The sequence below is a fragment of the Acidobacteriota bacterium genome (genome assembly GCA_033549365.1).
Taxonomy (GTDB): Bacteria; Acidobacteriota; Aminicenantia; order Aminicenantales; family Saccharicenantaceae; genus JAWSUF01.
In genome coordinates this window covers 60,001-115,594 of record JAWSUF010000008.1, presented here as the reverse complement: position 1 = coordinate 115,594, position 55,594 = coordinate 60,001, and the positions used below count along the sequence as shown (strand labels likewise).

General features: G+C 58.3%; 39 protein-coding genes and 2 rRNA genes (1 of these 41 cut by a window edge). 24 read left to right on the top strand and 17 right to left on the bottom strand.

The annotated features are described in order from the left end of the window. Positions 1 to 76: 76 nt before the first annotated feature. Positions 77 to 793, bottom strand: a complete 717-nt coding sequence (locus tag SCM96_11850) for an aminotransferase class V-fold PLP-dependent enzyme (protein ID MDW7761311.1) — start codon at positions 791 to 793, stop codon at positions 77 to 79. Between the two features lie 99 nt (positions 794 to 892). Here SCM96_11850 and SCM96_11845 point away from each other — a divergent pair, with 99 nt between their 5' ends. Then, positions 893 to 1,504, top strand: coding sequence for a LemA family protein (locus tag SCM96_11845; GenBank protein MDW7761310.1), 612 nt, complete (start codon positions 893 to 895; stop codon positions 1,502 to 1,504). A 5-nt stretch (positions 1,505 to 1,509) separates the two neighbouring features. Here the strand turns inward: SCM96_11845 and SCM96_11840 are convergent, their stop codons facing one another. The 5 genes from SCM96_11840 to speE all read right to left on the bottom strand — a co-directional run bounded on the left by SCM96_11840 (position 1,510) and on the right by speE (position 7,225). Continuing rightward, positions 1,510 to 2,886, bottom strand: coding sequence for a TPM domain-containing protein (locus SCM96_11840; protein ID MDW7761309.1), 1,377 nt, complete (start codon positions 2,884 to 2,886; stop codon positions 1,510 to 1,512). 17 nt (positions 2,887 to 2,903) lie between these two features. Continuing rightward, positions 2,904 to 3,425 carry a DUF6125 family protein gene (locus tag SCM96_11835; protein MDW7761308.1) on the bottom strand — a complete coding sequence of 174 codons (522 nt, stop codon included), beginning with the start codon at positions 3,423 to 3,425 and terminating at the stop codon, positions 2,904 to 2,906. 97 nt (positions 3,426 to 3,522) lie between these two features. Next, positions 3,523 to 5,106, bottom strand: coding sequence for a DUF3943 domain-containing protein (locus SCM96_11830; protein ID MDW7761307.1), 1,584 nt, complete (start codon positions 5,104 to 5,106; stop codon positions 3,523 to 3,525). Between the two features lie 55 nt (positions 5,107 to 5,161). Next, positions 5,162 to 6,187 (bottom strand): hypothetical protein, encoded by a 1,026-nt coding sequence (locus SCM96_11825; GenBank protein MDW7761306.1) that lies wholly within the window; start codon positions 6,185 to 6,187, stop codon positions 5,162 to 5,164. Positions 6,188 to 6,316: 129 nt separating this feature from the next. Then, a complete protein-coding gene (gene speE, locus SCM96_11820) occupies positions 6,317 to 7,225 on the bottom strand; it encodes a polyamine aminopropyltransferase (GenBank protein MDW7761305.1) in 909 nt (302 codons plus the stop codon). Between the two features lie 107 nt (positions 7,226 to 7,332). On the opposite strand from speE, the gene mgtE reads away from it, so the two are divergent. The 4 genes from mgtE (at position 7,333) to SCM96_11800 (ending at position 13,367) form a co-directional block, all read left to right on the top strand. Continuing rightward, a complete protein-coding gene (gene mgtE / locus SCM96_11815) occupies positions 7,333 to 8,697 on the top strand; it encodes a magnesium transporter (GenBank protein ID MDW7761304.1) in 1,365 nt (454 codons plus the stop codon). 237 nt (positions 8,698 to 8,934) lie between these two features. Next, complete coding sequence (locus tag SCM96_11810) at positions 8,935 to 9,576, top strand: OmpW family outer membrane protein (GenBank protein ID MDW7761303.1); 642 nt, start codon at positions 8,935 to 8,937, stop codon at positions 9,574 to 9,576. Positions 9,577 to 9,596: 20 nt separating this feature from the next. Further along, positions 9,597 to 11,267, top strand: coding sequence for a S8 family serine peptidase (locus SCM96_11805; protein MDW7761302.1), 1,671 nt, complete (start codon positions 9,597 to 9,599; stop codon positions 11,265 to 11,267). A gap of 48 nt (positions 11,268 to 11,315) precedes the next feature. Then, positions 11,316 to 13,367, top strand: a complete 2,052-nt coding sequence (locus SCM96_11800; GenBank protein MDW7761301.1) for a tetratricopeptide repeat protein — start codon at positions 11,316 to 11,318, stop codon at positions 13,365 to 13,367. Here SCM96_11800 and SCM96_11795 read toward each other — a convergent pair. From SCM96_11795 to gatE, 4 genes are all read right to left on the bottom strand, one after another. Further along, positions 13,339 to 14,241: a mechanosensitive ion channel family protein gene (locus tag SCM96_11795; protein MDW7761300.1), complete on the bottom strand. Its 903-nt coding sequence runs from the start codon at positions 14,239 to 14,241 to the stop codon at positions 13,339 to 13,341. The genes SCM96_11800 and SCM96_11795 overlap by 29 nt on opposite strands. Before the next feature lie 53 nt (positions 14,242 to 14,294). Further along, entirely contained in the window at positions 14,295 to 16,043 is a 1,749-nt protein-coding gene (locus SCM96_11790; protein MDW7761299.1) for a Na/Pi cotransporter family protein, read from the bottom strand. A gap of 123 nt (positions 16,044 to 16,166) precedes the next feature. Further along, entirely contained in the window at positions 16,167 to 17,555 is a 1,389-nt protein-coding gene (gene gatD, locus SCM96_11785) for a Glu-tRNA(Gln) amidotransferase subunit GatD (protein ID MDW7761298.1), read from the bottom strand. Next, positions 17,552 to 19,477: a Glu-tRNA(Gln) amidotransferase subunit GatE gene (gatE, locus tag SCM96_11780; GenBank protein MDW7761297.1), complete on the bottom strand. Its 1,926-nt coding sequence runs from the start codon at positions 19,475 to 19,477 to the stop codon at positions 17,552 to 17,554. Before gatE ends, gatD begins: the two co-directional genes overlap by 4 nt. Positions 19,478 to 19,614: 137 nt before the next feature. Between gatE and SCM96_11775 the strand changes: the two genes are divergently transcribed. The 8 genes from SCM96_11775 (at position 19,615) to SCM96_11740 (ending at position 31,287) form a co-directional block, all read left to right on the top strand. Next, entirely contained in the window at positions 19,615 to 20,382 is a 768-nt protein-coding gene (locus SCM96_11775) for a methyltransferase domain-containing protein (GenBank protein ID MDW7761296.1), read from the top strand. A 32-nt stretch (positions 20,383 to 20,414) separates the two neighbouring features. Further along, positions 20,415 to 22,793 (top strand): hypothetical protein, encoded by a 2,379-nt coding sequence (locus SCM96_11770; GenBank protein MDW7761295.1) that lies wholly within the window; start codon positions 20,415 to 20,417, stop codon positions 22,791 to 22,793. A 73-nt stretch (positions 22,794 to 22,866) separates the two neighbouring features. Continuing rightward, complete coding sequence (locus SCM96_11765; protein MDW7761294.1) at positions 22,867 to 23,829, top strand: hypothetical protein; 963 nt, start codon at positions 22,867 to 22,869, stop codon at positions 23,827 to 23,829. Further along, a complete protein-coding gene (locus tag SCM96_11760; GenBank protein MDW7761293.1) occupies positions 23,826 to 25,127 on the top strand; it encodes a hypothetical protein in 1,302 nt (433 codons plus the stop codon). Before SCM96_11765 ends, SCM96_11760 begins: the two co-directional genes overlap by 4 nt. Continuing rightward, positions 25,124 to 27,424, top strand: a complete 2,301-nt coding sequence (locus tag SCM96_11755; GenBank protein ID MDW7761292.1) for a GDSL-type esterase/lipase family protein — start codon at positions 25,124 to 25,126, stop codon at positions 27,422 to 27,424. The genes SCM96_11760 and SCM96_11755 overlap by 4 nt, the downstream gene beginning before the upstream one ends. Positions 27,425 to 27,523: 99 nt before the next feature. Then, positions 27,524 to 28,915 (top strand): radical SAM protein, encoded by a 1,392-nt coding sequence (locus tag SCM96_11750; protein ID MDW7761291.1) that lies wholly within the window; start codon positions 27,524 to 27,526, stop codon positions 28,913 to 28,915. A gap of 15 nt (positions 28,916 to 28,930) precedes the next feature. After that, positions 28,931 to 29,926, top strand: a complete 996-nt coding sequence (locus SCM96_11745; protein ID MDW7761290.1) for an NAD-dependent epimerase/dehydratase family protein — start codon at positions 28,931 to 28,933, stop codon at positions 29,924 to 29,926. A gap of 206 nt (positions 29,927 to 30,132) precedes the next feature. Beyond that, positions 30,133 to 31,287, top strand: a complete 1,155-nt coding sequence (locus SCM96_11740) for a DegT/DnrJ/EryC1/StrS family aminotransferase (protein MDW7761289.1) — start codon at positions 30,133 to 30,135, stop codon at positions 31,285 to 31,287. 22 nt (positions 31,288 to 31,309) lie between these two features. Here SCM96_11740 and SCM96_11735 read toward each other — a convergent pair whose 3' ends face one another. Then, the gene (locus SCM96_11735) at positions 31,310 to 32,167 is read right to left on the bottom strand and encodes a GNAT family N-acetyltransferase (GenBank protein ID MDW7761288.1); all 858 of its coding nucleotides are present in this window, start codon (positions 32,165 to 32,167) and stop codon (positions 31,310 to 31,312) included. 126 nt (positions 32,168 to 32,293) lie between these two features. On the opposite strand from SCM96_11735, the gene SCM96_11730 reads away from it, so the two are divergent. The 5 genes from SCM96_11730 to SCM96_11710 all read left to right on the top strand — a co-directional run bounded on the left by SCM96_11730 (position 32,294) and on the right by SCM96_11710 (position 38,951). Beyond that, positions 32,294 to 33,172 (top strand): polysaccharide deacetylase family protein, encoded by an 879-nt coding sequence (locus SCM96_11730; GenBank protein MDW7761287.1) that lies wholly within the window; start codon positions 32,294 to 32,296, stop codon positions 33,170 to 33,172. Positions 33,173 to 33,259: 87 nt separating this feature from the next. After that, positions 33,260 to 34,678: a radical SAM protein gene (locus SCM96_11725; GenBank protein ID MDW7761286.1), complete on the top strand. Its 1,419-nt coding sequence runs from the start codon at positions 33,260 to 33,262 to the stop codon at positions 34,676 to 34,678. A 3-nt stretch (positions 34,679 to 34,681) separates the two neighbouring features. Next, the gene (locus tag SCM96_11720) at positions 34,682 to 35,377 is read left to right on the top strand and encodes a glycosyltransferase family 2 protein (protein ID MDW7761285.1); all 696 of its coding nucleotides are present in this window, start codon (positions 34,682 to 34,684) and stop codon (positions 35,375 to 35,377) included. Positions 35,378 to 35,388: 11 nt separating this feature from the next. After that, positions 35,389 to 36,804: a radical SAM protein gene (locus SCM96_11715; protein ID MDW7761284.1), complete on the top strand. Its 1,416-nt coding sequence runs from the start codon at positions 35,389 to 35,391 to the stop codon at positions 36,802 to 36,804. A 32-nt stretch (positions 36,805 to 36,836) separates the two neighbouring features. After that, the gene (locus tag SCM96_11710; GenBank protein MDW7761283.1) at positions 36,837 to 38,951 is read left to right on the top strand and encodes a hypothetical protein; all 2,115 of its coding nucleotides are present in this window, start codon (positions 36,837 to 36,839) and stop codon (positions 38,949 to 38,951) included. A gap of 85 nt (positions 38,952 to 39,036) precedes the next feature. Here SCM96_11710 and SCM96_11705 read toward each other — a convergent pair whose 3' ends face one another. Then, positions 39,037 to 41,346 (bottom strand): PKD domain-containing protein, encoded by a 2,310-nt coding sequence (locus SCM96_11705; protein ID MDW7761282.1) that lies wholly within the window; start codon positions 41,344 to 41,346, stop codon positions 39,037 to 39,039. 171 nt (positions 41,347 to 41,517) lie between these two features. Here SCM96_11705 and SCM96_11700 point away from each other — a divergent pair, with 171 nt between their 5' ends. The 6 genes from SCM96_11700 (at position 41,518) to SCM96_11675 (ending at position 50,331) form a co-directional block, all read left to right on the top strand. After that, on the top strand, positions 41,518 to 44,133 hold the full coding sequence (locus SCM96_11700) for a PKD domain-containing protein (GenBank protein MDW7761281.1): 2,616 nt from the start codon (positions 41,518 to 41,520) through the stop codon (positions 44,131 to 44,133). A 127-nt stretch (positions 44,134 to 44,260) separates the two neighbouring features. Next, entirely contained in the window at positions 44,261 to 45,325 is a 1,065-nt protein-coding gene (locus tag SCM96_11695; protein ID MDW7761280.1) for an AMIN domain-containing protein, read from the top strand. A 45-nt stretch (positions 45,326 to 45,370) separates the two neighbouring features. Continuing rightward, positions 45,371 to 46,846, top strand: a complete 1,476-nt coding sequence (locus SCM96_11690; GenBank protein ID MDW7761279.1) for a radical SAM protein — start codon at positions 45,371 to 45,373, stop codon at positions 46,844 to 46,846. Between the two features lie 705 nt (positions 46,847 to 47,551). Beyond that, on the top strand, positions 47,552 to 48,673 hold the full coding sequence (locus SCM96_11685; protein ID MDW7761278.1) for a DegT/DnrJ/EryC1/StrS family aminotransferase: 1,122 nt from the start codon (positions 47,552 to 47,554) through the stop codon (positions 48,671 to 48,673). Beyond that, positions 48,670 to 49,590, top strand: coding sequence for an NAD(P)-dependent oxidoreductase (locus SCM96_11680; protein MDW7761277.1), 921 nt, complete (start codon positions 48,670 to 48,672; stop codon positions 49,588 to 49,590). The genes SCM96_11685 and SCM96_11680 overlap by 4 nt, the downstream gene beginning before the upstream one ends. 9 nt (positions 49,591 to 49,599) lie before the next feature. Continuing rightward, the gene (locus SCM96_11675; protein ID MDW7761276.1) at positions 49,600 to 50,331 is read left to right on the top strand and encodes a glycosyltransferase; all 732 of its coding nucleotides are present in this window, start codon (positions 49,600 to 49,602) and stop codon (positions 50,329 to 50,331) included. A 9-nt stretch (positions 50,332 to 50,340) separates the two neighbouring features. Here SCM96_11675 and SCM96_11670 read toward each other — a convergent pair whose 3' ends face one another. The 5 genes from SCM96_11670 to SCM96_11650 all read right to left on the bottom strand — a co-directional run. Next, positions 50,341 to 52,734: a hypothetical protein gene (locus SCM96_11670; GenBank protein ID MDW7761275.1), complete on the bottom strand. Its 2,394-nt coding sequence runs from the start codon at positions 52,732 to 52,734 to the stop codon at positions 50,341 to 50,343. Between the two features lie 108 nt (positions 52,735 to 52,842). Next, positions 52,843 to 53,001, bottom strand: a complete 159-nt coding sequence (locus SCM96_11665; protein ID MDW7761274.1) for a hypothetical protein — start codon at positions 52,999 to 53,001, stop codon at positions 52,843 to 52,845. 158 nt (positions 53,002 to 53,159) lie between these two features. After that, complete coding sequence (locus tag SCM96_11660; GenBank protein MDW7761273.1) at positions 53,160 to 53,483, bottom strand: RNA-binding protein; 324 nt, start codon at positions 53,481 to 53,483, stop codon at positions 53,160 to 53,162. Between the two features lie 195 nt (positions 53,484 to 53,678). Next, a 5S ribosomal RNA gene (rrf, locus tag SCM96_11655) occupies positions 53,679 to 53,795 on the bottom strand. A 51-nt stretch (positions 53,796 to 53,846) separates the two neighbouring features. Beyond that, positions 53,847 to 55,594 (bottom strand): 23S ribosomal RNA (locus tag SCM96_11650); it runs 1,256 nt beyond the window's last position.

The window sequence follows — 55,594 nt, the reverse complement described above, 5'->3', positions numbered from 1 at the left end:
TTGTGGATATCATGGAGGGTTGTAGCCCTTTTTTTTCGTCCTTGTCAAATGCCATCACGTAACTTTGAAACAAGCTCTACTTGTAACTGCACCAGACGGCGAAATCGACGCCCCACTTCGACAGCTCATGCGGAACGGCGCCTACGGAATGGGCGCAGTCGAAGCCGATGGGAATGCCCTTCTCCCTCGCCCGGAGCGTCAACAGCTCCATGTTGAGAAGTTGGCCGCTTCGATAAAGGACGGACGGAAGAAAAACCAGGGCCGTTCTCTCGTCCATGAGGCGGACGATGTCGTCTTCGTCGAACGTATGGCCGTTGCGGCTTTTCGCCAATATAAGGTGTTCACCGGGGTCGAATCCCCGGAGTCGAAGAATACTTTTCAGAGCGTAAATGTCAGACGGAAAATCGAGTCCTCCGGCCAGAATCCGGGTCCGGCGGTCCTCCGGACGGTAGAACGTCTGGACCAGGGCATGGATGTTGACCGTCGTCGTTCCGGACATCACGACTTCGTCGGGCCGGGCGCCGACGAGCCCGGCGCAACGGGCGCCCATCCACTCGGCGAGAGTAAACCAGGGACGGTCGGCTTCGAGCCAGCCGCCGATCGCCAGATCCCGCCAAGAATGGAGGGTTTGTTTCAGGGTCGCCTCCCCGTCGCGGGACAGGAGGCCGAGCGAATTGCCGTCGAGATAGATTTTTCCGGGGGACACCCGAAACCTTTTCCGGAATTGTTTCAGCGGATCGTTCCGGTCGAGTTTTCGGGCCGTCCGGCCGAGGGCTTGGAGTCGGGAATCCATGGGCTCATCCTTTCGGCTCATCCGCCTGCAGGATACACCGCTCCTCGGCATTTGAAAAGGCCGGATTCTGTGGTATTTTATCCGCGGAGGGAGAGAGGCATGAATAAAAAACGTTTTGGACTTTTTCTCGGCATCGCTGTTTTTTTCTTTATTCTTGTCGTCGTCGGGCTCTGGGTTATGGGCGTCTATAACACGCTGAACCGCCTTGACCAGGGCGTCCGCTCCCAATGGGCGCAGGTCGAAAACGTCTATCAACGCCGGGCCGATCTCGTCCCCAACCTGGTCGAGACCGTCAAGGGCGCCGCCGCCTTTGAGCGGGAGACATTCGCCGCCGTCACCGAAGCACGGGCTAAAGTCGGCCAAATCCAGGTCGGGGCCGACGTCGTTAACGATCCCGAGGCCTTCGCCCGATTCGAACAGGTCCAGAGCGAGCTGGGTTCGACCCTGGCCCGGCTCCTTGTCGCCGTCGAACGCTATCCCGAGCTCAAGGCGACCGAGAACTTCCGCGACCTCCAGGTTCAACTCGAGGGAACGGAAAACCGGATCGCCCAGGAGCGGCGTGTCTTCAACGAATCGGCCCAGGCCTTCAACACCCGCCGGATGAGCTTTCCCACGGTCACGATCGCCGGAATGTTCGGACCGCGATTCTCGGAGAAGCCCTATTTCAAGGCACAGGCGGGGGCCGACCTCGTTCCCCCCGTCAAATTCTAAAGATCTCACCAGCCTTTGGAGGCGCCCCCTCCGCCCGATCGGCCGCCGCCGAAAGATGACCGGGAGGAACCGCCGGAAAACCCCCGGCTCCCTCCGGATGTCCGCGAACCCGAACTCGAAGAGCTCAGCCGGGCGGTATTCCTCTCGACGCTTTTCCTGTATTCGCATTTCGGATTTTTGCAGTCCGACTCGATCCGGATCCGTCCTCCCGCATTATGCGTGGCCGCTTTCAGTGTCGTCGTCTTCGAGACCAGGGTCCGCCGTTTGCATCGCGGGCAGTTTCGGGCCCGCCACATTTTAACGACAAATTGCCGGGTCGTCCGGCAGGGTTCACAGAGCCAGACTTCGTAATTCATGCCCCCGGCTTCTTCCTCGGCGACCTCTTCGGCCGATAAGTAGGCGTCATCGGATTTTTCGTCCAAAAGTTTCATGGGGCCCCTGCAGGTCGGGCAGGCCGCCCGATAGGCCGCAACCTTCCGGCGGAGCGCTTTCATCAGCCGGGCATAACCGAATGTCGCGGCCGCCGGGGCCGCGGCGAAGGCCAGAAAGGCCGGCCAGACGCTTTTGAGCAGGTCGGCCATGACAATGAAACCGAAAATGCTGGCCGTCCACAAAAAACCGAGAAGGCCGCCGCTTTTCCGGAGCGTTTTTTCCTTGGCGCTTTTCGCTTTTTTCGAAAAAACGCGCACACTCACCCAAAGAGCGCCGACGAGCATCATCAACCCGACGACACCCGCGGATATCAAACCCGCCATCCAGGACGACGTCTTTTTCGACGATCGGCCCTTGAGTCCCGCACCGGTCTCCTTGGAATCCGGCACATCGACCTGGGCCGGCCAGATGGCAGGATCGGAAACCCCCAAATCGATTCCGGACTCGCGCGCGACGGCTTCGGCAGCCGCCTTGACCGACTCATAGATCCCGCGGCCGAAACGTCCCTCGCGGAAATGCGGCAGAGCCCGATCCTCGAGGATGCGACCGGCCGCGGCGTCGGGGACGGCGCCCTCGAGACCATAGCCGATCTCGAAACGCACTTTGCGGTCGTCCCGGGAAAAAAGAAGCAGAATCCCGTTGTCCTTGCCTGCCTCGCCGATGCCGAAGCGGGCGAACAGGCGGGCCGCGTAATCCTCGATGGAGCGTCCGTCAAGGTCGGCGACCGTCACCACGGCGAACTCAGCCGAGGTGCGATTCTTGAGCGCATGGCAAACCATATCGATCAGAGCGGCATATTCCGGTCCGAGAACCGCGGCTCCGTCCTCGACCCAACCGCCGTAGGTATCTCGGGGATTTCGGACTTTGTCGATCTCGATGGCGGACACGGCCGCCGATACGGCCAGGAACACAAGCGCGGCAATCGCCCAGGCTTCTCTTCCTTTTCTCATGACGACTCTCTTCGGATTCAGCTCCGCCTTTTCAGCGTGAATTCCCAGGCGCACCAGACGCCCTCATCCAAGGGATCGGGAGGACAGGACAGGCAGGTCGTCTCGATGTCGGGGTCGATGGTTCGGGCGAATTCTCCATATTCGACGAGACCAATTCTCTTGCAGGGGAAATTCTCCAGTCCCTGCCGGCGGCGCGCCTCCTGAACCCGGCAGGCCGTCATCCGGAAAACACAGCGCGTGTCGCTCACTTCGGATACGTCCTGTTCATTGATCCTGGCATAGAGACGATAGCCGAGGGCCCGGATCAGGGCGGGGATACCGCCGCCCGGTTGAAGACCGAGCCGCTTCATGATCCGCTTGGCCTCGATCACGGTGAAGCTCCTCCAGGCCGCTTCATCCAGGTCCATGGCCGTTTCCATTCCGAATCGGTCCTCGACGGCCCTGAACCACAGACCGTCATGAGCCAGCCAGTTGAGCGCGCCGTCGCGGAGAAGTTCGAGAAGTTCCTCTTTGGAGAGATTCCTGAGATCGTCGAACATGGAAGCCTCCTCGCCCCGGATTATCGCAGGATTTTCCCTCCGCGGCAACGTCTCTTTTCAGCCTTCAGCCTCGGTTCCGAGGCTGTGCGCGTGTCGGCTAAAAGGAGTAGGAGAGGCCGAGGAAATGCCGCGTTTCGTTTTCCTTGGCCAGGATGTCTCCGATCCCGCCGCGGCGGCCGATCCGCTCCAGGTAGGCTTCGAGACGGAGGGGTTGTCCGGGCACCTTCAGGGCCGCCCCCAGCCGGCCTCTCCAGCGCGTATCCCAGGCGGAAACATCATTGACGATATGGTCCTGGAAGCGGTCCAGACCCTGAATCGAGGCATGGGCATGGAGAATGATGGATCCCTGCGCTTCCAGGATGCCCGCGGTGTATTCGGCCGAAGCCGCCAGGGTGCCCCCAAACCCGTAGTAATAGCCGTGATAGAGCATCGTCGTCTTGACGCCGGTGATATCGCGGTCCACGGAATAGGCGTTGAAGGCCAGGGCGTTCGTCATGGAAAAATCCGGATAGGCTTCGGCCATGACGCGGAGTTTCGACCGGGATCCGTGCCATGTGGCATCCAGAACGGGGCCCGGAAGATGGATGACGGCGTATTTGTCGCGGAAATTTCTGGGTTCATCCAGGTTCAATTCCGCATTTTCGCCGACCTTGATGCCCGTGTCGTGCGAGGCCACGGCCCGCTTCCGGTAAACCGTGAGCGCCGAACCCAGCCCCAGGGAAAACCCGAAGCCCGAGCCGGTCGGATCGATGGACTGCCGGCAATATCCCAGAAGCACGGCCCGCGAGAAAAAATCCATCTCGGCAACCCCCGGACGGCCGAACGACCATCCCAGACGGATCGCCGAAGAGATCGGTTCCCGGATCGTCCGGCGGAAGGTCCCGGGTTTTCCATAATCAGGAAAACTGAGGATCTCGCTTCGAATTCCCAGGAATAGTCCGGCCGGACCGGTGAGGCCGTCCCCCCATCCCCGTCCTCCATGCCGGCCCGCAACAAGCCGGAAAGCATCCCCATCGGACGCCGATTCCGGAACACGGCCCGGGCCGGCGAAGTCGCCCCGCCAGGCCTGGATTTGAGTCAAAGGATTGAACAATCCCAGAATCCGGTAGACAAAACCCGGGCGGCCGGCGAAATACCGGCCCAGTCGAAACCACGCTTCTCCGCAGGACAAGGCCCCCACGATGGTGAAGATATTGTCGTTGACGGAGACGACTTCCCGCCATTCCACGACATATTCCCAGTAAAGCGAGGCCGCCGTCGAATGGAGAAAGGCCGATGTCCAGTCGATGTTATGGGATCGGGCCAGGTTGTACCAGAGAGCCCCGGCCAAGGCATGACCCCAATTGACGCCGAAGGAATTGGAATCGAACCGCTGGGCGTCAAGCGTGAACAGCCGGGTTTTCTGGTCCCTCCAGTTCAGCTTGTAATCCCAATCCTCGAGAAATCGGGGATAGGTCAGCCAGTAATAACCGTGACTGACACCCATAACCGTGATGATGTAGTATTTAGCCCGCCAGCGGTCGTCCTCGCGATCCCGGGAGCCGGAGGAGACCGCAGGCCGGACATCTCCGGACTGATAAAGGGCAAGAGAAAACGAAGAGAGGCCGTCCCGGTCATAAGCGGCGACGGCGGAGACGAGGAGAAGAACCAGCCCGGCTCCGAAAAGGATCTTTCTCATCATGTTGTCCGGTTGGGGTAACTCGTGAACCTGCACGACTCCCCGCCCCCGATCCGCCTCAGCCTTTCTTCTTATATCCCGCCGGAGCCTGGAAATCCTGGGGGCCGAGATCGGCCGGTTTGAGTTCCAGAAGCTCGATCCGATAGCTGAGAGAAGGTTCCTCCTCCTCATCGGCAGGGGCTTTCTTCTTCAAAGCCTTTTTGGCCAGGCCGCCCAGCATGCCCCCGACGCCCCGTTCTTCCTCCTGAGGCTGGACTTCAGGCTTCGGGCTCGTGTCGAAATACCGTCCGTCGATGAGCACGGGATATCCCTGGATCTTGGCCATTTCCTTTTCGAACCGGGTGACGTCGCGCTGCGCGCCCGGCTGGGGCTTCATGCTCAGCGACTGGAATATGTCGAGCCAGCTCGACCCCAGGATATCCTGCTGGAGCTTGTCGGCATCCAGGCCCATGGCTTTCAAATGGGCCTCGAAAAAGGCCGCTTCCACGGCCTGGGCCTCGGCCAAAGCGCCGCTCATCGGCGTGTTCCAGGATTCCGTTTCCAGACGCGTACCGCCCTTTTCGCCTGTCTTCACATTTTCCCAATCCATGACCCAGAGGATCACATATTGACGGGTCTCGAATCCGTTGATGATCGACGTCCGTCCGGTGTCGTTCACCGTGAACTCGTTGCGGGTGATTTTGATGTCGCTGTCCTCCGCCCCTCCCGGAGCTCCCGGACGGGCGGCGGCCGACGCCTCATCCATGTCCAGAGGCTCGATGGGCGACACGGTGTATTCCTTCCTCTTGTGGTCGATCGCCGTCATCGTCATCGCCGGAAGGTCGACGATTTCGCCCATATCGCCGGAACGGAGCAAGGCCTTTCCGGCCAGCCCTCCCAACAGTCCTTTGCCCTTGAAATCGTTGGTCATGTCGGACCGTCTATGGGTTTGAGTCACCCATTCCGTCTGGACGGATGTCAACCGGCCGAAGCCCTTGAAGGCGATTTCGGATTTGGTTTTCTTGACGACGGCGCCCGCGGCGGGAAGCGCCATGGCCGCCGTCAGAACGGCCGCGAGCAATCCGAGGGTTGTTCTGTTTTTCATATTGTCCTCCTTAACAAGGCCGAAACGTCCTGAGACTCCACCGGCTCGGCCATTCCGGACTATGAATATCCGTGTCTCATCATTACTTTACGAGCGTAAACAAAGCTTGTCAAATGAGGGCCGGAATTCTCAAGCCTTCCAGACAAACGGGTCGCTGTCCCGGAGAACCCGGCCGTTCCGGATTCCTTTTTCCAGGTAGAAAGGCAGGGCGAAGAGCCCCCGGTGAAGGCCCGGCTGATAGTGCTTCATGCCCCGGACGGTCCGCTCCTCGAGTTTCTTACGGACGGCCTCTTCATCGAGTTCCATGGGATCGAGGCTTTGGGAGGCCATGGCGAATCCCCAGGGCAGGCCGAACGAAAAGATAAACGTCCAGTACGCCCGCACGATGGGGAACACGGCGCCGAGCGTCACCGTCACGGACGAAAAAAAACGGTGATAGGAATTGTCGGCCGATCCCGCCTGGACGACAAACAGCCCCTGAGGAGCGAGTCTCCGTGAGACCTGTTCGAAAAACTCCGCCGTGAACAGCTTCATGGACGGCCCGTCCTCGACCGGTTCGGTCAAGTCGGCGATGATGACATCGAAGACTTGGTCCGTCGTCTCCACAAAGGCCCGGGCATCTCCGTAAACGACTTCCGTCCGGGAATCCTCGAACGCCCCCATCGACCATTCCGGCAGGTGCTCCCGGCACATGCCGACGAGTTCCTCGTCGATATCGACCATGACCGCCTGCTCGACGGAATCGTGTTTCAGAATTTCGCGCAGCGTGGCGCCCTCGCCGCCGCCCAGAATCAGCACGCGGCGGGGATCGGGCGATGCCACCAGGGCCGGGTGGACCAGCGATTCGTGATAAACCGGCTCATCGAGCTGGGCCGATTGGATCTTGCCGTCCAGAAAAAGCATTTTTCCGAAAAGCGGATTGACAAAGCACTGAACGTCCTGGAAGTGCGTCCGGCCTTCGAAGAGGACTCGATCCACGAGAAAACCCCGCCGGTAATGAGGGGTGAACGGCTCATAGAAAAAATCCCCGGCCTTCATGATGAGGCGAATTATAACATGATCGCCACGGGGGATAAAGCCGCGGCCGGGGCCTTTCATTCGGAAGCCGGATGGGATAAGCTGAAGATCATTGAGGAGACCGAGCCATGCAGGAAAAAAACATTCTTCCTCAGCTTCTTAAACCCGACATCAAGGAACTGATCGAGAACAGGCAATGGCACGCCCTGAAGGACGCGCTGGCCGACTGGTATCCGTCCGACGTGGCCGAACTTCTGCTCGACTTGGAGAAAAGCGACCGCGTTCTTCTCTATCGGGCCATCCCCCGGCATCTGGCGGCCGACGTCTTCGCCAACCTGGAACCCCAACACCAGAACGCGCTGCTGATCGATTTGACCGATCAGGAGACCCGCCAACTTCTGGCCGACATGAGTCCCGACGACAGGACCGACCTTCTCGAGGAGCTTCCGGCCGAAGTGACGCGCGAATTGCTCGACTTCCTCAGCATCGAAGACCTGAAGGAAGCCCGCTGGCTGATGGGTTATCCCGAGGAAAGCATCGGGCGCCTGATGACGCCGGATTACGTCGCCGTTCGTCCTGAATGGACCATCCGGCAGGCTCTGGACCACATCCGGAGAAACGGCCGGGACAGCGAAACCATCAACATGATTTATGTCGTCGACGAACAGGGCCGGCTTCTGGACGATCTCAAGCTGCGCTGGATCATCCTGGGCAATCCCGACGACAAGGTCGAATCCGTCATGAACCGCTTCATCGTCAGCCTCTCGGCCTTCGACGACCGGGAAGAAGCCGCCCGCAAGATGAAGCTCTACGATCTCGTGGCCCTTCCCGTCGTCGACTCGGACGGATTTCTCCTGGGCATCGTGACCATCGACGACGTCCTGGATGTCGCCGAAGAGGAAGCCACCGAAGACATCCAGAAAGCCGCGTCGGTCTCTCCGCTGCGCATGAGCTACCAGAGCGCCTCCGTGTTCACGCTCTATAAGAAACGGATCGTCTGGCTGACAATGCTGATCTTCGTCAACCTTTTATCGTCGGGCGTGATCCATGCCTACCAGGAAACCCTGGCCACCGTCATTTCTCTGGCCTTCTTTATTCCTCTTCTGATCGGCACGGGCGGGAATGCCGGTTCGCAATCGGCGACGCTGATGATCCGGGCCCTCGTCACGGGTGAGGTCCGCCTCAACCAATGGGCCCGAACCGTCCTTAAGGAATTCTCCGTCGGCATCTTCCTGGGGGTTAGTCTGGGCATCCTGAGTTCCGTTCTGGGTCTCGTCCGCGGCGGGGCGAAAATCGGCCTCGTCGTCGGCCTGACCATGATTCTCATCGTCGTCGCGGCGAACCTGATCGGCATGACCCTGCCCTTCGTCCTGGCCCGGCTCAAGCTCGACCCGGCCGCGGCCAGCAGCCCTCTGGTCGCGACCCTTGTCGACGCCTGCGGTCTGCTGATTTATTTCACGATCGCCATCAGAGTTTTGGGTTTGCAAGCCTGATCCGGATCCGGAAAGGAAACGTTGTTGACAAGACGTGCAGAAAGACTTAGATTGTTGATCATAGGAGTAGAGGGAGGAAGCCTTCCCGATGAGAGGGGAATTACGCGAGCAAGAGCTCACTCGATCACGCGATAATCCCGATCATAATTTCCTTGAATTTCTCCTCTTTTTCTCCCGCCGGGTTCCCTAGCTTTTTATGATCCATCCAGAACTGAAATCACCTAATAAGGAGGAGAAATGAGAAAGATTACGTTGATCATCGCGGGGATCGGGATTCTGACCGCAGCCATTCCGGCGGCGGCACAAACATCGCCCGATTTCCATAAATTTTCGATCGGCGGCGGCGGCGGCTATATGTCGACATCCAAGTACGGAAGCGGAGTTGTGTTCGGAGGTTCGCTTGCGGCCGGCCTCACAAAAAACATCGGGATCGAATTGCGCGGATCCTATTTCCAGGGAGATGTCGCGGGCGAAGCCTCGGGCCTCAGCAAGGGGAAATTTACAACCATCCCGATTCAGTTGAGCCTGCAGTTCCGCTATCCCGTCGGAGACAAACTCGTTCCCTACTTTGGCGGAGGGGCCGGCTACTACATGAACGATTTCGCGCTGGACGCTTCGGTCGTCTCAAAATGGTCGGACGTCGGGTTCACAATCAGCGAGACCATGGATCCCTGCATCGGGTTTCATTTCGGAGGCGGGCTCGATTTTCTCTTCGCGCCGAAGATCATTGTCAATCTCGATGTTCGTTATGCCCTGGCCAAGACCGCGGGGGCATGGAAACTGGTCGATGAAAACGGGGCGGCCGAGGCCTCCGGAACTCTCGACAACCTCGAGATCAATCCCCTGGCGGCCACCCTATCCATCCGCTACGGATTTTGATCGAAGAGAGGAGTGACATCATGAGATATCTTGTTTTTGTCATCGCCGCGGCGGTCCTTGTATTCGTTCTGCCGCCCGTCGGGCACGTCCAGGAGGATACTCCTCAGCCCACAATCCTTCCCGCGCTTCCGGGAGTTCCCAAGACCGGGAATCCGAAGATCGAATACGCCCTGACCGAACTCCTTGAGATCCGGCTCAGCCTGGGGCCGGAGTCCATGAAGTCCCATGCCGCACTCAGGGACATCGACATGTCGGGCGACATGGTTCGCGTCGTTGTGGAGGCGAAGGAACCGGCCGGACCTCGCGGAACCGCAACGGCGGCGGCGCTCCTTCCCGTCCAAAACCGGCTGGAAAGTCTGGGCGGGCGGATGGAAACCCAGTATGAAAATCTCGTCCAGGGCCTCATCCGAATCGAACAGATCGAATCCTTGGCCGACACGCCGCATGTCCGATTCATCCGCCTTCCTTTCAAGGCATTTCCCCAGGAGATTTTAAGCGAAGGCGTCAACACGACAAAAGCGACAGGCTGGAAGGCCCTCTCCCCCTACCGCGTTCGCGATGAAGTCAAGATCTGCATCCTCGACGCCGGGTTCACCGGCTATTCCGCCCTTCTCGGAACCGAGCTCCCCGCCTCCGTCGTCACGCGCTCGTTCCGCGCCGACGGCAACCTGCTGGCCAACAAGCACGGCACGGGCTGCGCCGAAATCGTCTACGATATGGTCCCGAACGCCAGGCTCTATCTCGCCAACTTCGGAACCGATGTCGAACACGGCCGGGCCGTCGACTGGATCATCGAACAGGGCATCCATATCGTGTCCTATTCGATGGGCTGGTACAACGCGGGCCGGGGAGACGGAACCGGACCCATCGGGGCGCACGTCAAGAAAGCCGCCGACGCCGGCGTCGTCTGGGTCAGCGCGGCCGGCAACAGCGCCGAGAAACACTGGAAGGGGACGTTCTCGGACTCCAACAGCAACGGCTGGCACAATTTCGCCGCAGACAACGAAGTCCTCAATTTCTGGGTGCCGGCCTACACGATCACGGGCGCGTGGCTCAGGTGGGACAACTGGGGAAGCTGGAGCGGGACGTCCTACAGCGGATCCAATCAGGATTATGATCTTTACCTCTGGGTCTGGACCGGATCCAACTGGATGTCCGTGACTTCATCGAAAGGCCGCCAGACGGGCTCGCAATGGCCGACGGAAGCCATTTCCGGCTGGTATTCCACCTCAAGCCGGTATTGGGGAATCTCCATTCAACGATACAACGCCTCCCAGGCCGTGAATTTCAACCTTCTGGCCACGGGGAGTTCACAGCCCATTCAGTACAACGACCCGTGGAACAGCCTTTCGATTCCGGCCGACTCGCCCTATGTCATAACAGTCGGCGCCACGGACTGGAATACGGACTCCTACCACGTTTACAGTTCCCGCGGACCGACCAACGACGGGCGCGTCAAGCCGGACTTTTCGGCGCCCGCCGGCACATCGGGAGTCACCTACGGGACAAGAAGCTTTTTCGGAACGTCGGCGTCCACGCCGCATATGGCCGGAGCGTTCGGCTTGATTCTCGAAAAGACACCTTTCACCGCCGCCCAGGTCCGGGCGCTTCTCGAAAACAGGGCGCGCGACCTCGGAACGGCCGGCAAGGACAACCAGTTCGGCGTCGGGAGAGTGCAACTGGTCAAGTGACGCGGTTTTGACAGGCCGAGCATGATTCCGGGATAATGATCCCGGATCATGTTCGGCGTAAAGACGATCATCCGAGTTGCGTGCGGGCTTTGGCTCGTCTGCGGACCGGGAGCGGGTCCGGTTCTCTTCGGCGATTCATCCGTATCGTGTCCGCCGCGCATCCTCCGCCTTCACGTTCTGGGTGACGCGGACTTTCGATCCGTTCCCGGCTGGAAGGACAAGGCCGCGGATGTCGTGTCGCGGTCGTCACGCGCCTTTGAATCGACATTCGGGATCGTTTTCGACATCGGTAAGTTTTCGGACTGGACGCCGGACGAAAGACTGACTTCGCTGGAAGACCTGGCCTTCGCCCTGGAATCCGGAGTCGGGACGGCCGGCTTCGACGTCGTCCTGGCCGCCATCGGACGGAAAAACCTGGACAGGGATTATTTCGGCTTCTCCATGTTCCGCGAGGGCCTTGTTCTCTTGCGGGCTTCGGGCTCCGTGGAAGATCAGGTCCGGGCCTTGAGCCATGAAATGGCCCACCTCTTCGGCGCCGTCCACCTCGACGACCCCCGCTCCCTGATGGATTTTCGGGGCCGGGGATCGTCCTTCGACACCCTGACCCGGAGACTCATTTCTCTGAACAAATCCAGAACCTTCGGCGGACGGGAATTCCCGCTGCCCCGGTCCCATTGGCAGGCCTGCGCGGACCTCTATCGGACCATCATCCGAAACATCGAGCGCCGATCGACGGCCGGGACCGAGGCCGGACGTCCCGTCGGCATCCGGGGCCGACCGGCGCTTTCTCTGGAAGGGTTGGAGGACGTTTTTCTCGCTCTGGCCAATATCGCGCTTGAGCTCAAGGACTACAAGGATGTGGAAACGCTTTGCCGCAGGGCGCTGGCGCTCAATCCCGGCAGCCTTGAAGCCCGCAACCTCGGGGCCATCGCTCTTCGAAGACAGGGATATCCGGAACGGGCCGTCCCGGAGTATTTGGCCATTCTCGAAAAGCGTCCGGGACATGCCAAAGTCCGCTACAACCTGGGCATCGCCTATGCCCGCATGGGAGAGTGGGAAGCGGCCCTGGACGCCTATGCGGCGGCGGTCGAAATCAACCCGCGTTCGGCGGAGGCGTTCTGCAACATGGGTGAAGTCCTGATGCGACTCGGAAGGCTGGATGAAGCGGAAGCCGCTCTGCAGCGCGCCCTGGCCATCGATCCCCAGGATGTTCTGGCCCTCTGCAACACGGCCGAGATCCACTTCCGCCGCGGCGATTTCGATGCGGCCCGGAGTCTGGCGGAGAACCTCGCCACGAATCACCCGGAACGGCCCGAGCCTCTCAATATCCTCGGGAACATCTTTCATGCCGAAGGCGACCGGCAGGAGGCCCGAAAAGCCTTTTCGGCGGCCGTCCAGGCCGACCCCGACTATGAAAAAGCCCATTACAACATCGGAAACATCCTGGACGCGGAGGGGCGCCTGGAAGAGGCGGCCGCGAGTTTCCGGCGGGCCGTCGAACTCAACGGGGGATTCGCCGAAGCCCGGGCCGCACTCGGCACTTGCCTGCTTCGCCTGAAACACCCCGATGAGGCCCTTATGGAACTGGACCGGGCCGCCGCTCTCGGGCTGCGTTCGCCGGCCCTACATCTCAACCGGGGCTCCGCTCTTCTGGAAACCGGCGATCCGGACGCCGCCGAAAGGGAATTCCGCAAGGTCCTGGACGAGACGCCCGGATCCGCGGAAGCCATGAACAACCTCGGCATCGTTTACCTCAGAAAAGACAATCCCCCCGCGGCCCTAAAAGCTTTTCAGGCCGCAGCCGAGACAGACCCGGAAAACCGGGAGGTTCGGGTCAACCTGGGGAATGTGTTATTGGCCATGGAGAAGTGGGAAAAGGCTTTGCGGCACTACGAAACCGCCGCTGCCGCCGACCCCGCAGACGCCGTGCTTCACAACAATATGGCTTTCGCCTTTTTTAAGATCGGCGACTTCGGCCGCGCGCTCCGGCACGCGGAGAAAGCAGAAGCGCTGGGGCTACGCGTTCATCCGGATTTCATGCGCCTTTTGAAAGAAAAGATGAACAGACATTTCAGGGATTCGGCGAATCCTTTTTCTTAAGATCAACCCGTAGCGGCGGCGCCTGGCCCGCCTTGTCCACGCCCATGTAAAGCGTGACGTGCGGGAACGGAATTTCAATGCCCCGGGCGTCGAAAACTTTCTTGAGACGCCGGTTGAACTCCCGGCCGACAGCCCACTGCCGGATGGGCTTGGTTGTTGTCCGGGCCCGGACGATGACCGCCGAGTCGTCGAACCGGTCAAGGCCCAGAATTTCGACGGGTTGGAGAATGTCCTCCTTGTATTCCGGGTCGCTTCTCATGTCCTCATCCACTTCACGGATGACGGCGATCACCTCATCCACGTCCTCGCGGTAGGAAACGCCGATATCCATGACATAACGGGAAAATTCCTTGGTCATGTTGGTGACGACATCGATTTGGCCGTTGGGGATATAATGGACGTTCCCGTGCAGGTCGCGAAGGGTGGTCATTTTCAGCGTGACGTTTTCGACCAGGCCGCCCTGACCGGCGATCTTGACGACATCGCCCACCCGGATCTGGTCCTGCATCAGAATGAAAAAGCCGTTGATGATATCCTTGACCAGGTTCTGGCCGGCAAAGCCGATGGCCAGGCCGGCAATCCCCGCCGTGGCCAGGAGAGGGGCGATTTCCACGCCGAGCTGGGCGAGGAGGGTCAATGCAGCCATGATCAGGACAACGACCCTGAGTAGATTGCGAAGAACCGCACCCAGCGTCCTGGCCCTTTTTTCGGCTTCCGGATCCTCCTTGTTGACGATCATCAGTTTCGAGATTCTGGCGGACAGAATCTTGACGGCCTTGAGGATCAGGAGGGTGACGGCGACCAGGATAAGAATTCGGGGGCCCGTCGTGATCAGCCAGGCAAGCGCCGTATCGAATAATCCCTGGAAATCCATGTCCGTCCTCCTTGATTTTCATCATAACCGATGACGACCGGGGGGACAAGCCGTTAAGTCTCGGGGGAGGGGCGATATCTGGCGCCCCGTTTGAATCGGCTCGGCCGTTCTCCGGAATCGGGCACCTTGTGGCCCACCAGAGCCTCAGCCACGTTCATGGCGTGATCGCCGATCTTTTCGAAGCTCGTGAGCATATCGATGAAAACCAGTCCCTGTTTCACGCCGCAGACGCCCGTGTGCAAGCGGCCGACATGGTCCTTGCGGATGCATCGCCGCAGTTCGTTGATCCGGTTTTCCATTTGAAGGGCATCCCGGAAGAAATCCGGGCCCCTTTGATCGAAACCGTTTCGGACATGCGTCAGGAAGCCTGCCACCACCGTCGCGATGGAAGTGATCTCTTCCAGGGCTTGCTCTGAAAAGGGCAGCTCCTTCCTCCGGCGACGAACCGCCAGCTTGAGCAGGGACTCACAGTGATCTCCGATACGTTCGATGTCGCTGGCCATGAGAATCATGCCCGCCACCTCCGCCGCCTGGTCGGCGGAGGTGCTGTTGCGCGAAATATTGGCCAGATACTCCACAATCTCCTTTTCCATGATGTCCGTCTGTTCCTCCAGCCGCTGCACCTCATCCGCGGCGGATTCATTCGCCTTGACCGGGTCCAGGATCAGGGGCACGACTTTGCTGAAAGCTTCCCGGGCCACATCCATCATCCTGGCGACCTCCTGCCATGCCGCGGAAACGGCCATGAGAGGCGTGGCGACCAGGCTGGTGTCCAGGTATTTCAGGTGCCGGAAACGGCCGTCGTCATCATCGCCGCGAACCAGGAAGCAGGTCAGCTTGGCCAACAGGCCGGCCAAGGGCAGAAACAACAGCGTATTCAGGACATTGAACACCGTGTGGAAGGCGGCCAGATGGCTGGGAATGGCTGACCCCCGTATGGCCAAGTCGGGCGAAAACGGACTGCCGGGCAGCAAAGCATCCACAAGCAGCAGCATGGGTTTGAACAACGCCACAACCCAGACGACCCCCAGCACGTTGAACAGCATATGGGCTCGGGCGGTTCTCCGCGCCGCCAGAGTGGCGCCAACGCTCGCCATATAGGCCGTGATGGTCGTGCCGATGTTTTCGCCCAGGATCAGAGCCGCGGCCGTGGGAAAATCAATCTGTCCGGAGGCGGCCAGAGTCAGGACCACCACCATGGCCGCTGAGGAGCTCTGCAGCACAATGGTCGCCGCCGTGCCCACCGCCACGGCTAAAAGCAGCGACAGCCAGTCGGTCACGGCAAACCCCGACAACCACTGGCCGAATTCCGGGGAATTCCGCACTTCGGGAATGGCCGATCGGATGAAAGCCAGACCCAGGAATAAAAGCCCGAACCCCACCAGAACCTCGCCCCAGTAGGTCACCCGGGTCCGGCCGATGAACCGGGCGAAAAAACCCAGGCCGACGATGGGCAGCGCCATCGCGGTGATGTCGATCTTGAACCCCAGGATGGAGACCAGCCAACCCGTCATCGTGGTGCCGATATTGGCGCCCATGACCACGCTGACGGCCTGGTTGAGGCTGAGCAAACCCGCGTTCACAAAACTCACCAGCATGATGGTCGTCGCGCTTGAGGACTGCACCACGGCGGTGACCATGATTCCGGTCCCCACGCCCATCATGCGGTTCCTGCTGAGACTGCCGAGCACGGACCGAAGCCGCCCGCCGGCGACTTTCTGGAGGGACTCGCTCATGAGCTTCATGCCCAGGAGAAAGACCCCCAGACCGCCGACAAGCTCCAGGATCATGCGGGCGGACATATCAGGCCTCCGCCGAACGTTTTGGAATCAGGAGATGATTATTGACCATCCTTGCAACGCAAGGATAAATGACGGCCGGAAGAAAAGTCAAGGCATCGCCGCCGGCACGGCCCGGACGGGGGGTCATTTCCGGTAGCTGGAGATGAACTTTTCGACTTCGGGAATCCCGCCCTGAAGAATCAGATAACCGTTGTGGGGCTCGCGCTCCGTGATTTCGTCGGCCACCGGGGTGAGCATGATCCGGCGGACCTCCTCCAGGTCGTTCGTCCGTCCAAGCGCCCAGCCGAGCTTGACATAGGCGACCTCGGGCAACATGTTGGCCGCCGGCACGACGCCGAGCTCCATCATGTCCCGGCCCGTATCATAGACATACATCTGGACATAGCCCCAGAGCGTCTGGACGGTCATGTAAACGGCGATCTTGCGGTCGGCCGCCCTCTTCAGCGCGGGATAGAGCGGCTTGTTGACATGGCCGAGACCCGTCCCGGCGATGACGATCCCCCGGTAACCGTTGTCGATCAGGGCGTCGATGATGTCGGGCATCATGTTCGGATAATAATAGACGATGCAGACCTTCTCCTCGAAGGACGTGTCGATGACGACGTTGCGGTCGTCCCGGCGCTTTTTATAATCCCGGCGGAGCGGGGTGATTTCGTCCCGGCTGACCATGGCCAGGGGGATGTCGCCGATTGTCCGGAAGGTCGACCGGTAGCTCGAATGCATCTTGCGGACGCGCGTCCCCCGATGGAGGAGTCCGTAAGTGTCGGACGTCGGGCCGAACATGCAGACCATGACCTCGGCGATATCGCTTTCGGCGGCGGTCTTGACGCTGTGCATGAGGTTGAGGGCCGCATCCGACGAGGGCCGGTCGGACGAACGCTGGGATCCGACCATGACGATGGGCACCGGGGAATTCTGGACCATGAAGGACAGGACGGCGGCGGTGTGGTGCATGGTGTCGGTGCCGTGGCCGACGACGATCCCCTGGACTCCCGCGGCGATTTCCCGACCGATGGCTTCGGCCGTTCCCCGCCACTGCTCAGGTCCCATGTTCTCGCTGAAAACGCCGTAGAGCTTATCGGTTTCGAGATTGCAGATGTCGGCCAGCTCGGGAACCGAGCCGTAGAGTTCGCCCGGAGAAAAGGCGGGGATGACCGCGCCCGTCCGGTAGTCGAGGCGGCTGGCGATCGTTCCCCCGGTTCCCAGGAGCTTGACCCGGGGCTTGGCCGGATCGTAGGGGAACTCCTTCTCGGGGATCTTGTAGTGCGCCTCGCGCCGGCCGTGATGCTCCACCGCTTCGACCCGGGCGGCCTCGATGCCGACATTGTAGCCGGAACGAAGCTTGAGGACGATGTGGAGGGGATCGGACGTTTCCGAACGCGGCAGGACGATGCCCGTAAACCGTCCGCTATCCATAATAAAAGTGGCATCGCTCCAGACAGGAGCTTTGAATCTTTCGAGAACTTCCCGGGCCGTTCCCTTGTATCCCTTGTAGGCGTCGTTGCCCGTCATGCCCGCGTCTCCCCCATATGGTTCCGCAGTTTTTCCGCGATCTCCCGTCCCGCCGCTCTCCCCCTGAGACTTTCCATAAGCCGTCCCATGGCAAAGCGCTCCCCCGCGCCGGGTTCTTTGAAGGTCATCGATTTCAACTGAGACAAAACATCGGCGAGAGCCGTATCGATTTCCTTTTCTCCGGCGGGTTCGGGCGGCAGCACTTCGGCCCTTTCGCCCGTTCCAACGGCCTTCTCAAGAACCGGAAGAATCCCCTCCCGGGCCAAGCGGCCTTTGCCGACGGCGGCCAAAAGATCCCGAAGGATCTCATCTTCGATTCCGTCCGCCGGCAATCCTTTCCGTTTCAATCTCTTTGGATACTGGACAAGCACGACGGCCGCAAGCTCTGGCTCAACACCCCATTCCGCGACGGCGGTCTCGAAGAGATCGGCCCGGCTCGAAGAGGCCAGGGGCGCTCTCAGGTCGACCGGAACGCCGGCTGCGGCATATCGGGCCTCGCGGTCGAGAATATTCGGGGGAAGACCGGCCCGGATTCTCTCCCTCCGCTCCCGGAGAACGCGCTTCGGCGGCAGGTCGGTGTCGGGATACATCCGGTCGGGACCGGGCAGGATGCGTTCAAAGCCGTTGGTTTCGTCTTCCAGAGCCTGGCGGGTTTCCGAGGGAATCCCGACGGTCGCCTCGCGGGCCCGTTCCACAATCTCCCGGGCGCCCAATCGAGCGTCCTCGGGACCGCCCCAGACAAGCACCACGGCATCTCCCTGTCCGGCGCCGAGCGTCTTGCGGACGGCCTGCCATTCCGAGCTCATCAAGCCTTCCCCGGGGCTGTCTGAATGCATGATGTTGGGCAGCGTTGTCAGACAGGCGATGACCCGGACACGGTCGGAAATCTCCTGGGCAAACACCGTGTTCGTCTGGGTGGCCCAGCGCAGAAGCCCTGAAAACCCCTGGAGCCGGACGGCCAGGACGGTCAGACCCGAAGACAGGGCCGTCTGGATGGGAAGATAAGCCGTCCGCCGGAGAACCCGGGTGACATCCTCGATGCCAAAGGCGAATGTTTCCGGGGTGATGCCCTTTTTGGCCAGTTCTGTCCGCAGGCGGAGAAGATTCCACTGGCGCATGGCCTCGTTGTAGGTCAAGCGGGGGATGCGCGGGATACGGGGCACACCCTTGATTTCGATGCGCGTTCCGCCGGTCACGCTGACATTGACGTCCTGGCGGCCCGCTCCGATGCCTGTTCTGACCTTGCCCGTGCTCCTCACCAGCCGGCGCAGGATCTGGCCCACCTCGGCGACTTCGTGCGGGGTGCGCATGTCGGGAGCCGTCACGGTTTCGATGAGCGGCATGCCCAGCCTGTCCGTCAGGTAGATGCGGCGGTGGCCGATGTCGCTGACCTCGCGGCAGGCGTCCTCCTCGAGGCCGAGCTGGACGATGCGGATCTCGCGGCCCCGATAGGGAATCCGCCCGTCGACTCCGACGATGGTCGTCCTCTGGAATCCCGTGGGGATACTGCCGTCCAGATATTGCTTCCGGGCAATGTGCAGCTCGTCGATCATCGAACAGCCGTAGAGCATGGCGACTTCCAGGGCGATGTCGAGGGCCTCCTCGTTGAGTTCGAAGGGCGGCGTGTCGTCCATTTCGTAGGTGCAGACGGTGTCGTGATGGATGCGGTAGATGATTTCCTTTTTGGTCTTGAACTCCATGAGGGCCGTGCCGTCGTATTCGCCGAGTTCGGAGAGCGTCGGACGCATATGGCGGAGGATCTCGGCTTCGTAAACGGGGCTGTAACAGCCGGCCGGACAGCGGCAGAACAGCTTCTTTTCCGTAAGGAGCTGCTGGTGAATCTCCAATCCCGAGCGGAACCCCACAGCGGCGTAGTCCTCGGGGGTCATGTCCTCGAAAGGCTTGAAAAGAATATCCGACACGGTGTCTGTCCTCGTATTTTCCGGAAGTTCCTCTTATGACACGTCCCGGCCTTATCTGTCAAGTCGCGGACGGCTCGCCCCAAGCCGGTTCCCGGCGATTGACGGGCTGGGGGGGCCGGTGATACAATCGCCGAGCCATGAGTCTCGAGAACAAGGAAAACGTCGGAAGCTTTTACGACATCGTCTGGACCGAGTATGTCCCGGAATACCGGGAATCCGAAGACCACTGGTCGCGCTTTTATGACACCGCCGAGGTTCGGGGCAAATCCGTTCTCGACGCCGGATGCGGCACGGGCATCTTCAGCATCATCTTCGCCCGTCAGGGCGCGGAACGGGTGACGGGAATCGACATCAGTCCGGGAAGCCTGTCGACGGGCCGGGCCATGAAAAAGTCGTTCGGTCTGGAGAACGTGGAATTCCGTCAGGAGGACATGCTCCGCCTGCCCTTCAAAAACGCCGAATTCGACATCGTCTGGGCCTGGGGCACCGTCCACCACACAACCAACCCCCTGGGAGCCGTGACCGAACTCATTCGCGTGCTCAAACCCGGAGGTTCGCTGTTCCTGGCGATCTACAAGAAAACCCGGTTGACATTCATCCACGAGGCCATCCGCAAAACCCTTATCCGCACCCCGAGATCCTGGTGGACGGGCCTTTCGAAGTTTTTCGCCGTTCTGTTGGCGCCCGTCGTCTTCCTGTTCAAGAAAAGGGAAAAGGCCCGGAAAGGAGAGAAACTCGAGGAGCTCATCCTGGACTGGTATTTCGTCCCCATCCGCCATCACTACACGCCGGAGGAAATCCGCGTCTTTCTCGAAAAGAGGGGATTCACGATCGAGAAATTCCTTCCGGCCTCCGGGCGCTTCGACAGCACGTCCAACTTCATCTATAAAGCCCGAAAACCCTGACCTGGCTCATTCCAATGCCGTAGAGAGACGCCATGCGCCTCAAATCCTTGAATCGAATCAACCGCCCCAATGCCCGAAAAGTCGTGCGGGCTCTTCTGGTCGTCTTCTATCTCTTGTCGGTCGCTCTCTGGTTCAAGGACAGTTTTTCCTTCCTCAAGGGATGGCCCCTCTCACCCCTGTTCGGAATCGTCCCCCTGATTCTTCTGACCGTTCTGAGGCTCGTTCTCCGGGAGCCGGGAAAGAAAACGCGGCTTTTTCCGTTCAAGCGGCGCGACGCGGCCGTCCTCATCCTGATCCTGATTGCGGCGACTCTCGTCCGGGTCCCCTATCTGTCCCACAGCTTCGGCCTGATGGACAGCGACGAAGCCATCCCCGCTCTTGCAGGCAAACACACAGCCGAGGGCGGCCGGCCGGCCCTCTATTATTACGGAGCCTTTTTTCAGGGCAGTTTTCCCCAGCACTATTACGCCCTCATGTTCTTCCTATTCGGATACTCGGTGTTTATGGCGAAATTGTCCGCCTTTCTGGCTTTCCTGGCCTTCGTCGGCGTCCATTACATCTTTCTGAAGAAGATCTTCGGCTTCCTGCCCGCCGCAGCCATGAGCGCCTTTTTTATTTTGCCCATCCCCGATCTGGTGACAGCCGGATTCGACATCGGCTCGGGTTTTCCCGTCGTTCTGCTGTTCGGAAGCCTGATCTTTCTTCTGACCCATGCCGTCGTTTTTGAAAAGTCTTCCCATTGGCTGCCCGCGCTCGGTTTCCTGGCCGGCCTGGCCTTCTGGACCCATCAGATCAGCGTGATATATATCGCCACGGCGGGCCTTTTTCTTGCACCGGTTCTGAAACTCCAGTGGAAAAAATACGGCGCTCTGGCCTTTCATTTCGCGCTCGGCACCTTTCCCCTCATCCTGAATGAGATCTACAGAAAATTCATTCTTGCCAAGTTTCTCTTTCCGGAAGGATCGGGCCGGACGGATTTCTCCCACGTTCGCCGTTACAAGGACCTCCTGCTGTCTCTGCTCACCGACGGCCGCGGCGTCCTGCCCTGGATCGTTCTCGTTCTTCTACTTGCGGGATCCGCTGTTCTGATCGTCCTGTCCCTGACAAACAAAAAACTCCGGCCCGCTCTTCTGTTCGTCGTCTATGCCGCCGTTTTTTCCGTCGCCTATCTTTTCTCCGACTTCGGCCACACCGGCGTCATCCGCTATATGTACATCCTCTACATGGTTTTTCCCGTCCTTCTGGCCGGAGCTTTCCTTCCGTTCGGAAAAAAGATCGCTGCGCCCGCCCTGGCCGTCCTTCTCGCCGTTCTCTTCTTCGCCGGAAACGGGGAGCACAGCCGCAATTTCCGGGCGGCCGTCAAGGATAAACACGTTCTTCTCGCCCGCACCGTCGCCGCCATGGAGGAGACGGGAGAGAAATTCTGGATGGCGGAATACTGGATATCCTATCTGCTGACGGCCTGCTCCCGGGAAAAAGTCGTCGTCGCGTCATCGACCATCCAGCGATATTATCCCTACAAACTGTATTATGACAGCGGCGAAAACTCCAACTGGGTCATCAACCGGGACATCCCCCAGACCGTGACGCTGGCCGGCGACCTGACCGATCTGCTGGATTCCCTGGGCATTCCCTACGGCTTCCGCGAAGTGGAAACCATAGCGCTCTTTCACGGGATCGGAAGCTATCTGTATCCCCGATTCCCCTTCGCCGACCCCCAGAAAACCCGGCCGGATATCGAGCTCGAAAAAACCCGGGTGTCGGACGGGCTCCTCGAGCTTCTCTTTGTGAAGAAAAACGATGTGCCGTCCGGAGGATACCGGATCCACATCGATATTCCCGATTATTTTTCCAGGTTTTTCTCACTTCCGGCCGGAGAACGCTTCTCTCTGACTGTTCCTTATCCCGGCCAACGGGAGTTCGCCGTCCGCTACCGTCTGGCCTATGCCGGACTGGAAATTCCCGGGACCGAGCGGGAAAAAGCCTGCGTCCTCTCCGCGGACGACCTCCGCCGGCCGCGCAGCGCCGTCGTCTATCTGGCCGGAATCGGCCCGCGAAGGGACATCGAGGGCTGGCCGATGTACGCTCTCCGGAAAAGCGCGGCCTTGGAAGTTCAAACCGGTGCCGGACCGGCCGGCCGGATGACCATCCATCTCCACTCGCCTTTTCAGTTCAGCCATCCTTTCTGGTATGGAGACTACAGCCAGAATGTGACTGTCTTTGTCAACGGCATTCCTCATATGGACCGCCCGCTCCGCGACGGCGTCAACGTCCTGCGCTTCGACATCACCCGGGCGCCCTTCCGGCCGGGAGCGAACCGTATCGATTTGGATTTCCGCTACGCCATGGTGTTTTCCATCCACGACCTGTGGAAGACGGCGGCCTACCTCGAAGCCGTCAACTTCGAGTAAAAACCCGCTCCGGGACCTGCATTGTGGCCTCAGTCGAGGTTTTCCCCTATAATAATTGGCATAAAGGAGAACGATGAAGATTTTCCGCCTCGAAAAATCCGCCCGAGCGTACGCCCTGAGCTTGATCCTGCTGGCCGCCTGGGCCTGCAGTCCGGACCGAACACCCGACCCGGTCGATATCTCGGTCCTGCCGACAAAGCCCGAAACGGCCTTCGAGGGCCGCATCATCTTCCAATCCAACATGGAAGGGACAAACGCCGTCTATGTCATGACTTCGGACGGCGTCCGCAAGATCACCGATAACGCCTGGGAGAATAAATTCCCGGTCTGGTCGCCCGACGGAAACCGGATCGCCTATTACGCCAATCCCGAAGGGCCCTATGACATCTATGTCATGAACGCCGACGGTTCGGATCCGATCCAGGTGACGACCTCGGGGCTCGACGAGAAGGACCCCGCCTGGTTTCCGGACGGCCGGCATCTGGCCTTCGCCCGGGAGAGAAAACGACTCGTCGGCCGGAATATCGAACTCTTCAAGATCAATCTGGAAACCCGGCGGGTGGAAAGCCTTGTCCCGGACTTCAGGGATACGCACAGCATCCCCCACATTTCTCCCGTCGATCCCCTGGTCGTCTTTACGGGAAAACGCACCATGGGATGGGATGCCTCAATTTATAATTTCGAAACCGGAGACACTCTCCATCTCGGTGACCGCGGCCATACCTGCCGGGCCCGTTTCTCGCCCGACGGAAGCCGGCTGGCCTACGTCAGCTCCGAAGCGGACGGCAAGGGCGACATCTGGATCTGCAACAAGGACGGGAGCGGAAAAACGCGCCTGACCCTTCGCGACGACACCTACGATTATTTTCCTTCCTGGTCTCCGGACGGCCGTTTCATCGTTTTCAACTCCTCGACTCAGTACGACCATGACGGCGACTGGGCCCTCTATATCATCGATGTCGAAACCCGCGAGACCCGGCTTCTGTTCGACTCTCCGGGAAACGACGTCTTCCCGGACTGGATTAGGATCCCATGACGGACAAATCCGATTCCGCCGCCGCGTCAGGCCGGCGCCGCCGGCCGGGACTTTGGCTTCCGGTCGTTCTGGGTTTGCTTTTTCTTCCGGCCGTTTCATCCTGGCAGGCCGAATTCCGGGTTCACTCCTATGTCGTCAATGATCAGACCGCGCCCGCCCTGGCCACGGACGGCAGCGGCCGGTTTCTCGCCGTCTGGGTCAGTGAACGGCAGGACGGAGAGTTGACCGGCATTTTCGCCCGGCTTTTCAGCTCTTACGGCATGACTCAGGGGCCGGAATTTCAGGTCAATGCCGACTGGGAGCATCTCCAGGAAAAACCTTTCGTCGCGGCCGGACCCGACGGCCGGTACATCATCACCTGGTACAACTACAACGGTATGAATGTCGCCGCCCGGATCTACGACAACAACGGCTTTCCCCTGACGGGCGAATTCATCGTCAACGAGCAATCCTGGACCTTCAAGGGCGGTCAAGCGGCGGCTATGGATCGAAACGGCGGTTTCATCGTCGTCTGGCACGCCCACGGATATGAATCCGGCTTATGCCAAGTTTACGCCCGTCTTTTCGATCCCAACGGAGTTCCCGTGGGACCGCAATTCAGGATCAGCGCAGACAGCGGAGGCGACCAGATGAATCCGGCCGTGGCCATGCATCGCGACGGCCATTTCACGGTGGTCTGGACCCGCTTCTCAGCCGATGGATTCGGTTCGGAAATAATCGGACGGAGATTCAGCCGGACAGGTCTTCCTCTCGAAAAAGAGTTCTTCATAAGCAGTTCGGCACCCGGACGGCGTGATCAGGCCCGTCTGGTCATGGACACAAGCGGCGCTTTCATTGTCTGCTGGCACGCCCATACTTATACGCCGGAAGCCTACAATATTCTGGTCCGGCGCTTCAGCCCCATGGCCTTTCCCCTGGGCGGAGAGTTCATCGTCAATTCCCACCGCAACGGCTGGCAGGTTTTTCCCTCGATCGCGTTCGGAGAAGCCGGATATCTCGTGACATGGCAAAGCTATGAACAGGACGGCGACCATTATGGGATTTTCGCCGTGATTCTCGACAGAGACGGCGCCTCCCGGGTTCAGGAATTCCAGGTCAACAGCATGTCCCACGGGCGGCAGGAAAGGCCGGCCGGCGTATTTCTGTCTCACAACCGCATCGCTGTCGTCTGGCAGGATTTGGGCGACAATGCGGCGGATTGGGATGTTTACGCGGCGATCTCGGATGTCGCTTATCATTCCCGCGATAATGCCCATGTCGTCGATCGCGATTTAAACCCGCCTTCGAAAATCAAATGAAACACGCTCACCTCGTTGCCGGCTTTCTGATCCTCGCCTGCGCAGCCGGCCTTTATGGTGCAAACGGCGAACGGACGGTCATGCCGGGAGGTCTCGGACGGCCGGTTTTCGACGATCTCGGGCGGGCGAAAATCGTTTTTCCCGATCCGGGAAGGCCCGTCTCCGCACTCAGCGTCAAGAAAGACGTGCTTCAGAGGATCTGGCTTGTCTGGGAAGAGAAATCGACGGAAAGGGCCGGAGACATTTATTTCGGACGCCTTGCGGCGGACGGTCCGGCCGACACGCGCCGCCTTTCCACGGAATTCGAAGGCCGTCATCATGCTCCGGACCTGGAAATTACGCCGGGCGCCCGACCGTACGCGGTTTGGATCCAAACCGGCGGCGGAGAATCCCGGCTGATCCTCAAAGGCTTGTTTCCTGAGAGGATCTGGATTGTCCGCAGCGCTCCGGAAGGATCTCTCTTCACTCCGCGCTTGCTTGCCGACGGCGAAGGGGCCGTCTGGATTTTCTGGGTTGAGGCGACGGACGGACCCGACGAGATCCTGGTTTCCCGTCTGGAAGGCGATGTCCTGACGCCGCCGGTCTCTTTGACGCCCGGAACGGGAGTTCCCCATTTTCACCCCGCACCTGGAAGAGACCCGGAGGGAAGGCCCCTTTTGGCCTGGACCTCCTACGACGGGTCCGATTACCAGATCCATCTCCGGAGCCACGACGGAAACCGCTGGCTGAAACCCCGGAAACTGACCGACGTCCGGGGAACGGCCAACGGCCGTCCGGCCGTGTCGCTTCTTCACGGCGCCGTTCCCGTTGTGGCCTGGTTGAGGGACGACGGCGGAATGAGAGAGATCCTTCTGTCTTATCGGACACCGGACGGATCGTGGAGCCCGGCCGTCGGCATATCAGGAAAAGCCCCCGGTCTCGACGACCCGGCCCTCGCGGCCGAAGGCGACAGGTTGGCCGTCTCCTGGGCATCCCGGGACGACAGGCACCTGAAAACCCTGACCTTGGCCGAACTGCAGATGTCGGATCGCACTCCGGCCCGACAGCCGGCCGCTTCCCCCCGCTCGGGGTTCCGGGCCGATGACGCCTTCATCGCCTTCGGCGACAGCATCACCTACGGCATCCTTGTCCCGCCCTGGGATATCCGGGAACTCGGATACCCGCCCCGGCTCCAGGTTCTTCTGGAAAACCTGTATCCGAAACCCGATGTCATCAACCGGGGCGTTCCGGGCGACGACACTTGGGGAGGCGTGAGCCGGATCGCCGACGTCATCACCGGCGATCTCGCCCTCTATCTTCTGTTGAAGCTCGGAACAAATGATGTTTCCATCGAGCATTATTCCATGATTACGACCGCTTTCAACCTGGGCGAAATGACCGCGAAATGCCTGAAACACGGCGTTTTTCCCATGATCGCGACGATCATTCCCCGCAAAGGCGACCGCTGGAATGATTTCACACGATCCCGGACTCTCAATCTCAACAACAGAATTCGGAGAATCTCCCAGGAAAAAAACATCCTCCTGGTCGATATGTATGAACTTTTCTACAGCTATCCGGAGGCCCAGGGCGGTTGGCAATCCCTGATCGCCGACGCTCCGGACAACCTGCACCCAAGTCTCAAGGGCTACCAGTTCATGGCGGAAATCTGGTACGACCACATCGCACGAATCCCCTTCTCTCCCATATTCCCGGAAGCCCGCCGGATGGTCAGGGAGCGTGCCGTCGTTTTGTCCTGGGAACAGGACCCGAAAATCACGGCGGCCACCAAACTTTCCGGATACAAGATCCTTCGCAAACGTAAAACCGAGAGCGATTTCGGTGAGATCGGCCTCGTCTCCTCTTCCCAGTTGTCATTCCGGGACGAGCATCCGGACCTGACGCAGGAGCCGATTTACGCCATGAAAGCCGTCGCTTCCTCCGGACTCGAGGGGCCCGTCTCGCCGCCGTTCTTTCCCGTTCAGGGGGATCCCTATCCTCCCTTGAACGTGTCTTTCCGGACAGAGGTCAATAAAGCTCTTCTGCGAACCGAGTACATCAACGTCGTCTCCTGGTCGGACAATCCCGCCAACGAGGATCTCTTCGACATCGCCGTCTACAGGATCTACCGAAAGAAAAAAGAGGAATCTCCGGACCTCTTCAAGCCCGTCGGAGAACTCCCGGCTCATCGACGGGAATTTCTGGACAGGCATTTCCCGAGCGCGACCGAAGCGGGACGGTATGACTACGGCATCTCGGCCGTCGACATGAACGGCATCGAAGGCGCCCTCGCAACGGGCACGCCCGAAGGGTCATAACACCGGATTATGATCAAAGAAGAAAAACCCGGTGTTATGACGTACGACCCCGGAACAGGTTTTTGACAGGAGTGGGGGGTTTTTGCTATAACCTGTGACATGAAAATCCTCCTGATCGACCCCCCATTCCACCGTTTTATGGGGTTTTACCGCTATTTTTTCCCCTACGGCCTGTCCTCGATCGCGGCCGCCCTGGACAAGTCCCGCCACGAGATCCTCATATACGACGTCGATCATGGAGAAAAGCCCGTAGCCATGACCTCTTCGGATCTGCTACGGGTTTTCCCCCGATACATCGAAGGCATCCGGGACACCGGACACCTGATTTGGCGGGAGGTCGAGCAGGTCATGGCATCGTTCCGGCCCGATCTCGTCGGCATCACTTTCATGTCGACAAAGATGGGTGCGGTGGCCGGAATCGTGGACATCTCCAAACGGCTGTTTCCGCAGGTCCCGGTCATCCTCGGGGGCGACCATCCCACGGTTCTCTATGAAGCCACGCTTCGCAAATTGAAAGCCGACGCCGCCGTGATCGGCGAGGGTGAACGGACCTTCGCCGAGATCGTCCGGCGGATCGAATCCGGCCGGACGGATTTCGAAGGCATCCCCGGCCTGGCCGTTCGTAAACCGGACGGCGAAATCGCGCTGTCCCCGCCGCGTCCTCTCATTGAAGATATCGACACCCTGGCTTTTCCGGATCGGGAATCCCTTCACAAGCTCGACACCTATCGCCCCGACGATCTCAGCATGATCATGACCAGCCGCGGCTGTCCGTTTCACTGCGCGTTCTGCTCCAGCATCTGGGAAAGGCGCGTCCGTAACCGCTCCATTCCCCACATCATGCGGGAGATCACGTATCTCGTCGAGCGGTTCGGAACGCGAAATCTCTATTTCAAGGACGACACCTTCACCGTCGACCGGCGGAGGGTCCGGGAGTTCTGCCGCGCCATCAAGGACAGCCGGCTTGACGTCCGCTGGGAATGTCTGACCCGGATTGAACTCGTCGATCCCGAAATCCTCGAGGAGATGCGCGAAGCCGGGATGATATACCTCAAGATCGGCATCGAAACGGGCAGCCCGAGAATTCTGAAAGACACCGGAAAGAACCTGACCCTCGAACAGATCCGCCGGGGGGCGCGGATCCTGCGGGAGGCCGGGCAGAAATGGTCGGCTTTCTTCATGATCGGCTATCCCGACGAAACCGAGGAGGACATCCGCATGAGCCGGGATCTCATCGGGGAGATCCGGCCCACTTATGTGTCCATGAGTACTCTCGTCCCGTATCCGGGCTGCCGCTACTATTATGATCTCGAAAAGGACGGTCTGATCGGCGAGGATTCCGACTGGAACCTCTACGACCCCTTCAGCCTGGAAACACACTTCACCCGCAGGATCGGCCGGGAGCGCTTCAGAGAGCTGGTCATCGACACCATGGCCTTCATTGACGATTACAACGCAGCGGCATCCTCCGCTCCAACCGCTTCGGGATAAAGGAGATTCATCGACATGAAAACCAAGGCCAACGGCAATACACGAGTTCTGGTCACGGGGGGCGCCGGCTACATCGGGTCCCTGCTTGTCGGACGGCTTCTCAAGTCCGGATACAAGGTCACCGTTCTCGACAAGCTTCTTTTCGGCGTCGAGCCCCTCAAGCACTTTTTGACGAACCCGAATCCCAACCTCTCCTTCATCATCGGCGACATCCAGAACGAGGACGACGTCAACCGGGCCCTGGCCGACGCCGACACGATCATTCATCTGGCGGCCATCGTCGGCGACACGGCCTGCGCCGCCCATTCCGACCTTGCCGTCAATGTCAATTTCAGCGCCACGGTGAAACTCGGCGATTTATGCAAAAAAAGAAAAATTCGCCGTTTCGTTTTCGCCTCGACCTGCAGCGTCTACGGCGCCGGAACGAAGGACATCCTGGACGAGGAATCCGAGGTCAACCCCGTTTCGCTCTACGCCGAAACCCGCCTCTACGGCGAAAGGGGCATTCTCTCCCTGGCCGACAACAATTTTTCTCCGGTTCTTCTCCGTCTGGGAACCATCTTCGGACTGTCTCCCCGTATGCGCTTCGACCTGATTGTCAATTACCTGACCAAGAAAGCCGTCCGTGAGAAGAAAATCACCATTTTCGGCGGCGATCAGTGGCGGCCGCTTCTGCACGTCGCGGACGCCGCCGCCGCGTTCCATCATGCCCTGGAGGCTCCCATCGAGAAGGTCAGGAACCGGATCTTCAACATCGGATTCGACAACCTGCAGATCAAGGACATCGGCGCCACCATCGCCCGGCATTTTCCAGAGACCGACGTCCAGGTCATCGAAAAAATCGAAGACAAGAGAAGCTACCGCGTCTCCCTGGAGAAGATGGCCTCCGAACTCGGCTTCAAACCCGAAAAAACGATCGACGCCGGGATTCTGGAAATCGCCGAAGCCATCAGGAGCGGCGCCATCGCCGACCCCAAGGATAAGATCTACTACAACCACTATGCCTGCTAGCCTGGGCTTTTCATGAAAATGCCGATGCGTATTTCAGTCCCAACGCTGATTCCGGATTTCGGGATCATCCGATCGTTCATTCGGATTCCCATAAACTCCCACAATAAAGCAGACGCTGTCGGATCGGCTCGTGAACAGCCCAGGCCTGGGCTTTTCACTCGTCGAAAACCCCGGCTTGGGCCGGAGATTGAAAGGCAACGACTGATATGAGAGAGTCATTCCTGCACTTTTCCCAGCCGACGATCACCCGCACCGAGATCGCCGAGGTCGTCAAGACGATGAAGAGCGGCTGGCTGACGACGGGGGCGCAATCCCGGCGCTTCGAGGAGGAGTTCGCCGCCTACATCGGCGTCCGCCACGCCGTGGCCGTCTCGTCCTGCACGGCGGCCCTGTTCCTTTCGCTCATCGCCGAGGGCGTCCAACCCGGAGACGAAGTCATCACCACGCCCTTCACTTTCGTTTCGACGGCCAATGTCATCCATCATCTCGGCGCCGTCCCCGTCTTCGCCGACATCGACGAGGAAACCTGGAACATCGATCCCGAAGCCGTCGCCCGGGCGGTCACCCGGAAAACGCGGGCCGTCATTCCCGTGCACTACTCGGGACAACCCTGCGACATGGCGGCGCTCACGGACTTGGCCCGCCGGCGCAAACTTCGCATCATCGAAGACGCCGCCCACGCCTTCGGCGCAACCTACGACGGAAAAAGACGGGTAGGCAGCCTGGGCAATCTGACATGCTTTTCCTTCTTTCCGACGAAGAACATCACGACCGCCGAAGGCGGACTCATCACGCTCAACGACGGCCGCAAAGCCCGGCGCCTCGTCAAGCTGCGCCTCCACGGCATGAGCAAGGACGGCTGGAAGAGATACGCCAAGGAAGGCGCCTGGTATTACGAAGTCCATGAAGCGGGATACAAGTTCAACCTGCCCGATCTGTGCGCCGCCGTGGGCGTCGCCCAACTCGCCCGCATCGGCGAAATCAATTCCAAACGCCGGAAGCTGGCCGAGCATTACATCAAGCGGCTGGCCGAAATCCCCGGCATCCGGACCGTGACCCTCCGCCCCGGCGCGACGAGCTCCTGGCACATCTTCCCCGTCTGGGTGGACAAGGCCGTCTTCGGGATGGACCGCAACCGCCTCATCGAAGAGCTCAAGAAGCGGAACATCGGCACGAGCGTCCATTTCATCCCCGCCCACCTTCAGCCGTTCTACAGAAATACCTACGGCACCAAAAAAGGGGATTTCCCGCGGGCCGAAAAAGCCTTCGAGGGGATCGTGTCCCTGCCCCTTTTCCCCGGGATGTCGATCAGGGACGCGGACGACGTCGTCGCCGCCCTCCGAGACCTTGCTTCAAAATAACGGCCGGCCGATCGGCCGCGTTTCAATAGGCGTCGAAATCGATGGCCATGAATCTCAGGGTCTCCGCGTCCACCGTCCTGTTTCCATCGGTCAGGTCTTTGAAAATCAGATTTAAAGGCGAGGGTTTGAGCTTTTTCGGAAAATTGAAGTAGAGGTTTTTCTTCCAGGTCAAACGCGGATCGGATCCCAGCCAGATTTTCACGGGGTTGGCCGAACGTTTTGGCCGGGGGAGCGGTTTTTCAGGATAAAGCGACATCGGAAAATAGCCGATCACCGCCTTGACACCCATTTTTCCCGTCGGCGCAAGAACCGCGAAGTGATCGCCCCAGCGCTTCGTTTCATAGGGGACTTTCGGATTGGCCAGCCTCCACTCCAGAAGATCCCGGTCCCAATCGCGCCGGTACTCATAAGGATCCTCTTCCGGAACGGCGAAGGTTCCCATACCGATTTTCACATCGAGCGGCTTGACCAGGGTGAAGCCCAGCTTCCTTAGAAAACCGTGGGTGCTGTCGGCATTGGCCACCCCGATGACAAACTCATATCCCTGCGTTCGGGCATGGTCATACGTCATTTCGGCCAGGATGGTGAACAGTTTTTTGCCTCGGTGGTCGGGATGCGTGGCGGTGTTCAGGGAAAGAAGCCCTTTGACTTTTTTCCCTTGAAACAAGGCCGTCATGGGTTGGGTGACATAATGGGCGGCCAGGACGTCGCCCCGATAGGCATTGTATCCGACGGCCGGCCCGGCGGGATTTAAATTGTATTGCCACCGGATAAACTCAGGCGACTTGACGTTGTCTTGAAAAACAAGTTTTAAAAGATTCGTCATGTCGTCGATGCCCGCATCGGACAAGTCCAGAAGCCGAAAAGAATAATCGCTCATGATTCATTCCTTTACAAGATATGATGACGATATGATTCTAAGCGGACCGGATCATCGAGTCAACAGCGGGGGCGGCTCGGCTTGACAGACAGCGGCCGAGGGGCTACGATCCGGGAAGAATGACCGATGTCACAAAAAAGTGAGAAGACAGCCCAAGTGTTGAGTCACCCGCCTCGTTTTCTTGTGAGTATCGACCTGGAGGATATCCGGCTCCAGGCGGATTCTCCGGCTGACGGAACCGCCCGGGCTCAGGACAACATGCGGCGATTCCTGCGGTTTTTCGACGATCACAAGGTCAAAAGCACGGTTTTCGTCGTCGGAGAACTGGCTGAAAAGCTGGGTTCCTTCATCAAGGAGATCCGGGCCGCGGGTCACGAGATCGGATGCCACACCCACGACCACGCCCATGTCGCCCGGCTGAGCCCGGACGTTTTTCGCGCCAATATCCTGAAAAACCTGGAGAGTCTGAACGCGCTCGGCATCGAGGACGTCCGCGGGTTTCGCGCGCCGGACTATTCCCTGACTCATTCATCCCGATGGGCTTACGATATCCTGGCCGAATTGGGATTTGCCTATTCCAGTTCCGTCATGCCGGCCAGAAATCCGGTTTTCGGATGGAAGGAATTCCCCCCTTATCCCGTCAGGTTCGATAACGGACTCTGGGAGCTGCCGTTTTCCGTCACCAGCCTGGCCGGGCTGAAAATCCCGTTCTGCGGCGGGGTCTACTGGAGATTTTTCCCGCGGCGGATCCTCGGTCTTCTCTGCCGGCGCCATGCCGGTCGGGGATTTCCCTTGACGGGCTATTTCCATCCCTATGACATCGACAGCGGAGAAAAAAAATACCGGGTCAGCGGAAATCCGGTGTTCAACTGGCTTGTTTTTTACAATCGGTATTCGACATTCCGCAAAATGGCCTGGATTTTCGAAAGATTCCGGACTGAACGCTATATCGATTATGTTCATCGCCTCGAAAGCGCCTCCGTTGAGCCGGCGCCTCAAATTTGACAAAGAGGCATGTTTTCATTATCCTATCCGATCTCTGTGAAAAAAGAGCGACTCCGGTCCGATTTACGCATTTCGGGATGAAACACCATGGATGTGCTCCTCATTAATCCTCCGACCGAGAACCTCGTCAAGACCTTCGCACCGGAGTCCTTGACGGAGGAAGTCGGATTCTACCCTCCCCTGGGCCTGCTTTACCTCGCAGCCTTCGCCAAGGCTGCTCACGGCGACCGGTTCAACATCGAAGTTCTCGACACCCAGGTGGAGCATAAAAGCTATGCCGATATTGAGCGGGTTTTCACGAAGCGGCGGCCCCAAGTCGTGGGCATTTCCTGCATGACATTCCTTCTGATCGACGCCCTGCACGTCGCCCGAATCGCCCGGAAGGTTCTTCCCGAAGCTCACATCGTCTTCGGCGGCACCCATCCCACCATTTACCCCATGGAAATGGCCGGCCGGCCGGAAACGGATTCCATCGTTTTCGGGGAAGGGGAAGTCGCCTTCAGTGAACTTTTGGAGGCGCTGGCGGAGAAAAAGAGCCTGTCCGGAATCCCGGGGGTCGCTTTCAGAGAGAACGGCCGTGTGATCGTGAATCCCGGCCGGAAATTCCTTACGGATCTGGACGCCCTGCCGTTTCCCGACAGGGAACTCCTCCCCTACAAAGATTATTACAATCTGCTGGGAACAGGCCGGGAAATCATGACCAGCCTTTTGACATCCCGGGGTTGTCCCTTCGATTGCGTGTTCTGCACAAAAAAAGACGGCCGGACCTGCCGGATGAGATCGCCGGAAAACGTCGTGGCGGAAATCGAGGTCTGCCTGGAAAAGGGCATTACGGATTTCAACATCGTCGACGATACGTTCACCATCAACAGGAAACGCGCTCTGGCCATCGCCGACATAATCATCCGGAAGGGCTTGCGGATCACCATGGACATCCGGGCCCGGGTCGATCAGGTCGACCGGGAGATGCTCGAAAAACTGGCTGAAGCCGGCTGCAATCGCATCCGCTACGGCGTCGAAAGCGGAAGCGCCGAAGTTCTGAAAGCCTTGAGAAAAGGGATCGAACTTTCGAGCATCAAGCCCGCCTTCGAAATGGCCAAACAGGCCGGCATGACCACCTTCGCCTATTTCATGGTGGGATCCCCGGGAGAAAAAAAGGAAGACATCAAAGCCAGCATCGCCCTGGCCAAGGACCTCGATCCCGACTATGTGCAGTTTCTCGTCACGACGCCTTTCCCGGCGACGGACCTCTACGATCTCGGCCGGGAAAAAGGCATTTTGCATGGAGATTTCTGGCGGGAATTTTCCCTTGATCCGGCGCCGGATTTCATCGCCCAGTGGTGGACCGAGCATTTCACGCCGGAAGAACTCGACCGATGGCAGAAAAGGGCCCATACAAAGTTTTATTATCGGCCCAAGTATGTTTTCCGGCAGCTCCGCGGACTCAAGTCCTTCAAGGAATTCAAGCGAAAGGCCCGCGCAGCCATTAAGCTGTGGACAGGTTGAAAAATGTTAACCCTGACCGTCATCATTCCCGTCTTCAACGAACAGAACACGGTGCTCAAGGTCGTGGAGAAAGTCAAGGCCGTTCCGATCATCAAGGAGATCATCATCGTCGACGACGGATCCACCGACAAAACGCCCATTTTGTTGGAAAGCCTCAGGAGTGATCCGGATATCCGGGTGATTTCCCATCACAAGAACATGGGCCGAGGGGCCGGAATCCGGACCGCCCTGGCCGTAGCCCAAGGCTACATTACGATCTTTCAGGACGCCGATCTGGAAACCTCGCCCTCTCATTACCCCATGCTCATTCAGCCGATCCTTGATGACGAGGCAGACGTGGTTTTCGGTTCCCGGTTTCTCGGAAAGGGCCTGATCAACGGCATGGGCATCCACGCCTATTTCGCCAATGCCCTTCTGACCCAGTTGACTTCCATATTATTCAAATCCAAGTTGACCGATGTTCTGACCATGTTTCAAGTCACCACGACCGAAAGGCTTCGGAACTTGAACATCGAGACGGATTCCTGGGGATCGACCATCGAAATCACGGCCAAGCTGCTGAAAAAAAAGTATCGCATTGTTGAAATACCGGTCGACTACATCCCCCGCAGAAAGGATACGGGGAAAAAAGTGCGATGGAGCGACTTTTTCGGTTGCCTGGGGGCCCTGATCAAATACAAATTTTTCTACAAAGCTTGAAGTCCGGCCCTATGAAACGCGTTCTTCTTCTCAACCCGCCGGGAGACAAGCTGTACCTGAGGGACATGTATTGTAGCTCGGTATCGAAAGCCAATTATTCCTGGCCTCCCATCGACCTTCTTATCCAAAGCGGGATCATCGGTCGAAGCCGCGACGTCGACGTTCTGGACGCCCAGGCTGAAGGCCTGAGCGCCCGACAAAGCCGGGAGAAAATCCGCAAGGGACGCTACGAGGCGATCCTGTTTCTCACCAGCACCGCGTCATGGAGACAGGACTTCGCCTTTATTCAAAAGGTCAAGGAGGACGCCAAGTTCCCGCTCCTCTTGATCGGGAACGGCGATATTCTCCTGTATGAGCCGGAAAGATTCTTGAGAGACTTTCCATGTCTTGATGCCGCCATGTTCGATTACACGAACAGCGATGTCGTTCACTATCTCGACGGCGAGACCGACAAGATCCGATCCATGGCTTTTCGAACCGCGGCCGGGATGGAAATCCGAAGAGAGAAGATCCTCCCCCGCGAATTTGCCTATCCCGTTCCGCACCATGAAAAATTTCCGTTGAGAAAATACCTCCTCGCCCACGGCAAACGCTTCCCTTTCACAACCGTTCAGATGAGTTTTGGATGTCCTTTCCGGTGTTCATTCTGCATCGCCGCCACCCTCGGCTACAAATACCGGGCCTTGGACAATGTTCTCGACGAGCTTCGCCGTGTCGTTTCGCTCCGGATCAAGGAGGTCTTTTTCTCCGATTTCACTTTTGAAGCCAAACGGAAAAACGCGATGGAACTCTGCCGGAGGATGGCTGAAGAAAAGCTCGATTTGTCCTGGACGTGTTCATCCCGAGCCAACACCCTGGATCGTGAGCTTCTGATCCGGATGAAACGGGCGGGTTGCCATACGATTCTGATCGGCGTCGAAAGCGGAAATGCGTCCCTGCTGAAACAATATTCCAAAGGCGTGACGAAAGACGATATGAGACGGGCTTTTTCTCAGTGCCGCGAGATCGGAATACGGACATTGGGGCATTTTATCATCGGCCTGCCCGGAGAAACGGAATTCACCGTTCAGGAGACCATCCGGTTTTCGAAAGAGCTCGATTGCGATCTCGCCTCTTTCAATATTGCCGTTCCGGCCCTTGGAACCCCCCTCAGGGATCAGGCCTTGAAGAACCGATGGCTCCACGGAGATGCTCTCGAATTCGATGCCTCCGGATCCTTTCCGGTCATCGAAACGCCTGATTTTTCCAAGGCCCACGCCCTGTTCTGGCAAAGACGCGCCATCCAGGAGTTCTATTCCCGTCCAACGCGTCTCGCAAGGCACGCCCTGGCGGCCGGATCCCTTTATCAGTGGCGGATTCTGATCCGCAACGGATGGGCGCTTTTCAGAGATTTTCTTCGCAACCGAATATCCCGCCGACGAAATTGACACTCGACACGAAATGAACTTATGATGAGGTCATGTCGCTGACCGTTCGCCGCATCCTTCTCCTCGGGCTTGTCTTCGCCTTCCTCTTCACCCTGAGATTCGTTCATCTCGGCGCCGATCCTCCCGTGGATCTGAGCATCAGCATGGGGTATTTCGGAGACCCCGGAGGCTACGTCGCCAACGCCAGAAACAAGATCGTTTTCGATTCATGGGTTCTGGACACCTGGAATTCCATGTTTATCAGCCCCCTGCCTCATTATCTCAGCTACGCCGTTTTCCGGCTCTTCGGAGTCGGAATCGCCCAGATGAATGCTGTTCCGGTCCTCTTCAGTTGCGGTCTTCTTCTCTTGTTTTTTCTCCTCCTGACAAGGGTCATGCCGTTTTTCCCGGCCTTGGCAGGACTCCTGCTCTTGGGCATGAATTATCCCTTCACGATGTTCAGCCGGATCGGAGTCCGGGCCGTGGAAATGGCGTTTTTTTGCGTTCTGGCCCTCTGGGTTCTGTCGAATCGGCCGGATCCGGACAAAAAAAATCTGGCCCTGGCCGGCGCTCTGGCATTCATCGCTTTCACCGTGAAAGGAACGTTCCTCCTGATTCTCCCGGCCATCATGCTGGGAGTATCCTTCCAGGTTTTCTTTCGTTCCGGAAAAAACATCAAAAAGACGCTCTTGGATGTTCTTGCTTTCGGGATCGGCATGGCTGCCGTTGCCACCGTCTATACAATCTTTTTTTTCCTGCCGAACAGGGAGTTGTTCCTGGCTTTCGGCTCGGACAACTTCGCGTGGCTGACGCCTCGCCGGCTCAGCGAGATGCTCTTGTTTTTCTGGCAGAGACCCCTTTTCTATTTTATGAATTCGCCCGTGACGACGACTCTGGCCGGTCTGGGTTTTCTGGCGGTCACCTTCCGTTGGCTGAGCAATCCGAAGAAGACAAACCTCATCGAAGGAACGGCGGCCGTATGGTTCGCGACAAACATGCTGTATTTCGCCGTCATCTACTACAGGCCGGCTCGCCATTTTATACCTCTGATCGTGGCCATGGCGCTTCTGGCCGCACTCCTGCTGAGAGACATCTTTCTCAAAGACACGCTGAAAAAGCCCGCTCAGGTTCCTCTGTTGTTTTTTTTCCCTCTTTTCGGCTGGTTCCTGTTCGCCGCAAGCGGCTTGATGATTCTTCTCAATCGGCCCGTGTCGACGGCGGATCTGGAAGTCCGATTCCTGCAAGCCGCCGCTGCCGCCGGGATCGGAACCTTTCTCGTGATTCTGTTTCTGAAAAAATGGCCGTCAAATTGGCAACGGCCGCTGAACCGGACTGTCCGGGGAATGACGGTCGTTCTCCTTGTTCTGGCTGCGGCCGTGACCGATGGGCGATCGTATTTGAAGTGGGCCGCGTCTCCGCGCTACGACGTGCGAACGATCTCCGGAGATTTCGGGGCGGCTTTCGACACCATGACGCTGGGGGGGTTGTTGGCTCCCGTGATTTCCTTGGAGAACCGACATCGGGCTCACGCCTATTACACCAACTATATCAACCAGGGCCTCGATTTCCTCGAAAAGTACGGCATCACCCACGTTTTTCTGACAACCTACGCCGTAGAAAAAAAATATTATGAAACCGACTTCCCCGAAGCCATGGCCCGGGCCCGGCTTCTGGGCCGATTCCCTCTCTGGCGGACGCATGTCGAGCTCTTCGATCTTGATCCGGATCCTCTGCCCGAAAGACCGCCGGGTGAACGACTTTTCGAGGGCGAAATCTTCTACGGTGAAAAGGGTTTGCCCCGCTACGACCCGGACGCGTCGGGGGGATGGGCGTTTCGCCTCGACGACGGGAAAAACGGCGGTCTCTGTCAGCTTCCCGACATTTCCTTCGAACAGGGAAACCACACGGCGACATTCTTCATCAAGACGGAAAAACCCGTTGATGCGGACGTCTCTCTCGGGCGGATCGACATCCTGGATCCCCGAAGCCGGAAAGCGGTCGCCTCGCGCGAGCTGAAAGCCGGGGATTTTGTTCAACAGGACGCCGACTATCAGCCGTTCGCCCTGAGGTTTCGGGTCAGGAGACCGTCCAACCTGATCTTCAGGGTCGTGGGATCGGATCGAAGCGCAATCCGGCTCGACAAGGTCGTCGTCCGAAGCCTGGATTGACGAGCCCAAACATCTCCCTGAAAACAGAACGGCCGAGCCGGCCATCAGCCGACCCGGCCGATCTTGTGGATCGATAAAAGCTTGTCTAGGAATTCCCTCCGGTCGAGACCCTCAGGGACCAGCCGCTTTCTCTCCCCTGGTTATCCACAGCCGTCACCACGTATTCGTAGCGGGCCGCGTCCAGTGTACTGGTGTGCTTGCGATCATCAAAGTGGAACTGGGACGCGGAGACCTCTCCAACCTTCACGAATTGGCCGGCGGCATCACTCGTCAGTTTCCGGTAGATGCGATATTGGGCAATCGCGAATAATCCGGCATTCCGTGTGTTTTCCTGCCAGCTGATCCTGTTGAAATAATCCCTGTAGAGGAGCGTTCTGTTGACGTCGGTTTTTACGGCGACCTGGGTCGGGGCCAGAGGTTTGCTCAAGGCATCGATGGTCATCTCGGTGATGTCGACATAGCCGTCATTGTCGATGACCGTGAGTTGAGCCGTAAACGGACCGCTCTTCGTATAGGTATGGGTGACCGTTTTGCCGGACCCGTACAAACCGTCCCCGAACGACCACTGGAAGGTGACGATCTGGCCGTCTTCATCCGTCGATTCCGAGGCATCGAATTGAACCTGGAGAGGCGTCAGTCCGCGTGTCGGCGTCGCCGTGAATGCAGCCGTCGGCTTTTGATACGCAGTGACGGTCGCCGATACCGTATTGGTCTTGCCGTCGTTGTCGGTGACGGTCAAGCTGCAGTAATACTGACCTCCCTTGTCATAGGTCTTCGTCACAAACGGGCCTGTCGCGGTTGTTCCGTCGCAGAAAACCCAATCGTGAGAAACCACCTGGCCGTCCTCATCGAAAGATCCCGATCCATCGAATTGGACCTGAAAGGGCACAACGCCTTGGGTCGCGGAGGGCTTGATCACGGCGAAGGGCTCACCGGTCGAAGCCTCAATGGCCACTTCGGCCAAGCCGACCCGGAAATCGTTGTCCAAAACCTTGAGAACGGCTTTAAAGGTGCCTTTCTGGGTGTAAGTATGCGTCACAACCTGGCCTTCGGCCGTATTCCCGTCCCCGAAATCCCACATGTATTTAATGATCGTTCCGTCGGAATCCGTGGATCGCGTCCCTTCGAATCGTACAGACAAAGGAATAAGGCCCCGAGTTGGGGAGGCATCGATCACGGCCGTCGGCGGGTTCCCGGGAAGGGTGACTTTGGAATGGTAAATATCCCGGCTCGAGTCGCTTGGGCCGTCGGCCCAGACGATATGAAGAACGCCTTTTTTATCTATAGCCAGCCATGGCTGCCAAGGGGAATACATGGGGCTCGCGATAACGATCGGATTCCCCCACGTCCCATTGGGAAGCGCGCGGTTGTAGAGCAGTCTCATTTCGCCTTCGGGCCCTTCGTTCCAAATCGCATGAATGAGACCGTCGTGATACCTCATGTAGGGGAAAAAATTCTGGGTCGTAAAATCACGGCTTAAAGGCATGGGCGCGGTCCAGTTCCCTCCGGGCTTTTTCATCATGTGAAAGTAAGGGCCGATTTTTTGGGAATAAAAGGCGTGAACGGTGCCGCTCGGATCGACGGCAAGGGCGGGATAATATTCGTTCTCAGAATGGGTGGAATTGAGATGGACAAGGGGAGCGCGGTCAAACAACCAGGTCTTGGCATCATCATTATATTCCGCCTCTTTATAGAACATCTTCCAGTTCCCGGAATTCGTAGGATCCGCGGCATGGTTGGTGTCCATCCAGATGGCATAGACTTTTTTGTTCAGTACGGCAAAGTCGGGGTGAATGGAAGCCGCCCATCCCGTGATGGATACGGTCAACCTTTCCGCTCTCTGTATCGGCCAGGCGGCCCCGATGGGATTGACAATCAAGCAAATATCCATAAAGCCGTCTTTGGGATCGTAATTATGACACCAAAGGATATAGATCAAATCGTCTTCGACCTGGATCCTCGGCCAAGTTGAGTTGACACCCGGACTTTCATAGGCAACGAATCGCGAACTCCATTTCTTTTCGCTATGACTGTATCTGGCATAGCAAATCTCCCGGTTTGCAGAGGAATTGCCGTCCTGATACACCATATGAATATCGCCCTTACTATCCAGAGCCATATTGGGAAAACTGGAGGCATTGAATTTGGGCACCACCCGCGTGGCCGCGCTCCATCGGCCTTGATCCACATTGTAAATCATATACCGGAGTTCGGAATCTGCATTGAAATCGCGCCCATCATGGAAAACCAGCATCAGGTTTCCATCTTTCATGGTGATGAGGTTGACAAATTCCGCTTGTCCCCCGCTCTGATAGATTCTCGTTGTTTGAGCACCAAGGAAAGAAAATCCAAGAATAGCGGTGAGCACAAGAGCCGACGCAACGGTTCTTTTCATATTATAACCTCTTCACTCGGAATTCAAATTCTCATTTAATTGAATAGCATATAACTCCGTGGACGTCAAGAGAGGCGCCGTCGCCGGGCCGGATTCGGTTGGGAAATATCACCCTTAAGGGTGGTTGACTTCTTCAATTCGCGATGATTAAATATCGTGCGGGATATGGTTATGGCGCAGAATAAACCGCCGGGGCTAAGCCGCGGAACCGTTTGTCTCCTCCACCTTCTGATGGGGATCTTTCTTCAGTTTCTCACGCCTGTCATCCTGGGGGCTCAAACAAATCTTTCCCAAACGCCCAACAAGGTTTCCGATCTGCCTTTTGTCATCGTCCGTCCGAACGGTGAAGTCATGGTCGCCTGGACGGAAGGAGACTTCAACTCCAGCGGCGTCATCGTCTATAGAATATTAACGGATTCAGGGGGTTGGTCGCCGATTCGAATTGCCGTATCACCCGAAAGAGGTTCGGCCTCGTTGCCGACCATGGCCATCGACGGCCGGGGCGACGTTCACATGTCCTACATGGACGGGAGCGGTTCGACAAACAGGGAAATCTACTACATCAAATACGCCAACGGAACATGGGGAAAGCGGGAGATGGTCTATTTCAGCTATTTGACCAATTCCTCGTGGCCGAGGATCGATGTCGACGGCAACCGCATTTACATCGTCTGGGGTCACAATCACACCACGGATGCGCATGAAAGAAAGATCGATATCGTTATGATGGAAAAGATCGACGGCGGCTCCTGGCCGTCCACCTATCGGTCCGTTTCCGAAACACCCAATTCCGTATCCATTCACTCTTTTGTCAAGGTACGCAACGGCAATGTTCACGTCGCCTGGATGGACGATCTTCACAGTCCCTACAATTGGAACATTTATTACAGGGAGAGAATCGGCGGCAGCTGGAATTCCCGGGTTCATGTCTCTCCCGACTGGAATCAATACGTGCCGGCGATGACCATCGACCAGAATGGAACCGTTCATTTGATCTTCACCTATAGAAGCAATCCCGTCTATTACATGAGAAAACCCCTCAACGGGAACTGGACGTCGCCGATTGCGATCTCAACGGCCAGCACATCGGTCTTCTCTTTCGTGTTCATCAAATACCACGCCAACATGCTGCATGCCGTCTGGAGGCAATCGCACGGCTCGGGGGAATACATTTATTATTCCCGGGGAAACCTCAATGGGCAGTGGGAAACCCCGGTCAAGGTCTCCCACGCCGGTGAAGGCGAATTCCCCGCTTTGGATATTGACGGCCGCGGCCGCGTTCACGTTGTTTACAGCGACATCAACAGCAACGGGAACCGCGACGTCTTCCATGTCCGGCTCGATCAGGTCTCGACCTATCCCATCGCATCTTTCACGGCCTCGCCCATGCAGGGCCCCCCGCCCCTCAACGTCGCTTTCGATGCCTCGAACTCCTATGATCCGGACGGCTCCATCGTGTCGTATTCATGGAAATTCGGAGACGGATCCCAAGGCTCCGGGAAAAAGGTATCTCATACATATACGAAAAGCGGGCTGTTCACCGCCCAACTGACCGTGACGGACAACGAGGGAAAAACAGGGACCAATTCCACGACCATCATGGTCGGACAACAGCCCGTCGCCTTGTTTACGGCCTCACCGACTTCAGGTGGCGCGCCCTTGAAGGTTGACTTCGACGCAACCGCATCCAACGACCCCAACAACGGTTCCATCGTCTCGTATAAATGGGATTTCGGAGACGAGTCCTCGGGCCAGGGAAAAACCATCAGCCATGTCTATCATAAGACGGGGACGTTCACAGCCACCCTCACGGTCAAGAACGATGCCGGGCTGGAGGCCAGCACCTCGATTCAAATCCGTGTCTCCATCATGCCCACGGCGATCTTCAAGACCCACCCCTTCCGTGGAGAAATGCCGCTGGTTGTCCATTTCGACGCCTCGAGCTCCAAGCCCTCCGAAAGCGAAGGGAGCATCATCTCTTACGATTGGGTTTTTGGAGACGGGAAAACCGGATCGGGACGAACGGTTTCCCACACCTACCGGAACCACGGAGCCTATAAAGCCACTCTGACCATAACGGATGACAAAGGGAGAAAAGCCTCGAATTCCTCACACGCCATTGAGGTTCTCGCCCCTCCGGTGGCGGCATTTACGGCAACCCCGAAAAAGGGTGTCGCTCCGCTATCTGTAACATTTAACGCATCGGAATCGTCCGATCCTGACGGTTGGATCGAAACCTACAAGTGGGACCTCGGCGATGGAAACCACATACTCCACCAGGCGAAAACCCTCAAGCATACCTACACCCGGGGCGGAGAAATAGCCGTCCGCCTGACTGTGATCGACAACGACGGGTTGTATCGATCGACATCACAATCGATCGAGATTCTGTATAACCCCTTCCCGCCAACCAAACTGAGCCTTCAAAAAGCCGTCTTCGAGGGTCTGTATTTTTCCAACCACATCAATATTCTCTCCTGGGAGGGAAACTCCCAGAATGACGGCTTCTTCCATATCGTCAAGCATCGCATTTACAGGAAGAAGAAGGGCGAAAGCGACGCCGCGTTCGTTCTCATCAAGGAAGGCCCGGGCACGGTTTTCAAGTATGAGGACGGCGGATTGGGCAGCGTGAAGAATATGGAAAGCTATGTCTACGGCATCGCCTTCATTGACGAGAGAAACCGGGAGAGCCTGAAGACGCATGTCTCCCATCCCGACACGGCTGCATCCCACACCGAACCGATGCGGATCGATCCCGTCCGGGGCAAAAAAACCGTTCTGCGCTGACCCCCGTCTCATATTTTCCGGTCATTTGACAAAGGATTTCTTTTCCTCTATATATATGCGATGTTTGTTAGGATGTATATTCTGTGAATATTGATCTGTTTTTTTGCGTTAAGATGAGGAGGCTCTCTTGAAGAGAAAAGCGCTGGCTATCATGTTTTCGATTTCCCTGTTCGTTTTCGGAACCCAGTTTTCCATAGCGGCGGGCGGCTCAGAACTCAGGAATCTCGTCATTCAGAAAGAACCGGGACGGTTGGCGGTGACGCTTCAGACGGCTGAGGCGGTCGTCTACGAAAGCTTCACTCTGATGGGACCGAACCGGCTCATTTTCGATCTGCAGAACACGACGTATTTTGCCGTCGAACCTCTTATCGCCGTAAAGCATATGGGCGTGGTCAGCATTCGAACGGCCCAGAACAGACCCGATGTCGTCCGTGTCGTCTTCGATTTCGCCGACGGAATCCCGCCCTATGTCATCGGCGACTCCCCCGAGGGCATCGTCGTGACCTTCCGGGAACCTGACCCTGAACCTGAGCCGGAAACGGTCCGGGGTGTGGTGCCCGTTGCGGCCAAGCCGGTCGAGACGGAGGCGCCGAAACCGGCCCCCGTGAAGCCCAAGGCCGCTCCGGTCCGTAAGGACAAGCCGGCCCCGGCGTTCACGGACGCTCCGGGACGAATGCTCGCCGCCGGACTCCAGGCAGGTCTTTATCTCATGCAGGATTCGGACTTCCAGGAGCTCTACGGGAAGAGCGCCATGTTTTTCGGCGCCGGAGGCTCCTATTTCCTTTTCCTCAACGGTCAGGAAGCCGTGGGCGTCGATCTGGATTTTAAAGTCATCGGCGCCGAGGGCAAAACGTCCTTTCTGGAAGAGGACATCAAGTTGCGTCTCATTCCGTTTTCCCTCTCCGCCGCCTATCTCCGGAAATACGCAAACATCATGCCCTACGTGGCCCTGGGCGCGGATTTCCTGTCCTACCGGGAAACCTACCCCACGGACTTCGCCGTTCCCGAGACTTCCGGAACGACGCTGGGGGTCAATATCGCCCTCGGCACCTATGTCGCCGTTTCGGACAACATTCTTCTCCGGGCTTTTGTGAAATTTCACAGCCTGAGGGCCAAAATCGAAGAGGACCTGACCGTCAACTTCGGGGGCAATGAAATCGGCTTGGGTATCAGCTATCGTTTCAACTATTAGTCTCTCGAGCCCGCCGGCCCATCGCATGATGCAGGCCTTTTTACGATGAAGAGAGTTCTCCTCGTCTACCCCGGCTATATCGTCCGCGAACAGCCGCTGAACATTCTCTACATCTCGGCGGCCGTCAAGGCCGCCGGTCACGACGCGCAGCTCTTCGAGATCACGCCTTACCGCAAGCGACCTCTTTGGGGCGACCCATTCCGAATCATGGTCCGGGCGTTCCGGGAAGCATTTGCATCTTACCGTCCCGACGTTGTCGGCTTTTCCGTGATGTCGGTCAACACCCGGATTTCCTCCGTTCTGGCTCGGGCGGCCAAGGCCGAAAACCCCGACGTGCTTATCGTTTACGGAGGCATCCACCCCACCATCGCTCCCGAGGAGACGATCGCCGAGGATTTTGTGGATGCAATCTGCCGGGGGGAAGGCGACGACACCATGATCGACTTCCTCGAGGCTCTCGATCAGGGGCGGGACTGGTCGGAGATTCCCGGCCTCTGGACAAAACGGGACGGGGCCGTCCGGCGCAATCCCCTGAGGCCGCTGATCCGGGATCTGGACCGGCTGCCCTTCCCCGACCGCGCCGCCCTGCCGCCCTCCAGTCTCAACGCCGAACTCTACGGCGTCAATCTTCTGACCTCGCGGGGCTGCCCCTTTCCCTGTGCCTATTGCCAGAACAAGTTCCTCATGGACCTTTACCGGGGCGAGCCGTCCTTCGTCCGCTACCGGAGCATCGACAACGTCTTCGCCGAAATCGACGCCGTTCTGAGAGAGTTCCGGCCCGGACGACTGTCGTTCTCGGACGAATCGTTCACCCTGAACAAGGCCCATCTCCGGGATTTCTGCGCCGCTTATACCCGGCGCTACAGGCTGCCCTTCCTCTGCCAGACCCGGCCCGACCTCATCGACGAGGAAAAGATCGTCATGCTCAAGGAGGCCGGCTGCGATTTCATCAACATGGCCATCGAATCCGGAAATCCGGACATCCGCAACGGCGTTCTCAAACGCAATATCTCCCAGGATCAAATCCGCACCGCCTATACCCTGGCCCACAGACACGGCATCCGGACGGGAAGCTTCAACATCATCGGGCTGCCGCAAGAGACTCCGGCCTCGGTTTGGGACACCATCAACCTGAACAAGGAACTCCAGCCCGACCGGATCATGTGCACCATTTTCATGCCTTTCCGGGGCACGGAACTCGGCGAGAAATGCCTGGCCGAGGGCTGGCTCGAGCATCCCATCGACGACTCTGAAATTTACTATACTTACGTCTCCATCCGGCACCCCACCATTTCGGGACGAACCCTTTTCGGATATCAGGGCTTCTTCGATTATTATGTCCGCCTGTCCCGAAAGCTCTACCCTCTCGTCCATTTTCTCCGGCTTCTCTACCAGCGGCTGCCTCTGACGACCGACCGGCTTTTTCCCCCGATGCGCCTGCTTCGGGAGGCCGTGATCGACTTCGTCTACCGCATGAAGCGCTTTCTCCCCGGCCGCGGCATCCGCATGAAGACAAGGTAGCGGGGCCGGGGTTGTGCGCGAGCCGAGATTGCCGTGCATGCTTCGTCGGCTTCCGCTCGGGGATGGTCGAGGCGGCCTTGCTCCCGCTCGGGTTTTTAACGCCGTTCCCTCGCCGTCCCGAGAGGCGCCTGCGGAACTCGCACGCCTTATTGAGCCTCTTCCAAACATCCAACACATCCAGCAGCATTTTCGATTGCCGGTTCAAGCTCAGACATCCTCGGCGCCCAAAATCCGGGTTCCCTCTCGGAACGGCGAGGGAAGGCTAAACCCTCCCATGGTCGCTGCGGCCATCCCCGACCACCCCCGCGGAAGCCTCCTTGCTGGAGATAAAAGGTGCGACGAAATCGATGCGGTGAGATCGGCTCGCCCGTAGGGTGAAAACGCCCGATATGGAGAAAAGAAGATGAACCCGGCGTTATGACGCACAGCCCCGGCCTCGGGACTGTGCGCGAGTCGAGATTGCCGTTCCGGCAAGGAAGCGGCTTGTGAAGGCGTAGTGAACCTACGTCGAACAGGCTGCGACGAAGCCGGAATGGTGAGATCGGCTCGCCCGTAGGGTGAAAACGCCCGATATGGAGAAAAGAAGATGAACCCGAGCGTTTTCTCGCACAGCCCCGGGGTTGTGTGGGGGTCGGGATTTGCGCTATACTTGGCAGGTCTTACGCGCCCGGCGGACGGGCGTTTCGGTGACCGGAGGACACTGGCATGAAAATTCCGCCCCTGAAAGTGACGTTTTCCCGCTCCGACCGCAGGGAGATCCTGCGGAGGATCGACGCCGCTCTGGCCAGCGGCTACGTCGTCATGGGCAGGAACGTCGAGGAGCTGGAAAAGGAGTTCGGGTCCCGCTTCGGCGCCAAGCATGCCGTCGCGGTCAGTTCGGGCAGCAGCGCCCTGGAAATCGCCATGAGGCACCTCGAGGTCGGGGGCCGGGACGTCCTGCTTCCGGATCTGACGTTTTTTTCGACCGCCTCCGCCGTTCTCTTCGCCGGCGGCCGCCCCCGTCTGGCCGACATCGACCTCCGGACGTTTTCCGTCAGTGTCAAAACTTTGGAAAAACGCCTGACGCCCCGGACGGCCGGCGTCATCGTCGTTCATATCGGCGGCATCATCACCCCGGAAATCCGGGATATCCGCCGCTGGTGCGACGACCGGGGTCTCTGGCTTGTCGAAGACGCGGCCCACGCCCACGGCAGCGCCTTCGACGGCCTTTCGGCCGGCCGCTTCGGCTTGGCCGGGTGTTTTTCCTTCTTCTCGACAAAAGTCATGACCAGCGGCGAGGGCGGCATGATCGTCACCGACGACGACGCTTTCGCCGACAAAGCCCGGCTCCTCCGCAACCATGGGAAACCCGAACCCTGGGTCAGCTTTCACACCCACCTCGGCTCCAACTGGCGGATGAACGAATTCGCCGCCGCCGCCGGATTGATTCAACTTCGGAATCTGGATAAATTCATCGCCCATCGGGAAAAAATCGCCTCTCGCTACACGCGCCGTTTGGCCGGCCGGCCCGAGCTCGAACCCGTTCTTCCGGTGGGGCCGAGCTCCTGGTACAAGTATATCGTCCTTCTCGACGGCGGCATCAACAAGGCCCGGCTGAAGGCCCGCCTCAAGGAAAGGGGCGTCTCCCTATCCGGAGAGGTCTATGACGTCCCCCTTCACCGGCAGCCCGTCCTGGAACGTTTCGCTCGAAGCCGCTTCCCTGCGGCCGAAGACGCCGCCCGCCGCCATATCTGCCTGCCGCTCTACTATGGCATGACTCGGGCTGAAGCCGACTATGTCGTCGATCAGCTTCTCGAGACCCTACACGAAAAGGAGGTTCGAACGTGAAAATACTCGTCACCGGAGGGTCCGGATTCATCGGCAGCCATTTGGTCCAAAATCTGCTCGATCAGGGATACGAGGTGTCCGTCCTCGATTTGCGACAACCCATCCAGGACGTCGAATGGATCAAAAAGGACATCCGGGAAGATCTCGGCAATGCCTTGCAGAAGTTCGACACGGTCTTTCACCTGGCCGCCCTGGCCAACGCCCGGAAGTCCTCCGAAGACGCCCGGCTGTGTTTCGATATGAACGCCGTGGGTACCCTGAACGTCCTTCAGGCCGCCCTTAAAGGGGACGTCGAACGGGTGTTCGTCGCCTCCAGTTCCTGGGTCTCGGGAGCACAGGAAGGGGATGTCGTCAACGAAAAGAGCCCCTTTAACCTGGAATCCATCAACACCATCTACGGCGCAAGTAAAATCGCCCAGGAGATGCTGGGCTTTTCCTTCTACAGCGAATACCGCGGGCCGAAATACGTCGTCCTGCGCTACGGCATCCCCTACGGCGAACGGATGTGGAAGGGCTTGGTCGTCCGGGCCTTCATGGACATGGCCGAACGGACGGGCATCATCAGCATCATGGGCGACGGCAAGCAGTTCCGCGAGTTTCTTTACGTCGGAGATCTGTGCGACGGGCATGTCCAGGCCCTCAAACCTCTGGCCGAGAATAAGATATACAATCTGACCGGCCAGCGGCCCATCACCATTGAGGAAATCGCCAAGGAAGTCATCAAGCATTTCCCGGCCAAGATCGAATACATCCCCCAGGCCCGGGTCGAACCCAAGATCAAGCGCGTCCACAACTGGCTGGCCGAAAACGAACTCGGCTGGGTTCCGCGCACGTCCCTCGAGGAAGGGATCCGGAAATGCGCCGAATGGTGGAAATCCCTGAGCGAGGCGGAAAAGGCCGAAGACTACTGGTGCTGAACCCCTTTCATGGTTCATGTCATCATCCCGGTTTTCAACAAGCAGGGCGAGCTCGAACGGAACGTCCGGGCCGTCCATGAGTTCCTCGGACGGCGCCTCGAGGAAGTCCACGAAATCATCCTCTGCGACGACGGCAGCCGCGATGCCTCACCGGACATCGCCGCCCGGCTGGCCGCCTCTCTCCCCCGGATTCGGGCTCTCGGATATGCCCGGAACATGGGCCGCGGATATGCCGTCAAATTCGCCGGCCGGACCTGCCGGGGTGAAAATATCCTCTTCATCGATCTCGACTTTCCTGAGACGACGGCGCTCGAAAAGCTTCTGGATATGGTGGCGCGCCTGGAGTCCCGCCCGGTCGTCATCGGCTCCCGGTTTCATGCCCTTTCGAAGACCCGGAGATTCCGCTGGAGGAGGTTCGTAGGCGGGAGTTACCGGCGGCTCGTCCGGATGTTTTTTCCCGGTCTCGGCGTCAGCGATCCGGATACGGGATTCAAGGGATTCCAGCGGCCGGCGTTCGAAGCCATCAACCGGGTCAGCCGGATGAACCGCTGGCCTTGGGACCTCGAAGTGCTGGTCATCGCCCGGGCCCGGGGCCTGGCCGTGACCGAAATCCCCGTCGATTGGATCGAGACCCACGGCCGGCATGCGACATCCGTGAAAATCCTCAGAGACAGCCTGGAAGAACTGGCCGGGATTCTCAAGATCCGTTGGAATCTTTTCCGGGGGATCTACCGGACCTGAAGACGGCGGTTATTGCGCGGGGCGGGGTCGCACCGGCCGGATGGAAAAAAGAAAGGGGTTTTCGGCCGTCGACACGTCCGAGAGCCGGTCGAGTTGAATCGTGATCCGGTAGAGATGGGCTTTTTTCCAGTTGTAAACCGGAGGTGAAGGCAGGGATACCGCCCGAATTTCGTTTTCGACCTTGTCTTCGAAAAAGACGTGGTCGAAGGCCGTCAGAACCACATCATAGGCGCCCGCCTCCGATCCCAGGACAATCTCGAATTCTCCGAACTCCCGCCAGGATGTGAAATAAAACATGTAGGCGCGGTCGGCCTCGCGGAGCAGGAACCGTCCGGGTTCCACCATGCGGCCGGAGCGCGAGAGAGCATAAAAGGTGATTTTATCTCCTGACGGGTAGGCGGCCGGGGCGGGATAGAGCAGCAAGGGACGCGGATAACAAATCAGCCAGAAGAAAAAGACCAGGTTGGCGGCCAGGACAAAGGCGACATGGTGGCCGAACTTGAGCCGGAGGTCGCGTTTCCCGAACAGGACATAGGCTGCGACAAAAAGGATCAGGAGGCCGGGCCAGACGAAATTGGGAGTCCACCGCCATTCTTCCACCTTGATGAAAGAGGGCAGGATGTCCGTCAGATGGAAATGGGTCTGGCTCAGGAGATAGAACAATCCGCCCCCGCGCTCGGCCTGTCCCACCGTCGTCTCCTGATACAGAGTCAGCGGATTTTTCAAGAGCACGAAAGCCAGAATGAAGCCGATCCCGGCGGCGCCGTTGAAAAGATGGCGGAACATCCGGCGGCCGCCGTTGGCGAGAAACGCCCCGATAAGAATCCCCAGGGCCCAGATAACGGGGACCAGAGGTCGGGCCTGGGGGGCATAGCCGGCCCTCTGGGTCATGAAGGCATAGTTCAGGACAAAGGGCCCGCAGAGAAAAAGCAGGAGCCAAAGATCCTTTGTGTTTTTTCGCGCCAGATCGACAAGGCCGAGAAAGGCGAAAAAATAAATCGGGGCATAAAACAGAAGGCCGTCACGCTGATCGAAGAAATACCCGGCCAGGGAATCCAACCTGTAGCGGAGCGGGATATCATGAATAAGGCCGCGAACGAATTCCGCAGACTCCATGGACGTCAGAACCCCGGTGTTGGAAACCGCGGATAAGGAAAAAGATCCGTAAAGGGAATATTGGAAAAAGAAATAGATGGCACCGACCACGGCAAACGGCGCCAGAAAGAGCGCGACGGCACGATAATCTCTCGACCGGCGGGCCAGGAGATTCCAGAAGATATAGAGAACAAAGGTTCCGATAAGCGGGACATACTTGAGGGCATGAAACCAGATCAGCGAGGCCAGCAGGATTCCCGAAGCCAGACTTTGCCACCTGGGGGGGGCCGGGTTGAATCGATAAAACCGGAAGACCGTCAGCAGGATGAGGGCAACGACGATCTCGGGATAAACATGAAGGGAATAAAACAGGACCGGAGCTGAAAACGTGAACACCGCCCAAAGACCCAGGGCGGTTTTTTCCCGCCCCCAGGCCCGACGGGCGAAAAGAAACAGCTGAAGGCCGAGAAGGGCACCGAACAGGCTCATGCCGAAACGGAGGGCAAGAACCAGGCCCGTCTTGCCGAAAAGCGAACCGGCCGCATAAAACGGAATCATGAGAAAGGAGATCCCCGGGGAATGGAAAGAATAGGCGCCTTCCGTTCGGACGCCGGGAGCCAAATGGGGATGGATGAAAGCATAGTCCGGCATGAAGCGTGTGTAATCTCGGTCGGCATAGTTGTTGGTCAGATCGAAATCCCCATCATGGAGCAGGCTGTGAGTGATCAGAAGGAAATGGGGCTCATCCCCGGAAAACAGGGACCCTTCCGAGGTTATGATCAGGGAACCCATATTGATGACGACGAGCGCCGCGATAAAAAGAAGAAGTTTTTTTTTGCCTGACGACAGGGCCGCGACTTTCTCGATCCCGCGCCGTAACGGATTGGGAGTGTCCATGACCCAGGGCCGGACCAACGCGACTTTCAGATACACAAAGGAACCGCCCACGGCCAGAACCAGAAACTGCATCCGCTCGGCGAGATCGTCGGAGCTGATGTAATTGCGCCAGGCGAGAGGCGCGAGGGCCAGAGACAGAAGAGGCAGATAGGTCAGAAAATCACGGGAGAGGACGCGGGGGTAAGCCACAGACAAAACCGTGGAGACGGCTTTGGAAAAGATCGTCCAGGAGACGAGAAGCATCACGAAAACGACCAGGGTGCATCCCAGTATGTCGACGGCGGTGGGAGCGAAGACCCTGTCGAGGATGGTAAAGCCCGGGAGATCCCGCCGGAACAGCATGAAAACACAGCAGAGGAACGCCAGGGGAAGAAAAAGCAGGGTCCGGGGACACCATGTCTTGAGTTTCATTGTCCTGACGTCTCTCCGTGCCCATTCCTCGCAAATCAGGTGTCTGAAGACGGGGCGGGATGCCCGCGCCGCATGCGGCGCGGCTTCTGAAGCGAGCCGGGATTCCGGCTAGCCGGCGTTTTCGGATTCGGGCGAAGAAGCCTCTTCGCCGTCCTCCAGCGGCTTGACCTTGCCCAGGCGCCTCAGTCTTTTTTCTTCCTGTTTTTTCAGGCGTTGCAGTTCTTTGCCTCTCTTGGCTCCCTTATAGTTTCTGTTGGCTCTTCCCAATAATTCGTCCTCCTTCGATTTTTTTGGCTATCATAGCACAATTTCCCTTCGATCGGCACCCCCGGAATCCGTTTTTTACAAGATGAAAAAAAAAGGCGGACTCCCCTTTCGGGGCGTCCGCCCTCAGTTCAATTCCGTTCAGCCGATCGGTTCAGCCGTCAGTAACGGCCGCGTCCGCCGCCGAAACCGCCGCGGTCGCCGCCGCGTCCGCCGCCGAAGCCGCCACCGCGCGGACGGTCGGTCCGGGGACGGGCTTCGTTGACCGTGATGTTCCGGCCCTTCATGTCCTTGCCGTTCAGGGACGAAATGGCCTTGTCGGCCTCGTCCTTGTTCGGCATCTCGACGAAGCCGAAGCCCCGCGAATCGCCGGTGAACTTGTCCTTGATGATGGCCGCGGAGGACACATCGCCGTAGGCCGCGAAAGCTTCGCGGAGTTCCGACTCGGACACGTCTCTGGACAGGTTGCCCACATAGATATTCATACTTTTCTCCCTTCCACCGTGAACGCCGTCGTGGAAGGGAGCCCGTGCTCGGAATTCATTCGCCCTCTTCCTTACCGTATCGCCCGGTGTTTAAACAAGTCTTCGGACCGGATCCGTGAGAAACGTTGTCCCCCGCCGGCCGATCCGTCATATTCATTGCCGATGGCATTATAGCACATCGGAAGATAAAAAAAAACCCGGCAACGTCCTACTCTCCCACCAAGTTGCCCTGGCAGTACCATCGGCACCAGAGAGCTTAACTTCCGAGTTCGGAATGGGATCGGGTGTTTCCCCTCCGTTATGGTTGCCGGGATTATAATCCCGTTTTTCTGAAACATGGCGTTTTTTGTCTTGATAAACTTTATGGTCAAGTCTCACGGGCTATTAGTACTGGTCAGCTTCACGCGTCGCCGCGCTTTCACACCCAGCCTATCAACCTCGTCGTCTTCGAGGGCCCTTCAGCCCTTTCGGGAGGGAGATCTAATCTTGAGGCGCGCTTCCCGCTTATATGCTTTCAGCGGTTATCGCAACCGAACGTAGCTACCCAGCGATGCCCCTGGCGGGACAACTGGTACACTAGAGGTTCGTCCATCCAGGTCCTTTCGTACTATGGACAGCCCCTCTCAAATCTCCTGCGCCTACCGCGGATAGGGACCGAACTGTCTCGCGACGTTCTAAACCCAGCTCACGTACCTCTTTAACCGGCGAACAGCCGGACCCTTGGGACCTGCTTCAGCCCCAGGATGAGATGAGCCGACATCGAGGTGCCAAACAGTCTCGTCGATGTGAGCTCTTGGAGACTATTAGCCTGTTATCCCCGGCGTACCTTTTATCCGTTGAGCGATGGCCCTTCCATACGGGACCACCGGATCACTAAGCCCTGGTTTCCCACCTGTTCGACCCGTCGGTCTCACAGTCAAGCTCCCTTATGCCTTTACACTCTACGGCTGATTTCCAAACAGCCTGAGGGAACCTTAGGGCGCCTCCGTTACATTTTAGGAGGCGACCGCCCCAGTCAAACTACCCACCTAACACTGTCCCTCATCTGGATCACAGATGCAGGTTAGAAGCCCAGAACATTAAGAGTGGTATCTCACCGATGACTCCATCCCTCCCGAAGGAGGAACTTCAAAGTCTCCCACCTATCCTGCGCATAATGAACCGAAATCCAATGCTAGGCTGCAGTTAAGGTGCCGGGGTCTTTCCGTCCAGCGGCAGGTAGCCGGCGTCTTCACCGGCTCCACAATTTCGCCGTGCCCCTCCTTGAGACAGCGCTCCAGTCGTTACGCCTTTCGTGCGGGTCGGAACTTACCCGACAAGGAATTTCGCTACCTTAGGACCGTTATAGTTACGGCCGCCGTTTACCGGGGCTTCGGTTCAAAGCTTCGCTTGCGCTAACCTCTCCCCTTAACCTTCCGGCACCGGGCAGGCGTCAGACCCTATACGTCGTTTTTGTGACTTAGCAGAGTCCTGTGTTTTTATTAAACAGTCGCCAGAGCCATTTCTCTGCGGCCTCCTCGCGCTTCCCGGACGTAGGCCCGGTACAACGCTAATGAGGCACCCCTTTTCCCTAAGTTACGGGGTTAACTTGCCTAGTTCCTAAAAGAGGGATCACACGTGCGCCTTAGAATTCTCTTCTTATCTACCTGTGTCGGTTTACGGTACGGTCACCCGAAACACTCCTTAGAGGATTTTCTCGACAGTAGGGAATCAGCAAGTTCGGAAGCCCGTAGGCGACCTTCCCCGCCGTGCTCAGGGTTATGAGCTCCCGGATTTGCCTAAGAGCTCCCCCTAACTGGCGGCCGCACACATCCAGACGTGCGTATGCTTATCCTCCTGTGTCCCCCCATCGTACAAACGTCTCTCGGGTGGTGCAGGAATATTGACCTGCTCTCCATCGGCTACGCCTTTCGGCCTGGCCTTAGGGACCGACTAACCCTGGGCGGACTGACCTTCCCCAGGAAACCTTAGATTTTCGGCGTTGCGGGTTTCAACCGCAATTTTCGCTACTCATGCCGGCAGGGTCTCTTCCAAAACGTCCACCGGAGCTCGCGCCCCGACTTCACTCGCGTTGGAATGCTCTCCTACCAAAGGCGGAATCCGAAGATCCC

Bases quoted from the DNA above. Each gene is read 5' to 3' on its own strand.
- speE (MDW7761305.1), bottom strand. From the start codon at position 7,225: ATGAAGGCCGGGGATTTTTTCTATGAGCCGTTCACCCCTCATTACCGG.
- SCM96_11690 (MDW7761279.1), top strand. From the start codon at position 45,371: ATGAAGAGAGTTCTCCTCGTCTACCCCGGCTATATCGTCCGCGAACAG.
- SCM96_11725 (MDW7761286.1), top strand. From the start codon at position 33,260: ATGGATGTGCTCCTCATTAATCCTCCGACCGAGAACCTCGTCAAGACC.
- SCM96_11770 (MDW7761295.1), top strand. From the start codon at position 20,415: ATGCGCCTCAAATCCTTGAATCGAATCAACCGCCCCAATGCCCGAAAA.
- mgtE (MDW7761304.1), top strand. From the start codon at position 7,333: ATGCAGGAAAAAAACATTCTTCCTCAGCTTCTTAAACCCGACATCAAG.
- SCM96_11850 (MDW7761311.1), bottom strand. From the start codon at position 793: ATGGATTCCCGACTCCAAGCCCTCGGCCGGACGGCCCGAAAACTCGAC.
- SCM96_11735 (MDW7761288.1), bottom strand. From the start codon at position 32,167: ATGAGCGATTATTCTTTTCGGCTTCTGGACTTGTCCGATGCGGGCATC.
- SCM96_11710 (MDW7761283.1), top strand. From the start codon at position 36,837: ATGTCGCTGACCGTTCGCCGCATCCTTCTCCTCGGGCTTGTCTTCGCC.
- SCM96_11765 (MDW7761294.1), top strand. From the start codon at position 22,867: ATGAAGATTTTCCGCCTCGAAAAATCCGCCCGAGCGTACGCCCTGAGC.
- SCM96_11660 (MDW7761273.1), bottom strand. From the start codon at position 53,483: ATGAATATCTATGTGGGCAACCTGTCCAGAGACGTGTCCGAGTCGGAA.
- SCM96_11750 (MDW7761291.1), top strand. From the start codon at position 27,524: ATGAAAATCCTCCTGATCGACCCCCCATTCCACCGTTTTATGGGGTTT.
- SCM96_11810 (MDW7761303.1), top strand. From the start codon at position 8,935: ATGAGAAAGATTACGTTGATCATCGCGGGGATCGGGATTCTGACCGCA.
- SCM96_11805 (MDW7761302.1), top strand. From the start codon at position 9,597: ATGAGATATCTTGTTTTTGTCATCGCCGCGGCGGTCCTTGTATTCGTT.
- SCM96_11730 (MDW7761287.1), top strand. From the start codon at position 32,294: ATGTCACAAAAAAGTGAGAAGACAGCCCAAGTGTTGAGTCACCCGCCT.
- SCM96_11670 (MDW7761275.1), bottom strand. From the start codon at position 52,734: ATGAAACTCAAGACATGGTGTCCCCGGACCCTGCTTTTTCTTCCCCTG.
- SCM96_11745 (MDW7761290.1), top strand. From the start codon at position 28,931: ATGAAAACCAAGGCCAACGGCAATACACGAGTTCTGGTCACGGGGGGC.
- SCM96_11775 (MDW7761296.1), top strand. From the start codon at position 19,615: ATGAGTCTCGAGAACAAGGAAAACGTCGGAAGCTTTTACGACATCGTC.
- SCM96_11700 (MDW7761281.1), top strand. From the start codon at position 41,518: ATGGCGCAGAATAAACCGCCGGGGCTAAGCCGCGGAACCGTTTGTCTC.
- SCM96_11720 (MDW7761285.1), top strand. From the start codon at position 34,682: ATGTTAACCCTGACCGTCATCATTCCCGTCTTCAACGAACAGAACACG.
- SCM96_11740 (MDW7761289.1), top strand. From the start codon at position 30,133: ATGAGAGAGTCATTCCTGCACTTTTCCCAGCCGACGATCACCCGCACC.
- SCM96_11840 (MDW7761309.1), bottom strand. From the start codon at position 2,886: ATGAGAAAAGGAAGAGAAGCCTGGGCGATTGCCGCGCTTGTGTTCCTG.
- SCM96_11685 (MDW7761278.1), top strand. From the start codon at position 47,552: ATGAAAATTCCGCCCCTGAAAGTGACGTTTTCCCGCTCCGACCGCAGG.
- SCM96_11790 (MDW7761299.1), bottom strand. From the start codon at position 16,043: ATGTCCGCCCGCATGATCCTGGAGCTTGTCGGCGGTCTGGGGGTCTTT.
- SCM96_11705 (MDW7761282.1), bottom strand. From the start codon at position 41,346: ATGAAAAGAACCGTTGCGTCGGCTCTTGTGCTCACCGCTATTCTTGGA.
- SCM96_11715 (MDW7761284.1), top strand. From the start codon at position 35,389: ATGAAACGCGTTCTTCTTCTCAACCCGCCGGGAGACAAGCTGTACCTG.
- SCM96_11675 (MDW7761276.1), top strand. From the start codon at position 49,600: ATGGTTCATGTCATCATCCCGGTTTTCAACAAGCAGGGCGAGCTCGAA.
- SCM96_11755 (MDW7761292.1), top strand. From the start codon at position 25,124: ATGAAACACGCTCACCTCGTTGCCGGCTTTCTGATCCTCGCCTGCGCA.
- SCM96_11835 (MDW7761308.1), bottom strand. From the start codon at position 3,425: ATGTTCGACGATCTCAGGAATCTCTCCAAAGAGGAACTTCTCGAACTT.
- SCM96_11800 (MDW7761301.1), top strand. From the start codon at position 11,316: ATGTTCGGCGTAAAGACGATCATCCGAGTTGCGTGCGGGCTTTGGCTC.
- SCM96_11795 (MDW7761300.1), bottom strand. From the start codon at position 14,241: ATGGATTTCCAGGGATTATTCGATACGGCGCTTGCCTGGCTGATCACG.
- SCM96_11825 (MDW7761306.1), bottom strand. From the start codon at position 6,187: ATGAAAAACAGAACAACCCTCGGATTGCTCGCGGCCGTTCTGACGGCG.
- SCM96_11830 (MDW7761307.1), bottom strand. From the start codon at position 5,106: ATGATGAGAAAGATCCTTTTCGGAGCCGGGCTGGTTCTTCTCCTCGTC.
- gatD (MDW7761298.1), bottom strand. From the start codon at position 17,555: ATGACGGGCAACGACGCCTACAAGGGATACAAGGGAACGGCCCGGGAA.
- SCM96_11845 (MDW7761310.1), top strand. From the start codon at position 893: ATGAATAAAAAACGTTTTGGACTTTTTCTCGGCATCGCTGTTTTTTTC.
- SCM96_11760 (MDW7761293.1), top strand. From the start codon at position 23,826: ATGACGGACAAATCCGATTCCGCCGCCGCGTCAGGCCGGCGCCGCCGG.